General features: G+C 45.6%; 52 protein-coding genes and 1 riboswitch (1 of these 53 cut by a window edge). Of the genes, 36 read left to right on the plus strand and 16 right to left on the minus strand.

Annotated elements, in window-relative coordinates:
* From K9J17_03000 to K9J17_03010, 3 genes are all read left to right on the plus strand, one after another.
* Positions 1-383 carry the 3' portion of a hypothetical protein gene (locus K9J17_03000; GenBank protein MCF8275678.1) on the plus strand. It extends 118 nt beyond the left edge of the window, so 383 of the gene's 501 nt are visible here — the last part of the coding sequence; its start codon lies off the left edge, out of view; its stop codon occupies positions 381-383.
* 43 nt (positions 384-426) lie between these two features.
* On the plus strand, positions 427-930 hold the full coding sequence (locus K9J17_03005) for a hypothetical protein (protein ID MCF8275679.1): 504 nt from the start codon (positions 427-429) through the stop codon (positions 928-930).
* A 93-nt stretch (positions 931-1,023) separates the two neighbouring features.
* On the plus strand, positions 1,024-1,569 hold the full coding sequence (locus K9J17_03010) for a metal-dependent hydrolase (GenBank protein MCF8275680.1): 546 nt from the start codon (positions 1,024-1,026) through the stop codon (positions 1,567-1,569).
* Positions 1,570-1,579: 10 nt separating this feature from the next.
* Here the strand turns inward: K9J17_03010 and K9J17_03015 are convergent, their stop codons facing one another.
* Positions 1,580-2,221: a Crp/Fnr family transcriptional regulator gene (locus K9J17_03015; GenBank protein ID MCF8275681.1), complete on the minus strand. Its 642-nt coding sequence runs from the start codon at positions 2,219-2,221 to the stop codon at positions 1,580-1,582.
* A 57-nt stretch (positions 2,222-2,278) separates the two neighbouring features.
* Between K9J17_03015 and K9J17_03020 the strand changes: the two genes are divergently transcribed.
* Together K9J17_03020 and K9J17_03025 are read left to right on the plus strand one after the other, a co-directional pair.
* Positions 2,279-2,770, plus strand: coding sequence for a peptidylprolyl isomerase (locus K9J17_03020; GenBank protein MCF8275682.1), 492 nt, complete (start codon positions 2,279-2,281; stop codon positions 2,768-2,770).
* 111 nt (positions 2,771-2,881) lie between these two features.
* On the plus strand, positions 2,882-4,585 hold the full coding sequence (locus tag K9J17_03025) for a Na/Pi symporter (GenBank protein ID MCF8275683.1): 1,704 nt from the start codon (positions 2,882-2,884) through the stop codon (positions 4,583-4,585).
* 60 nt (positions 4,586-4,645) lie between these two features.
* Here K9J17_03025 and K9J17_03030 read toward each other — a convergent pair whose 3' ends face one another.
* A complete protein-coding gene (locus tag K9J17_03030) occupies positions 4,646-5,728 on the minus strand; it encodes an alkene reductase (protein ID MCF8275684.1) in 1,083 nt (360 codons plus the stop codon).
* Positions 5,729-5,910: 182 nt separating this feature from the next.
* Between K9J17_03030 and K9J17_03035 the strand changes: the two genes are divergently transcribed.
* From K9J17_03035 to K9J17_03055, 5 genes are all read left to right on the plus strand, one after another.
* A complete protein-coding gene (locus K9J17_03035; protein ID MCF8275685.1) occupies positions 5,911-7,041 on the plus strand; it encodes a Re/Si-specific NAD(P)(+) transhydrogenase subunit alpha in 1,131 nt (376 codons plus the stop codon).
* Positions 7,042-7,230: 189 nt separating this feature from the next.
* Positions 7,231-7,551 carry an NAD(P) transhydrogenase subunit alpha gene (locus K9J17_03040; protein MCF8275686.1) on the plus strand — a complete coding sequence of 107 codons (321 nt, stop codon included), beginning with the start codon at positions 7,231-7,233 and terminating at the stop codon, positions 7,549-7,551.
* A gap of 3 nt (positions 7,552-7,554) precedes the next feature.
* The gene (locus tag K9J17_03045; GenBank protein MCF8275687.1) at positions 7,555-8,970 is read left to right on the plus strand and encodes an NAD(P)(+) transhydrogenase (Re/Si-specific) subunit beta; all 1,416 of its coding nucleotides are present in this window, start codon (positions 7,555-7,557) and stop codon (positions 8,968-8,970) included.
* Positions 8,971-8,982: 12 nt separating this feature from the next.
* On the plus strand, positions 8,983-9,495 hold the full coding sequence (locus K9J17_03050; protein ID MCF8275688.1) for a DUF2845 domain-containing protein: 513 nt from the start codon (positions 8,983-8,985) through the stop codon (positions 9,493-9,495).
* 33 nt (positions 9,496-9,528) lie between these two features.
* Positions 9,529-10,416, plus strand: a complete 888-nt coding sequence (locus K9J17_03055) for a DUF4238 domain-containing protein (GenBank protein MCF8275689.1) — start codon at positions 9,529-9,531, stop codon at positions 10,414-10,416.
* Positions 10,417-11,118: 702 nt separating this feature from the next.
* On the opposite strand, the gene K9J17_03060 is transcribed toward K9J17_03055, so the two are convergent.
* Positions 11,119-11,382 carry a hypothetical protein gene (locus K9J17_03060; GenBank protein ID MCF8275690.1) on the minus strand — a complete coding sequence of 88 codons (264 nt, stop codon included), beginning with the start codon at positions 11,380-11,382 and terminating at the stop codon, positions 11,119-11,121.
* 619 nt (positions 11,383-12,001) lie between these two features.
* Here K9J17_03060 and K9J17_03065 point away from each other — a divergent pair.
* On the plus strand, positions 12,002-12,463 hold the full coding sequence (locus K9J17_03065) for a hypothetical protein (GenBank protein MCF8275691.1): 462 nt from the start codon (positions 12,002-12,004) through the stop codon (positions 12,461-12,463).
* A 78-nt stretch (positions 12,464-12,541) separates the two neighbouring features.
* Here the strand turns inward: K9J17_03065 and K9J17_03070 are convergent, their stop codons facing one another.
* Together K9J17_03070 and K9J17_03075 are read right to left on the minus strand one after the other, a co-directional pair.
* On the minus strand, positions 12,542-13,198 hold the full coding sequence (locus K9J17_03070) for an alpha/beta fold hydrolase (protein MCF8275692.1): 657 nt from the start codon (positions 13,196-13,198) through the stop codon (positions 12,542-12,544).
* A 171-nt stretch (positions 13,199-13,369) separates the two neighbouring features.
* Positions 13,370-13,936 (minus strand): hypothetical protein, encoded by a 567-nt coding sequence (locus K9J17_03075; protein ID MCF8275693.1) that lies wholly within the window; start codon positions 13,934-13,936, stop codon positions 13,370-13,372.
* Between the two features lie 459 nt (positions 13,937-14,395).
* Between K9J17_03075 and K9J17_03080 the strand changes: the two genes are divergently transcribed.
* Positions 14,396-14,542, plus strand: a complete 147-nt coding sequence (locus tag K9J17_03080) for a hypothetical protein (GenBank protein ID MCF8275694.1) — start codon at positions 14,396-14,398, stop codon at positions 14,540-14,542.
* A gap of 1 nt (position 14,543) precedes the next feature.
* Here the strand turns inward: K9J17_03080 and K9J17_03085 are convergent, their stop codons facing one another.
* Positions 14,544-15,782 (minus strand): PKD domain-containing protein, encoded by a 1,239-nt coding sequence (locus tag K9J17_03085; protein MCF8275695.1) that lies wholly within the window; start codon positions 15,780-15,782, stop codon positions 14,544-14,546.
* A 295-nt stretch (positions 15,783-16,077) separates the two neighbouring features.
* On the opposite strand from K9J17_03085, the gene K9J17_03090 reads away from it, so the two are divergent.
* Both K9J17_03090 and K9J17_03095 read left to right on the plus strand, forming a co-directional pair.
* Positions 16,078-16,497, plus strand: coding sequence for a VOC family protein (locus tag K9J17_03090; protein ID MCF8275696.1), 420 nt, complete (start codon positions 16,078-16,080; stop codon positions 16,495-16,497).
* A 314-nt stretch (positions 16,498-16,811) separates the two neighbouring features.
* Positions 16,812-18,500, plus strand: a complete 1,689-nt coding sequence (locus K9J17_03095) for a hypothetical protein (GenBank protein MCF8275697.1) — start codon at positions 16,812-16,814, stop codon at positions 18,498-18,500.
* 302 nt (positions 18,501-18,802) lie between these two features.
* Here the strand turns inward: K9J17_03095 and K9J17_03100 are convergent, their stop codons facing one another.
* From K9J17_03100 to rraA, 7 genes are all read right to left on the minus strand, one after another.
* Positions 18,803-20,116, minus strand: coding sequence for a DEAD/DEAH box helicase (locus tag K9J17_03100; GenBank protein MCF8275698.1), 1,314 nt, complete (start codon positions 20,114-20,116; stop codon positions 18,803-18,805).
* Between the two features lie 181 nt (positions 20,117-20,297).
* The gene (locus tag K9J17_03105) at positions 20,298-21,938 is read right to left on the minus strand and encodes a hypothetical protein (protein MCF8275699.1); all 1,641 of its coding nucleotides are present in this window, start codon (positions 21,936-21,938) and stop codon (positions 20,298-20,300) included.
* Positions 21,939-22,190: 252 nt separating this feature from the next.
* Entirely contained in the window at positions 22,191-23,207 is a 1,017-nt protein-coding gene (locus tag K9J17_03110; GenBank protein ID MCF8275700.1) for a hypothetical protein, read from the minus strand.
* On the minus strand, positions 23,204-25,096 hold the full coding sequence (locus K9J17_03115; protein MCF8275701.1) for a TonB-dependent receptor: 1,893 nt from the start codon (positions 25,094-25,096) through the stop codon (positions 23,204-23,206). Before K9J17_03115 ends, K9J17_03110 begins: the two co-directional genes overlap by 4 nt.
* A gap of 38 nt (positions 25,097-25,134) precedes the next feature.
* A riboswitch (cobalamin riboswitch) is annotated at positions 25,135-25,330 on the minus strand.
* A 38-nt stretch (positions 25,331-25,368) separates the two neighbouring features.
* Positions 25,369-26,739, minus strand: a complete 1,371-nt coding sequence (locus K9J17_03120) for a 4Fe-4S binding protein (protein ID MCF8275702.1) — start codon at positions 26,737-26,739, stop codon at positions 25,369-25,371.
* A 127-nt stretch (positions 26,740-26,866) separates the two neighbouring features.
* Positions 26,867-28,141: an FAD-dependent oxidoreductase gene (locus tag K9J17_03125; GenBank protein ID MCF8275703.1), complete on the minus strand. Its 1,275-nt coding sequence runs from the start codon at positions 28,139-28,141 to the stop codon at positions 26,867-26,869.
* A 201-nt stretch (positions 28,142-28,342) separates the two neighbouring features.
* Positions 28,343-28,831 carry a ribonuclease E activity regulator RraA gene (gene rraA / locus K9J17_03130; protein MCF8275704.1) on the minus strand — a complete coding sequence of 163 codons (489 nt, stop codon included), beginning with the start codon at positions 28,829-28,831 and terminating at the stop codon, positions 28,343-28,345.
* A 46-nt stretch (positions 28,832-28,877) separates the two neighbouring features.
* Here rraA and K9J17_03135 point away from each other — a divergent pair, with 46 nt between their 5' ends.
* The 5 genes from K9J17_03135 to K9J17_03155 all read left to right on the plus strand — a co-directional run bounded on the left by K9J17_03135 (position 28,878) and on the right by K9J17_03155 (position 33,472).
* Positions 28,878-29,552 (plus strand): hypothetical protein, encoded by a 675-nt coding sequence (locus K9J17_03135; GenBank protein MCF8275705.1) that lies wholly within the window; start codon positions 28,878-28,880, stop codon positions 29,550-29,552.
* A 64-nt stretch (positions 29,553-29,616) separates the two neighbouring features.
* A complete protein-coding gene (locus K9J17_03140; protein MCF8275706.1) occupies positions 29,617-30,789 on the plus strand; it encodes a hypothetical protein in 1,173 nt (390 codons plus the stop codon).
* Positions 30,790-30,819: 30 nt separating this feature from the next.
* Complete coding sequence (locus K9J17_03145; protein ID MCF8275707.1) at positions 30,820-31,119, plus strand: hypothetical protein; 300 nt, start codon at positions 30,820-30,822, stop codon at positions 31,117-31,119.
* A gap of 9 nt (positions 31,120-31,128) precedes the next feature.
* The gene (locus K9J17_03150) at positions 31,129-31,941 is read left to right on the plus strand and encodes an SDR family oxidoreductase (GenBank protein ID MCF8275708.1); all 813 of its coding nucleotides are present in this window, start codon (positions 31,129-31,131) and stop codon (positions 31,939-31,941) included.
* Positions 31,942-32,086: 145 nt separating this feature from the next.
* The gene (locus tag K9J17_03155) at positions 32,087-33,472 is read left to right on the plus strand and encodes a T9SS type A sorting domain-containing protein (protein ID MCF8275709.1); all 1,386 of its coding nucleotides are present in this window, start codon (positions 32,087-32,089) and stop codon (positions 33,470-33,472) included.
* A gap of 1 nt (position 33,473) precedes the next feature.
* On the opposite strand, the gene K9J17_03160 is transcribed toward K9J17_03155, so the two are convergent.
* Entirely contained in the window at positions 33,474-34,301 is an 828-nt protein-coding gene (locus tag K9J17_03160; protein ID MCF8275710.1) for a universal stress protein, read from the minus strand.
* Positions 34,302-34,390: 89 nt separating this feature from the next.
* Between K9J17_03160 and K9J17_03165 the strand changes: the two genes are divergently transcribed.
* The 13 genes from K9J17_03165 to K9J17_03225 all read left to right on the plus strand — a co-directional run bounded on the left by K9J17_03165 (position 34,391) and on the right by K9J17_03225 (position 49,060).
* Positions 34,391-35,368, plus strand: a complete 978-nt coding sequence (locus tag K9J17_03165) for a cation diffusion facilitator family transporter (GenBank protein MCF8275711.1) — start codon at positions 34,391-34,393, stop codon at positions 35,366-35,368.
* Positions 35,365-35,889, plus strand: coding sequence for a hypothetical protein (locus K9J17_03170; GenBank protein ID MCF8275712.1), 525 nt, complete (start codon positions 35,365-35,367; stop codon positions 35,887-35,889). The genes K9J17_03165 and K9J17_03170 overlap by 4 nt, the downstream gene beginning before the upstream one ends.
* Positions 35,886-37,931, plus strand: coding sequence for a hypothetical protein (locus tag K9J17_03175; GenBank protein ID MCF8275713.1), 2,046 nt, complete (start codon positions 35,886-35,888; stop codon positions 37,929-37,931). The genes K9J17_03170 and K9J17_03175 overlap by 4 nt, the downstream gene beginning before the upstream one ends.
* 265 nt (positions 37,932-38,196) lie before the next feature.
* On the plus strand, positions 38,197-39,141 hold the full coding sequence (locus K9J17_03180; GenBank protein ID MCF8275714.1) for a sterol desaturase family protein: 945 nt from the start codon (positions 38,197-38,199) through the stop codon (positions 39,139-39,141).
* Between the two features lie 353 nt (positions 39,142-39,494).
* Positions 39,495-40,175, plus strand: coding sequence for a GNAT family N-acetyltransferase (locus K9J17_03185; GenBank protein ID MCF8275715.1), 681 nt, complete (start codon positions 39,495-39,497; stop codon positions 40,173-40,175).
* Entirely contained in the window at positions 40,162-41,367 is a 1,206-nt protein-coding gene (locus K9J17_03190; protein MCF8275716.1) for an argininosuccinate synthase, read from the plus strand. Before K9J17_03185 ends, K9J17_03190 begins: the two co-directional genes overlap by 14 nt.
* A complete protein-coding gene (gene argC, locus K9J17_03195) occupies positions 41,364-42,338 on the plus strand; it encodes an N-acetyl-gamma-glutamyl-phosphate reductase (protein ID MCF8275717.1) in 975 nt (324 codons plus the stop codon). Before K9J17_03190 ends, argC begins: the two co-directional genes overlap by 4 nt.
* A 9-nt stretch (positions 42,339-42,347) precedes the next feature.
* Complete coding sequence (locus tag K9J17_03200; protein ID MCF8275718.1) at positions 42,348-43,478, plus strand: aminotransferase class III-fold pyridoxal phosphate-dependent enzyme; 1,131 nt, start codon at positions 42,348-42,350, stop codon at positions 43,476-43,478.
* Positions 43,475-44,422, plus strand: a complete 948-nt coding sequence (locus tag K9J17_03205; protein ID MCF8275719.1) for an N-acetylornithine carbamoyltransferase — start codon at positions 43,475-43,477, stop codon at positions 44,420-44,422. The genes K9J17_03200 and K9J17_03205 overlap by 4 nt, the downstream gene beginning before the upstream one ends.
* Positions 44,415-45,200, plus strand: coding sequence for an acetylglutamate kinase (argB, locus tag K9J17_03210; protein MCF8275720.1), 786 nt, complete (start codon positions 44,415-44,417; stop codon positions 45,198-45,200). Before K9J17_03205 ends, argB begins: the two co-directional genes overlap by 8 nt.
* Positions 45,197-46,258, plus strand: a complete 1,062-nt coding sequence (locus tag K9J17_03215; protein MCF8275721.1) for a M20 family metallo-hydrolase — start codon at positions 45,197-45,199, stop codon at positions 46,256-46,258. The genes argB and K9J17_03215 overlap by 4 nt, the downstream gene beginning before the upstream one ends.
* Before the next feature lie 284 nt (positions 46,259-46,542).
* Positions 46,543-47,829: an argininosuccinate lyase gene (gene argH, locus K9J17_03220; protein ID MCF8275722.1), complete on the plus strand. Its 1,287-nt coding sequence runs from the start codon at positions 46,543-46,545 to the stop codon at positions 47,827-47,829.
* Between the two features lie 283 nt (positions 47,830-48,112).
* Positions 48,113-49,060 (plus strand): PorP/SprF family type IX secretion system membrane protein, encoded by a 948-nt coding sequence (locus K9J17_03225; protein ID MCF8275723.1) that lies wholly within the window; start codon positions 48,113-48,115, stop codon positions 49,058-49,060.
* A gap of 217 nt (positions 49,061-49,277) precedes the next feature.
* On the opposite strand, the gene K9J17_03230 is transcribed toward K9J17_03225, so the two are convergent.
* Together K9J17_03230 and K9J17_03235 are read right to left on the minus strand one after the other, a co-directional pair.
* A complete protein-coding gene (locus K9J17_03230; protein ID MCF8275724.1) occupies positions 49,278-50,003 on the minus strand; it encodes a hypothetical protein in 726 nt (241 codons plus the stop codon).
* A 341-nt stretch (positions 50,004-50,344) separates the two neighbouring features.
* Positions 50,345-50,584, minus strand: coding sequence for a hypothetical protein (locus K9J17_03235; GenBank protein MCF8275725.1), 240 nt, complete (start codon positions 50,582-50,584; stop codon positions 50,345-50,347).
* A gap of 227 nt (positions 50,585-50,811) precedes the next feature.
* Between K9J17_03235 and K9J17_03240 the strand changes: the two genes are divergently transcribed.
* The 4 genes from K9J17_03240 (at position 50,812) to K9J17_03255 (ending at position 55,123) form a co-directional block, all read left to right on the plus strand.
* Positions 50,812-51,114 carry a hypothetical protein gene (locus tag K9J17_03240; GenBank protein MCF8275726.1) on the plus strand — a complete coding sequence of 101 codons (303 nt, stop codon included), beginning with the start codon at positions 50,812-50,814 and terminating at the stop codon, positions 51,112-51,114.
* A gap of 1,137 nt (positions 51,115-52,251) precedes the next feature.
* Positions 52,252-52,914 (plus strand): hypothetical protein, encoded by a 663-nt coding sequence (locus K9J17_03245; GenBank protein MCF8275727.1) that lies wholly within the window; start codon positions 52,252-52,254, stop codon positions 52,912-52,914.
* A 122-nt stretch (positions 52,915-53,036) separates the two neighbouring features.
* On the plus strand, positions 53,037-53,900 hold the full coding sequence (locus K9J17_03250; GenBank protein ID MCF8275728.1) for a hypothetical protein: 864 nt from the start codon (positions 53,037-53,039) through the stop codon (positions 53,898-53,900).
* Between the two features lie 209 nt (positions 53,901-54,109).
* Positions 54,110-55,123, plus strand: coding sequence for a hypothetical protein (locus tag K9J17_03255; GenBank protein ID MCF8275729.1), 1,014 nt, complete (start codon positions 54,110-54,112; stop codon positions 55,121-55,123).
* Positions 55,124-55,424: the final 301 nt, after the last annotated feature.

Genomic DNA, 55,424 nt, shown 5'->3' on the forward strand with positions numbered 1-55,424 from the left:
CCGAACTTTCTTCAGAGACCAAAATGGCCATTATGCGCTATTTCAGCGAGAACTTGGATTTCGGCTCGCGTCCGCGATGGCGACCAGCAGAAGATGAGGACGGAGAACCGATTCCGTTCAATGTGGCAGAATGGATAGACACGTGTTCTGTGAAAGGCGTACCTCGATCGGAATTGTACGAATACACGCTTTGCGCCAGATGCATTGGCGGCAAGATCATTCCAGAAGTGGTTCCTTACATGATCAGCGGTTTGGCCCAAGATGACCTTATCGAACTTTTCTCGAACAAATCGTTAGGCTTCTTCGATGATTTTACGGACCGACATTTTTCCGGGCCTCCAGAATTGAAAGAACTTTTCAAAGGCAGACCGATATTGGTTTAGATTTCTGACATATTCATACCTTGATGTTACCAATTGTAACCTCATGACCAGTATCCGAATTCGCCCGCGCTTTAAGGCCACTTACAACCTCACACCTACCGAAATTGAAGAGCTTGTTCGGAAACATCTCGCAGAAATGGACTGCGGCTGTTCTGCAGAAATCATTCCTGGGTTTATTGTTCTTCGAATAAGAATGCAAGACCGGCATTTCTGGTCGCCTCAACTTAGTTTATCGTTTGAAAAGGATGAGGAAGGCAATGGAACCATCATTCGAGGACATTATGGTCCAAACCCGATGGTTTGGGCCTTTTTCACGTATGGCTATGCTGCCATTGGTATCCTAAGCGTGTTTTTGGGCATGTATGGTTTTTCTCAGTACTCGCTAAAGCAAGATGCAGGAATCCTTTGGGTTCTACCTGTATTTGCGGCCGCAGCGGCCATCTTGTACATCATTGCCCAATTCGGTCAGAAATTAGGGGTTGAACAAACCTTTTGGCTTCACCACTTCTTCGAAGAATCTATTGGACACCGAATTCACTTAAGTTAAATAATGCGCTGAAATCGGTCATAAGGAGATGATTCCGATTTGATTTCGTTCCTTTGATAACAACCCTATATTAACCCTTGCCATCAACCCCTTATGGCTTCCATTTTCTCTCACGCAATAGCAGCCACTGCGCTGGGAACGGTTCGATTTCCAAAAAAGGAGGTCTACAAGTATTTTGCTTTAGGGATTTTCTGTGCCACATTCCCCGATTTTGATGTGATCATGTTCAAATTGGGGATTCCGTATGATCACCCATTTGGACATCGGGGCTTTTTCCATTCGCTGCTTTTCGCCTACCTGCAAGGCCTGTTCATCGTTCGTGTGTTCTATTCGAATTTGGCTTTTGCAACCAAGGCTAGCATGACCATCGGTTTCTACTTCTTCTGCTGTGGTGTTTCTCATAGCTTATTGGATGCCATGACCAACGGAGGAAAAGGAGTTGCCTTCTTTGCTCCTTTCGACAATACGCGGTATTTCCTACCGTGGCGTCCGATTGAGGTTTCGCCTGTGGATGTGGAATCGTTCTTTGGAGAATGGGGCATGCGCGTGTTGCACAGCGAACTGTATTACGTAATGATTCCTTCGTTTCTGTTGATGGCTGGAATGTTTGCCATTCAGAAGTTCAGCTCCAAGAAATAGTCTTTAATTGCTATTGAGTTAGGAGTTGAATCTTGTTTCTGCCCAATTTCACCAAGCCTTTGTGCTCCATTTGCTTTAGGATGCGGGAAATGACTTCGCGCGATGAGTTCAGATCGACCGCTATTTCCATGTGAGACATTGGAATTTCTTCCGCGTTCAGCGCGTTGGCCTTTTCCTGAAGGTATTTGAGCAAGCGCTCATCCATCCGAAGAAACGCGATGCTGTCCAAGGCTTCAAGCAATTCTTCAAAGCGCATGCGATAGGTGTTCATCACAAAACTTCTCCAATCTCGAAATTTCATCCACTCATCCATATACTCCACCGGAACAACCAACATGGTCACTTTCTCTTGAGCAACGGCCCTGATCTCGCTTCGCTTATACGCCATGCAGCAGGTAAGCGACATGGCGCAGGTTTCTCCCGATTGCAAGTAATACAGCAACAACTCACGACCTTCCTCATCTTCGCGCATCACTTTCACCGACCCTGAAATGATCATGGGAATGGTTTGGATGTTGGCGCCAATATCCATCAGCAGATCACCTTCTTCCACCTCTTTATAAGTGGCGTGTTCCTTTATGGCGTTTACAAGATCCGTATCCAAAATGGATGGGAAGTGATTTTCGAGGATGGTTTCGATACTTTGGTTCATGGGTTCAAATTGGGTGCTCTGAAGTGCTTTTCCTAAGTTTGCGGCAAATTAACGTATATGACGATCACAAAGGACAAAGTGGTGTTAATTCACTACACATTAAAAGACAACACTGGAGAAACAATTGATTCTTCGGAAGGTAAGGAACCATTGGCTTACATTCAAGGAATTGGCAATCTCATTGTTGGTTTAGAGGAAGAATTGGAAGGAAAAGCTGCTGGAGATAAGGTGAAGGCAACCGTTGCACCCGAAAAAGGCTACGGACTTCGTCACGAAGAAAATGTACATATCGTTCCGCTTTCTGGATTTCAGGCCGATGGCGATGAACAACTAGAGGTTGGCATGCAGGTTCGTGTTGAAACCAACGAAGGAATCAGCATGGCCGATGTGGTGAAAATTGAAGGCGATGAGGTAACACTCGACCTCAATCATCCATTGGCTGGAGAAACACTTCATTTTGATGTGGAGATCATTGATGTGCGCGATGCGACCAAACAAGAATTGGAGCACGGGCATGCACACGGCCCAGGTGGACATCACCATCATTGATCAAAAATATCTTTGAATCTGAAAGGCATCCCGATAAATGGGATGCCTTTCTTTTTTCATTCTGTTTCCAGTCAGTTTAGATTTCCTCCAATTTGTTAACATTGGAGAGATATGCCAGAAACATTTGACGTTTGGAAATTACTTGCAGGCCTGGGCATCTTCATGTTTGGCATGTTCCTCATGGAGGAATCGGTCAAGAATTTGGCCGGCCGTTCATTCAAGACATTCATCCGTAATTACACCACCGGAAGGATAAAGTCTGTCCTTTCGGGTGCTTTTGTAACGGCCATTCTGCAAAGCTCTTCGGCTGTTTCCCTCATGGTACTTGCGTTTGTTGGCGCTGGCATCATGGCCATGGAAAACGCCATCGGTGTCATTCTCGGTTCAAACATCGGAACCACAGCAACTGCTTGGCTTGTGGCCTTTTTCGGTTTCAAGGTGAACATTGAAGATTATTCGCTGCCGTTGATTGGCATCGGAGGATTGGGACTCATCTTCCTCGGACGTTCGGTTCGTTATTCCAACATCAGCAAGCTCTTGGTAGGATTCGGCTTCCTTTTCATGGGGCTCGATTACATGAAAACGAGTGTCGAGCAACTCACACAGACTTTCGATATCACTTCCCTACCCGATTACGGCATACTTCCTTATGCACTTGCCGGTCTGGTTCTCACTGCCGTGATGCAAAGTAGTTCCGCCACCATCGCCATCGTTCTGACGGCACTGAATGCCAAAGTGATTGCCTTTAACGCTGCTGCCGCCATGGTTGTTGGGGCCAATGTCGGAACTACGGTAACCGTCATTCTGGGAACCATCGGTGCTTCGCAGATCAAGAAGCGCGTGGCCTTGAGTCATTTCTCCTTCAACTTCATCTCGGCAGTTATTGGCCTTTTGCTGCTTCCTGCCATGGTCTGGCTCATCAGTCTCTTACTCGGACCGAAAAACAACGATGCGGTGATGGGAATTGCGTTGTATCACACGCTTTTCAATGTGCTTGGCGTACTGTTCTTTATGCCTTTCATCGGACTGTTTTCCAAACTGCTTATCAAGGTGTTTCCCGATAAAGTGGCAATTAGCACCAAGTACATTCAGAACGTGACGGCTGAAGTGAGCGATGCAGCCATCGAAGGACTTCACAAAGAAGTGCTGTACTTCATTTCCAACGCGCTGAAATACAATCTACATGCCCTAAGGATTGATTCCAGTCTCGTATTTGAGGATGAAAACGTGCATGTGTCAAAGCGGATCAAACATTCGCAGGAAGATGATTATGATGGATTGAAACTTCTGCAATCGGAGATATTCTCCTTTGCCTCTACCATTCTAATGGCAGAATTGAGCAAGGACGAATCGAAATTGGTAAACAGCCAATTACACGCGGCCCGAATGGCACTTCATTCGACCAAATCGATCAAAGATGTGATTCACAACTTCGATGAATTTGAATCATCCGATAATGCCGTGCTGAATGAGGAAAATGCGCTTTTTAGAAAGCGAATGATCGAACTTTATTTGAAGTTGGTTTCGGTGATGGAAGCAACCGACCACTCGGACATTGGAGGAAAACTCGGCAAGATCCTGAAACACCTGAAAAAGGAGGACGAAAAATTCGTGAGCGTAATAACCACGGCTACCGCACAGGGTAAGATCAAGAACCTCGACATCACGAATATGTTAATGGTGAACAGGGCCTTTGTTCAATCATCTCGACAAGTGGTGCTTGCACTAAAAGAGATCTTGCTATCAGAATCGGAACTGGCTCTCTTTGAGTCCATGACTGAAAATGACGTGGATGAAGCGGGTGATTTAGATTGAAACGAATTAAAAAGGGCAGTGAAAATTCACTGCCCTTTTCGTTTCCAATTTTGTGAGCGTTTACGCTTCAATCAACGCATAATCGGTATAACCTTTCTCTCCCGGTGTATAGAACGTAGAAAAATCAGGTGCGGTCAATTCGATGCCTTCTTTCATTTTGGTGACCAGATCAGGATTGCCAATGAATGGACGACCGAATGCCGCCAATTCGCCATTTCCAGCCTGAAGCGCTGCTTCGGCAGCATCTTTATCCAAACCACCGCTGACAATGATCGTTCCTGCAAAACCACTGGCAATTGCCGCTTTCACATCATCTCCCACTTGCGGAGCACCCATAGAAGAATGATCTACGATATGAACGTAAACGATACCAGTCTTCTTCAATTGAGCAGCCAATTGCGCGTACTGTTCCTTCACTTCCGGAAATGGTGCTAATCCGTTGAATGCTCCGTTTGGGGAAAGACGGATACCAACTCTATCACCACCAATGGCGGTCACAACACGTTTAGCCACTTCCACCGCAAATCGGTTACGGTTTTCAATTGAACCACCCCATTCGTCTGTTCTTAGGTTAGTAGTTGGATGAAGGAATTGCTCAATCAAGTATCCATTGGCTGCATGCAATTCAACTCCATCAAAACCTGCGGCAATCGCATTCTTTGAAGCTGTGACGTATTCTTCAATAGCGGCTTCAATATCTGCCGCAGTCATCGCTTCAGGCTCAGGAAAATCCTGCATTCCGTTGGCATCCGTGTACATCTGCTCTTCCAGTCGTACGGCTGAAGGTGCCACAACCCTTGCTCCTTCCGGCATGTTATCTGGATGCGAAACACGTCCTGTGTGCATCAATTGCATGAAGATCTTTCCGCCTTTGGCGTGAACCGTATCTGCAACAAGTTTCCAACATTCCGTTTGTGCTGCGCTAAATGCACCTGGAATACGAGCATAGCCCAATCCGTTGGCAGATGGTGCTACTCCTTCGGTGATGATCAATCCTGCTTCGGCACGCTGACCGTAATATTCGGCCATCAATTCGTTTGGGATGTTTCCGATGGCGCGGCTACGGGTCATTGGTGCCATTACCACACGGTTATTCAAAGTGATCGGTCCCAACTTAAATTGGGTAAAAAGTTTTTCAGACATAATTTTTAGGGTTAATGAGTATTTCAATGTTCAAACATTGAAATTAATGGAATGTTTCACTCCTTCTCAACATTTCATGAAATGACAGCTTCTTGACAGCAATGAAACTATCTATCACAGTATTCACAACCTTTGGACGAAACGCATACATTTGAAATGCCTTAACACAAACACCACACGTTTTGAAAATAGGAGTACCAAAAGAAACACAAGCGCGCGAAACCAGAGTGGCCATTACCCCTACCATCGCGAAACAACTGAAAGCCAAAGGATTTGAGATCATCGTAGAGAGCGGAGCGGGCGAAAGTTCCTTCTTCTCGGATGGGGATTATACACAGGCCGGGGCAGTTATCGGTGCCAAGGCCAATGCCTTTGAATGCGATATCGTAGCTAAGATCAATCCACCGACAGTGGAGGAAGCGCAAAAACTGAAAGCGGGATCAACCCTGATCTCATTGCTGTTTGCAGCTACCAACCCAGAAGTGGTGAAAGCATTGGCCGAAGCGGGCGTGAATGCTTTCTCAATGGATGCCATTCCGCGCACATCACTGGCACAAAGCATGGACGTTCTGAGTTCACAGGCCAACTTGGCGGGCTACAAAGCGGTGTTGCTTGGCGGTGCTGAAATGGGTAAGATATTCCCGATGTTGATGACCTCCGCTGGAACCATCAAACCTTCTACCGTTGTCATTTTTGGAGCTGGCGTAGCAGGATTGCAAGCTATTGCCACGGCAAAAAGGCTTGGAGCAAACGTCTGGGTTTCGGATATCCGTCCAGAGACGAAAGAACAGGTGCAATCGCTTGGTGGAAAGTTCATTGAAGTGGAAGGAGACGAGAGCGTGGACATGAAAGGCGGTTACGTGACCAACGTTTCGCCAGAGTTCTTGAAGAAGCAACAAGAAGTTGTAACGGCAAAAGTTGCCGAAGCCGATCTGGTCATCACCACCGCTCTTATCCCAGGTAGAAAAGCGCCTCTGTTGATAACCGATGAGATGCTTGCCAAGATGAAACCGGGAGCCGTTATCGTTGATATGGCCGTATCGCAAGGCGGAAACGTCAGCGCCAGTAAACTGAACGAAACGGTTCGGGTTGGTGGCGTCACCATCCTTGGAGAAGGAAACCTCCCTGCTACGCTGCCGATGAATGCCAGCGAGCTCTTCGCCAAGAACGTTTCGAACTTCCTGCTTCATCTTACCACGGAAAATCAGTTCAATTGGAACATGGAAGACGAGATCACCGCTGGTTCGCTCATTATCCGCGATGGCAAACTGGTGCACCTTTCTGTGTTGCCGAAAGAAACAGCTAGCGCTTAATGTTTATTATCCATAAATCCCCCGTCACAAAACGTTCCGCAAGCTCCACTTTTGTGCCACCCCCTTTTGAAGGGGGACTGAGCTCCGTCCTCCTTTGTAAAGGAGGTGCCGAGGAACGAGGCGGAGGATTTTTTTCAATCACTCATCAACAATAACTAACTCCTAATACCTAACAGCTAAAACCCAACCATGGAACCAATCTTAGCATTTGCCTACGAGCACATGGACATGATCTACATCGTCATCCTGTCCATCATTCTCGGAATTGAAGTCATTGAAAGCGTACCCACCGTACTGCACACGCCTCTGATGAGCGGTGCCAACGCCATCCACGGGGTTGTTGTGGTGGGCGCCATCATTGTGATGGGAACCGCATCGCCCGACAACTACGTAGCGCTCATTCTCGGTTTTCTGGCCGTCATTCTCGGCACGGTGAACGTGGTGGGAGGATTTGTGGTCACCGACCGCATGTTAGAGATGTTCAAGAAGAAACCAGCTAAAAAAGACTAAGCAATGGGAGCCTATATTTTAGAGATAGCGTACCTGATCGCATCGGTACTTTACATTTTCGGATTGAAAATGATGAGCGACCCGAAGACCGCCCGTAAGGGAAATCTTTGGGCAGCTGCGGGTATGACCGTAGCGGTTGCTGCCACCATCGTGCTTTATACAGATCATGAAGGAAGGCACCTACACAACCTTCCGTGGATCATTGCTGGAATTGCCATTGGTTCGGTGCTCGGCTACGTGATGGCCAAGCGCGTGCAGATGACCGATATGCCGCAGATGGTTTCGCTCTTCAACGGCATGGGTGGTGCTTGTGCCGCCATTATCGGACTCATTGAGTTTCCGCATTATGCGCACGACCCGAATGCTTCCATGCTTACTCTTCTCACGATTTATGCAGGATTGGTCATCGGTTCCACCTCGTTTGCAGGTAGTATGATTGCCTTCCTGAAGCTGAATGGCAACCTGAACAAGGACATCCGACTGCCTTTCTATAACGTGATGAACACAGGGCTCATCATAGCTGCGGTTGGTCTCACCATCTGCTTGGCAGGAGGACACATTGGCGCTGAAAACGTTGACATGTGGGTCTACATCCTTCTTGGTCTGAGTTTGGCCTATGGCGTGCTCTTCGTACTGCCAATTGGTGGGGCGGATATGCCCGTGGTTATCTCCCTTTTGAACTCCTTTACGGGAATGGCGGCTGCTTTTGGTGGCTTCCTCTATGGCAACATGGCCATGCTGACGGGCGGTATTCTCGTTGGTTCGGCAGGAACGATTTTGACGGTGGTGATGTGCAACGCCATGAACCGTTCGCTTTCGGCTGTCATCTTTGGTGCTTTCGGTACAGGAGGCGGAGCAGCCGCAGCTGCTGGCGATGGCGTTCAGAAATCGTACAAGCAAACGAGCCCAAGCGACTTGGCGGTGTTGCTCAATTACTCTTCTAAGGTGATCATTGTTCCTGGGTATGGTTTGGCCGTGGCGCAAGCGCAGCACGTGGTGCATGAGTTGGAAAGCATCCTTGCCAGCCGTGGTGTGGAAGTGAAATACGCCATTCACCCTGTGGCGGGACGTATGCCCGGACACATGAACGTGCTGCTGGCAGAAAGCAACGTGGAATACGACAAACTGGTGGAGATGGAAGACATCAACCCTGAGTTCTCTACCTGCGATGTGGTGCTGGTGCTGGGTGCCAACGATGTGGTGAACCCTGCCGCCAAGGAAGACCCCTCCTCGCCTATCTACGGCATGCCAATTCTATCTGTGGAAGATGCCAAGCACACGGTCATCAACAAGCGCTCCATGAGCGTGGGCTACGCGGGCATTGACAACGACCTCTTTTACCGTGATAAGAGCAGCATGCTCTTTGGCGATGCCAAGAAGGTGCTCACGGAGTTGGTGAGTGAGTTGAAGGCGCTTTAGAAAAAGAATATTATGGTCTTAAAAATACTTGCCATTACTCTAAGTTCTGCAATACTGATTGTAAGCAACTGCTTAGGTCAAGAGGAGTTTTACGATCAAAAATTCAATAAAGTTGATGCCAAGAATATTTTTTACTTCAAAAAGGCTATCGGATATGAAGATGCCGGAATAGATACCTATTCGATTGGAGACGAAATAGTTATGGAATTTTTAGACCCAGTGACTGGAGCATTCTTAGGAGTTTTTGCCGATACTTCGAAAATCAACTTATCTGAATTACACTATCTCAAAAACGACAGTAAGATGAGAAGATTGTTATCAAAGTATTCAAGCCCTATTGCAATTCGTATTTATGAAGGAAAAGTATTCATTGGCATGTCAAAAGACGAAGCCGAAGAAAGTTGGGGAAAGCCTAATGACATCAATCGTACAATAACGGAGAACCTAGTTTCAGAGCAATGGGTCTATCCCAATGGACAGTACCTATATTTTGAGAATGGAGTACTTACCGCAATTCAAGATTAAAACAGTCCTAAACGATATTCAAAAACTTCTGTCATAGCCTCCAATAAGAAACAACATATTGTACCAAAAACTTACCTCAAGCATTGGAAGGCAGCTGATAGGAATAGTGAAGTGTACGGAATAAATTTCGGAGACAAATACAAGAAGCTTGTAAGGCCTTTTGGCTTGGAAGACCAAGTCTTTAAGAGGACGAATTATTATGACAATAATTATTCCAAGTATCCGAAATTTATTGAGATTGACATACTGAGTCGGGAAGTAGAACCTTATTACGATAAAATCATGTCAGTAGTGGGCTCTCATGAACCACTTACAGAAGACCTCCTTCAGACTATCGCATTATGGATACTTTTCTCCGACTTGAGAAAACCTAGTTATCGAAACGATGCTCAGAGAATCTCAGAATTTACGTTGAAAACTATTTCCTTCCAGAGATACGGATCCAGAACGCAAGAACTTGATAAAACGATAGAATCGGTTTCTGTTCAAATGGGTAAAAAATCTCAACTCTACGGACTATCCAATCCTAAGATGCTTAAGAATTTGATGGATTTGTTCCTTCGAATTCTTTGTACAAAGCGATGGCGTTTTCTAAAAGCAGTAGAAGGTTTCACATTTTGGACAAATGATAGTCCTGGATTTTCAGTTAACACAAATCCCCTAACAAACACAAAAACACCATATTTTGATTGTTTAGAGATGAATAAAAACTCAATTAATTACTATCCATTATCTCCCTATTTATGTTTAGAAATAAGCCCATATCCCGAATCAGGCGAAGAGGGCAACTTGGGTGCTTACGGTTATTCTCAAGCAAACCTCGAATTGATGAACTTCATTAATGACGGAGTGGTCGCGACACACAATCAGATGGTAATTGCCAATAACAAGGAGGAGCTTGAAAAGCACATTAAGTGGTAAATCCTCGCTGGCGCAAGTTTGCAACTTGTACCTCCAACCCCACCCCTTTCTTAGCTACTGAAAAGCGTTCTTAGCCAAGACCTAAGAGGTTTTGAAAATCTTGAAGGTCTATTCTTCACGTATGTCTGCAAATTAGTCTATATTCAGAATCAGGGTAGCAAGGAATTTGATGGTATACATTAAAAAACTAACTTTTAATTTCAATTAATAAATGATCAATAACACTAGGCTTACAAGTTCATTGATTCCAAATGCATTTTTTGCTGCATTAATTATCCTTTTTTGCTCATGCAATAATGAAGAATCAATAAGATGCTGTCGAAACACGTACGTAGAAAATGGTGAAATCGGTGCTCTAAACCTAACGTCACCTATTTGTGATACGAACTACTTGGAAGTAGTTAACGGTGTGAATTTGTTGTATGGCGATTCAGCCCCATGGTTGCATGTAGATACTTGGAACGAGTTCGTGGAATTAGTCAATGATAACCAACTTGGGTTGGAATGGGTTTGTGATGAATAGTTAATTCACGCTAACATATGTTTGCAACCTGCGCTCACAACTCATCCTTCCGCGCCAACACCCTACCTATTTCCTAGCCACTGAAATGCGTTCTTAGCCAAGTCCTACGAGGTTTTTAGAAACCTCGTAGGTCTGAGCATTGCGGCTGTTTCGCTGATGGATTTGAGCACAAACCCATTTTAATATTGGAGCAAAAGGCACTTTTTTGCCGTTTCCATAGCTCTTTCTGTCATCGGAAGAGCTCTTTTCATCATCGGAAGAGCTATGGCAACCATTTCCTTAGCTCTTTTTGTCGTTGGAAGAGCTATGGCAGTCATTTCCTTAGCTCTTTCTGTCAGTGGAAGAGCTATGGAAACCATTTCCTTAGCTCTTTTTGTCAGTGGAAGAGCTATGGCAGCCATTTCCTTAGCTCTTTCCCTCTCTTCCTTAGCTCTTTCGGTCACGTGGAAAAACGGTTTTTCTTAGCTGTTGAAATCAGTTCTTAGCCAAAACCTTCAAGGTTTTGAAATGCTCGTAGGTCTGACTGCCGACACAGTTTATTGAACAGACTCCTGTTTGGCGATTTCCTAAGCTTGTTCTGTGTCTTCCTAAGCTATGGCAGCCTTTGGCATAGCTTGGGCAAAGGTTTTCTAAGCTATGGCGGTCTCTTCCTAAGCTATGGCAGCCTTCGGCATAGCTTGGGCAAAGGTTTACTAAGCTTGTTTTGTGTCTTCCTAAGCTATGGCAGCCTTTGGCATAGCTTGGGCAGAGGTTTCCTAAGCTTGTTTTGTGTCTTCCTAAGCTTATTCGCTCAGAAACGGAAACGCCTTTTTCTTGAATGTGTCAAACTATTTCAAGGAAGGGACAAAGAGATTAAAGGGATATACTAGGTTTAAAAAACAGGGGTGTCCTAAAAGACCTGGCAATTTCCCATTTGACTTCTCTCAGAACAGGCCGTTCAGAATGACAGCTGGGTAGTGCTAAGAGTGAAAGGATCGTTGCTCCAGCAAATACGCTGTTTCACGTAGCCACCACGAATAGGGCGAAGTAATTTGGCGGCCCATAATTCTAACCGTACTCTACATGAAATTCAAGTATCTTTCTTTTGTTTCCCTTGCATTGCTCGCATCCTGCGATGATTTTACCAAGCCCCATGAAGCGGCATTCACTGCCAACGGCACTGGCTATACCTGTGGCGAAGATGATGTATCTGCCAGTTATTACAACACCACCGAAAATCATTTGCAAGTGGTTGCTTATGCGAATGGGTCTGAAAAACATTCGCTGGCCATTGTAGTGGATCTGGATAGGGTTAAGGAAGTGGTGGCCTTAGACTCGGCACAGGAAGGATGCTATTTCCTTTGGGCCAATTCGTCTATTTACTACACGGTGGTGTCTGGTCAATGGGAAATAACCGAATATGAAGAAGGCAATCCTGCTTCGCGCCACACGGAAGGGAATTTTGAATTTATTGCAGTTAACCCATACGATAGTGCAGATACGGTGCGAGTAACCAATGGGTCATTCTACGTCAACAATTACTAGTTGGGCCACTACGATCTTTAACTGCTGAAATACGTTCTTAGGCCAGACCTTCAAGGAAAAACCTTGAACTGTCACAGTTTATTGAATAGACTCCATTACTGCGGTCAGATCAACCTTCTCCAATGGGTGAGGCTGACCTTCCAACTCCACGTAGCGTGCATTGGGAATATGCTTCTGTGCCCAAAGCGTTTCATCTTTCGAAACCATGGCATCTTCGCTGCCGCGCAATAGAAGCACTGGGCATTTTACGGCAGCAAGCAGCTCGGCTGTCAGCGTTGGTGAGTTACCTAAGGCAAGCATCATGTCGGCAGTTCTGAACATAACGTCCTTCCAATGATCTCCATGCCGTTGTTGAAGCAAGGCAGCAAAGGCTGGCACCTTCTCCTCCACCTTATCTGGGTTCAACATCCGAATCTCTTGCTGTGCTCCTTCTGGCGTCCAATCGAATTTGGTGGCGAGTGTGGTTACGCTTTTCACCATTTCAGGGTGTTTGGCAGCCAGATATAAGGCCACGTAACCGCCCATGCTGTAACCGAACAGATGGACAGGCTTAGTCAACGATTCAAGCACATTTTCTGCCATGGCTTCTATCGAATACGGTTCACCGTTGGAGGACTTCGCTCCGTGGCCAGGAAGGTCGAGGCACGCGGCATCGGCTTCAATAAAATCGGCAAGTGGCTGCATCTGCTTAGCTGAACCAAGTGCACCGTGCAGAAAAATTGTTCGAAAAGACATGCGACAAAGAATGGGAAAAAGTTTCTCTCCCAAAAGCTGAGGTTTACTTTGGTGCTATGGCCTTGGCCAAGTTGCAAGGACTGCCATCTTCTCCATTCCCTCTAGCAAGCAACCCTACAAGGTTTCTAAAAACCGAGTAGGGCTATGGAGTCGCTACAGTATGCTCTTCAATCAATGGCAGATCAGGTTCTTACCACAGATGCTTTTCCGATTGGTAAGCAGACCACCGTTCATTACCAGCTGCACATCGCTGAAATTGAGCGTCACATTTCCGTTGGCATCAGCCGTTGCCTCTACGGTTCCGCTGTCGCTATCGCTGAACCAGCTGCTTTGGTCATCCTCTGTTTCTTCGTAAAAGTTCATTCTGAAGGTTGCCAATCCGGCAGGTGCTGCCGTACTTGCTATTTGCCACATGCCATTATCGAGCTGATACGTGGTGGTCTGCCCCGCTGGAGGAACACTGCTAAGCGTAACGTTGATGGCCGGAATGATGAGCGTACTACCTGAACCATAGATCACATCGCGCAGATGGGTGAACCACACCGCTCCGTTTATAGGGGTTTGACCGCAATTGTAAGCGCCTGCCTCATGCCAAGGAAAAGCCTTTCCATCAATGATGATGAGGTCATCCGTCAGATCGGCACAGGTAAGTGAGCCTACATCAGTCTTGTCTTTAACACATCCTTGCAAAATGGCAGCAACGGCCACAAGCAGCACAATTGAGAACTTGGTATTCATTTTTAATAAGATAAGTGAAGTTGTTAGACCAAGCGTCAGTGTGGTGCAGCGTTAAGCGAAATTGTTTCGTTTACCATCCTCCTTGCCCGTTGATCCTTCGGTAAAGGTGATCAATACGTATTCATCTTCTACTACGTAGAAACACTGATTTCTTCAACATTTACGGTCCTTGACCACAGCACGTGTACCTTAACGCTAGCAGCTACGGTCGTTTCTCAGATACCGTTTGACAAAGGGGCACTACGCCAGCAATAGCAAGCAAATTCCAGCATAGCAATTGGTCCATGGATTACGGTTTTCGGTATTGCTAGTGCCACTTTTGGTTTTCCAATTATCATATTCGGTATTTCTACATCCACTATTGGTATTTCTAGAGCCTTCCTTGGTTATTCTACAGAGGCTCTTGGTATTGCTAGAACCACTCTCGGTATTTCTAGAGCCACTATCGGTATTTAAATAATGAGTATAGAAATACCAACCATCATGCTTGGAATACGAATTGCCGTTCCCGAAATACCAATTATCAGTTCTGAAAGAACAACGGTCGCTTCCGAAATAGCTTCTGTGGCTTTCCGATGTACGATTGTCCTTAAAGAGGGTTCTTAGCTTAATCCTTCACACAGCGACAGCTGATGCCCGAGTTCTTGTCTGTATTCCAATTCCAAACATTGTCTTCTCCGAGGTTATACATGAGAAAGATACCGCCATCGGTGGCGCTCATGGGCACGCTCGACCAGAAAGCCGCTTCGTCATGCGCAAAATTGAAGTCGTAGCGAGAGCCTCCATTAGGGGCATTGAAACCACTGCTACCAGTGGCATTGCCTAAAGTCCATCCTGTGGCAGACTTCAGTGCAGGTGCTGCTACATTGATACCTCCCAAAGCATCCATCAGGTCGGTCCATTCGGCATCGTTCGGCAAGTGCCAACCGTCTGGGCAAATTCCATTGCTGCTGGTGGCCGCATACCAATTGTAAAGGCGTCCTAAGGATGTGGCGTAGCTGGCATTATTATCCAAAATGGTGTAGGCTCCGGCTGAGGTATTGACCCAAGTGGCGCTGTCGAGACCCGTAGGAATTGGCACCCCGTTGTTGTAAGTGGTGGTTCGCAGATTCGATGCCATCCAGCAATGGCTGCCAATTTCCACTACTTGATAGGTGTTGCCGTCAATATCCGTTACTGGACTGCAATAAGGCACATTCTGAAGCACCAGTATGTATTCGCTCTTAAGCAAGGTGTTGCTGCCATTGGCGTTGGTGGCCACAAGGGTCACATCGTATGCGCCCGGGTTGGCATAAACGATTCCTGTAGGGTTCTGCACCGTAGATGTGGCGGGTGTTCCTCCTTCAAATGTCCAGGCCCAAGAAGTGGGCGTACTGGTGCTCTGGTCGGTGAAATTGACGTTGCCACCTTCATACAGTTCGGTGACAGAAGCGGTGAACTGCGCTGTGGGTGCCAGGTCGGGCGCGGCCGTCACTGTGATATAATTGGGCTTGAACATGGTGTTGCCAAGTAGGGAGTTCCCTACGCTCAAGGTCACATCATAAACACCAACCACAGCATACACCACTATCGGATTCCTTTCGGTGGAAGTAGCGGGCGTGCCTCCCTCAAAGGTCCATTCCCAGTATTGGATGTCATAACCATTATCCTCCGATTCATCGGAGAACGTAACCGATTGCCCAGCGGTGATGGAAGTGCTCAAAGCGATAAACTCGGCTTTAGGAGGAATATTGTCATTCCCGCAGCCTGAGATGCCTGTATAGATGGCAGCTGTGGCCAGCACAGGAAGCACGGTTTTAAAAACAAACTTCAGTGCACGAGATCGGGTAACGGAGGTGGCGTTCATGGAGAGACTGATTGAAGGATAACGCTAGTTGGATTTGGGAATTGGTTCAAGCAATAGTAGCGAATAAAGAAATCCGTGATTCAGGGCCCAATGGGGTGTTTGAGTACGCTCGATAGATCGATTGCCATGCCTTCTCTGGATGGCTCGAGTTTATCTCCCAGAACGTAGAGATAGCATCCTTCATCCGTAAGCTCCCTTTGCTCGGCTCACGTAGTTGCAACGCACATCTGCCAGCAACATTACCATTTATCTTCACGCGTCAAAACGCATACCATTCCTAAAACAAGAAACCACCATGGCACGCATCAATCCCCACATCAACTTTAATGGAAACGCAGAAGAGGCATTCCATTTTTACAGATCTGTTTTTGGTGGAGAATTTACGCAGGTGATTCGCTTCAAGGACATCTCAAGCCCAGAATATCCGATACCTGAAGCCGAAGCAAATAAGATAATGCACATCGCCTTGCCTATCGGCACCAACTTGCTTATTGCCAATGATGTTCCAGAAAGCTTGGGTCCGGTGAATGAGAATGAGAACCGGTCCAAAATAGCCATCAGTGCCGAAAGTCGTGAAGAGGCCGATATGCTGTTCAACGGACTTTCTGTAGGTGGAAGCATAGAAGTGCCATTTGACGAAAGTCCTTCGGGCTCCTGTTTCGGGATGTTCAGAGACAGATACGGCATTGAATGGACAGTGGATTTTACCCCTTAGAAATAACGAAAGACAAGAACGTGCGTTAAAACGCCCCCATCACGAGTTTCTACTTTCTACCGTAAACTGTCTGTTGTCAACGCTTCATCACCTCCTATCATCCTAGCATCAAGGGCCAAGGAAATCCGTAGTTCAACGTAGAAAGAATATTGGCTGCAGTCATATTCTTGCAGTAAATAACGCATGCCAAGCAAAGCCTGCGTTACCATTCCAATCCATTACCATTTTTTCCAGTGGAGACCAGAAACCACTCATTAAACGGGGCGTTACCGAAAAGCCTTACGAGTAGGGACACATCACAATTAATTTCACAAATGAAAAAGAAATTAGTGGCCTTGAGTGCTTTGCTGCTCGCAACCACCAACCTGTTGCTCGCACAGACCAACGTGGAGGTAAAGACCGTTGACCTGAATGCCAATGGCAAGACCAAATCGTCCAAGCTGGTAACCTCCGATTTCAATGCAAGCACAGGCGAATCACGACTCACCTTCGTGAAGACAATTTGCGAAGGCGATGAGACCAGGGGCTATGACTCCAGGACCTTCACCGCAAGAGACATCATCTACAACTTCGAGCATCTGCATTTCGACAGCGACTTCAACTTCAAGAAGCTGGATACAGAGCAGATCAAAGGGTTGAATAACGCCATTGCCAAGTATCCGGTCAATGGAAAGGGGTTTGAACTGACATCCAATTATGGCTACGTGACAGGTGCCAATCAGAAAGGCGGCTGGCTGAGCCAGTACGAGTATGTGGTGAACATGTATGCCAACGTAAGGGACGGTTTCTTCTTCTGCGACCAAAGGATAGAGGCGAAAAGTACCGGTCTGGAAATCCCTTTTCCGGCAGAGGGTGCCATCTTCAACCACCCTACCATTGACGGGGTCATCGTACTGACCCAGAACAGTCAGACAGAGACCACGCTGAACATCCGCTACTATGACCACAGTGGGGACAAGAAGGCCGAATCGAGCATGAAATTTGATTACGCCATCGCCCTCAAGGGTATGGTGCTTAAGAACGAGGCCGGTGGCGAAGATATCATCGTCATTGCGCAGCCTACGGGCAAATACAACAAGTATGGCATCAAGGTCGAAAAGGTAAAGGCCGACCCCTTGGAGTTCGAGTACATCCGTATAGATGGCACAACGACCAAAGTAAAGGAGCGGTTCACCTTCAAAGCGGTTAGCACGCAATGGTATCCAGAAGAGGCTGTGGAGCACAACGGGGCTGTGCACGTTTTCGGACCTGCGGCTGCCAAGGTGAAACTGAGCGACTATCACTTCGGGGGTATCATGACCACCGAGGGGTTGAGCTTTCAGAACTACCTGCGCATTGACGAACTGGAGAACTACCAATTCATGAAAGCCAAAGGCGGCAAGGCCGAGTACGTGAAAAGCCTGACACCCGACCAGATGTCCGCTGCCAGCACGCTGGTTACGGGAGCAAAAGGTGGCAACAACCCCAGCGGTTTCTTCCGACTACAGGAAATGAAGTTTGTGGACGATATGCTTTACATCACGGGCCAGAACCTGACCATGGGCAAGGAGGGCGATAACCGCAAACAGGAGTTCATCATGATGATCAACGGCAGCGGTGACCTCACCAACCTGTTCTATGTGCCTAAATCGAACTACGCTAACTCAAACATGTTCGTTGCCCCAGACAAGAAGTCCATGTACTGGGCCATCTACGATTACAGCGAGCATGACGTGCATGCCTACAGGAAGATACCTGTGCAGATCATCACAGGTTATGTAAAAGGGGGTGACGACAAGGCCATGGTGGGCAAAAGGAAGATCGATGAAGGTCCGCTGTTGCAAATTGTTCGTTTCGACCTGACCACCAAAACCGCTGGCCCATTGGAGACCTTCGGCAAGGACGAATACACTCTTTTTGACGAAAGCCCTGTGCTTTATGCCAATGATAAGGAGGTGGTGTTCCTTGGTATAGCTGGCAAGGTAAAAGAACGTGTGACCAAAGTGATAAAATTGACTTTCTGATCTTAGGACTCAGCAAAGGTCAACGTGTCAGATAAGAGATGTCAGAAGTCACATAAGGTTTTCCTGTGATTTCTGACATCTTGATTCTGTCGTTTTACCAACTCGCTTAGTTGCCTAGAAAAGAGTCATTTCCAGACAGACACTGTCACCCTCAACTTGCTTCAGTGTGAATGCTGACATGCATTCGTTAAATGCCCCTCAAGGAAATTGGAACTCAGATGTCGTGCATTTGTAACGCGTACTTACTAGCACTGGAATTTCAGTTTCTGCCTGAGTCATTCCTCATTTTAAATAAGGGTTGCCTAATCTAAGAGGCTTATCCTCACCTTTTTCGTTTTCAAACGGCTGTTGTTAAGCAACTTGATGAGTTCCGTTGCTCTGGCGCTCGGAACAGACACGAAAGCACAATCTTGCTTCAACTCGATCATGCCTAATTCGTCTTTGTTCAGATTTCCCTGCTTAAAGAAAAGCCCTGCAATGTCTCCCTTCGATATCTTATCCTTCCGCCCACCAGAAATGTAGAGCGTTTCCCAGTCTTTGCTCAATGCTTGTTTGTTAGCCGAAAGCTTGATCTCCTCTGCCCCTTTGATGAATACTGGAAGCGTTTCGTTCTCCCATTTAAGCACATAGGCCGTGCCTTCAGCATTCATCCGTGCTGTCCGTCCGTTGCGATGGATAAACTCATCTGGCCGTGGCGGCAATTGGTAATGAACGATAAAATCGAGTGCTGGAATGTCAATTCCTCTCGCAGCCAGATCGGTAGCTATCAGCAGATTGTGCGTACCATTCCTGAACTTGATAAGCGCCCGTTCGCGGTCAATTTGCTCCAGGCCACCATAAAAACAGACATGGTCGATATGGTTCTTATACAAGTGGTCGCTTATCAACTCAATGCTGTCTTTGAGGTTGCAGAAGACAATCCCGTTTTTCGGTCCTATGTGCATGAGCAAACGCACCAAGGTTTCCAGCTTATCCTCCGTAGGCGAAACAACCAGCTTCAATGCTAATTGTAGCTCGGTTTCCTTCAAGAAATTGAGATGCTTGGCATTCTGAATGCCAACAAAGGCAGGAATCTTCACTTTCTGAGTGGCAGAGGTCAGCACCTTTGTTTCAAGATCAGGTAAGGCCTCAATAATCTCCTTCATTTCGTTATCGAAACCGATCTCCAACGACTTATCATACTCATCCAATACCAAGGTGCTGATGTGCTTGACGGCAATGTTCTTTCTACGGAAATGATCGGCCACCCTGCCCGGTGTGCCAATAAGAATAGTTGGTGGATGCTTCAGTTCCAGCTTGTCTTTAGAACCTGACCGACCACCATATACGGCCGTGGTCTTAAAGCCACTACCCATTTCGCGCACCACTTGTTCTATTTGTATGGCAAGCTCTCTTGACGGAACGAGAATGAGCACCTGCACCTGTTCCAATTCCGAATCCAAAGCAGCGATAATAGGCAGCAGGAAGGCAACGGTTTTGCCTGTTCCGGTAGGAGCCAGCAAGACCACTTCAGCATGGCTGCTGATGGCCTTATGCGCCTCAAGTTGCATGGCATTCAATGCCGTTATACCAAGTTTACTGAGAATTGCCTCTTGGTTTTTGTTCTGTTCTGCCATGAGGTCAAAGATTGCGTTTTAGAATTCAGGAACTAGAGCCTGCACTTATAAATGCCACAACCACGCTTCATAATATCTTTCGTCTGTGAACAGTCTTCAATCAACTCTTGGAAGGCCTGTTTCAGGACCAACGCAATGGACGTTGAACCAAGCACCCATTCCATTCTCGGGCGTGCAACCATTATTTCACATTGAACACGATCATTTTGTAAACGTCCTTCAAATAGCTACGCACAGCAAACGCATTATCGTTCAACAGTATGAAGTCATCTGCTTGTATGTCAACGTTTTTGACGCGCAGGTCAAACAATTGCTTTTTGGTGAGCCTACCCTCCTGATCAATTTTAGCATACGATAGAATTCCACCCATACCATCCATGTGCATAGCAGGCACCTGATCTGCTGGCAGGTCTTTGTTCTTATCATTGTCCAGATAGAACAGGTAAACCGAATTATCTCTCACAAAGAGACTGAAAGACATTCCGCCTAAACCTCTGGTGCCGTATTGGGTTTTGGGTATTCTATGCCACCACACGATTTTTCCTTCGGCATCCTTTTTCATCACCACCATATCGTTATACACGTAGTGCGTAATCGTGTAGGTTTCGTAATGTTTAAATCTATATCTGGTATGTTGGGTATCGTAGGTATAGTATTCCTCTCCCGATATAATTAGGCTCCCATCTTCGTTACTGATCACATTACGGATTCGGAGCTTAGACCATTCTGGACGATCTCCTATGCCACTGCCACTGCTGCGTTTATCCCGCATACGCGCTAGCTGTTCCAGCATTTCGCTCGGAAAGTCAGTGTATTCGATATTCTCATTTATAGAGTTTCTACTCGAATCGATATGGGTCAAAAAGAAACCGTCTGACGTTCGCATATCAGGGTCATTAGAAAAGAACCCCTTGCACGAAATAGTTCCTTCCTTGTCTTCTTCAATGTAGATATCGCGGACATACGGCTTGGTCAAGGCAAGCGCGGGCAACACTTCTACCGTACTGCTGCCAGCAGCTATCCTTAGTAGCTCATAATGATAGTTGGGTGAACCATCCTCCTTCTTTTCCTTGCGCGGACCGTCATACACCTTTATCAAATAGAAGGCATTTCCTTTACCATCATGGTCAAAATCGATATTGTCCATTACTTCTTCAGTGTAAGGCATTATCACTTCAGCACCCGCCACTTTATTCATCACGCTATCTAAGATCAGAAACCCGATCCTATCAATATTCTTTTCATCGTTCCTAAATTCAGGATGACCACGATAGGAAATCATCATGTGATTTCCGTCATTCGAAAGGTTCATGTTGTAATCATCTTCCGAGAAAAAATTATAATACCGTCTACTGAAATAGGACTCAGGCGAAATCTTACCGCATTCGTTTACCAAAACGGCCTGCCCTTCAAACGAGTCTGCAGATAGGCTCATCGCCTGAGCATACAGCAATTCTTTTTTGTTTTTCTTATCCCAAGATGAATAGAACCAGAAATAGCGAGATCCTAAGCTATAGAAACCCTCACTGCTCATTTTTTTAGGCAAGCCAGAAATAGCTACTTTTTTCTCTTCCTTCACGCTCAGGTCTTCACCAAGCACCTGAAAAGCCAAGTATTCTTCAGTACGAATACTCATCTGAACAATAGCTCTATCAAACGATCTGATGTAACCGAAATTTCGATATCCCTGTGGAATCCTATAGTCAGGACCCCATGTTATCTCAAAATCACCATCATCTTCGGCAATCGAATCATTCTGAGAGAATGCCGGTATGGCATATGTACTCACCAGCAGCATTGAAGCAAGGAATCTTAACATCATTTTTACAGATTACGCTTTCAAAACTAACACTAATTGATTGTTATGAAGGCTTTTTGTTCCGATTAACCGTGTCCGTCAATTCTAAAGACCTAAAATCACCTTCTAAAAGCCCCGAACGCTTATCTGTACTCCTTGAATTTACTTCTACTACCTAAAACTCACTTCTAACAGACTTAAGCAAATGAAAATCCTAACTGATCGAACCAAGAAGCAAAACCTGTACAAAATAGATACCGTGTGCGAATTCAATGCTCACTCCGTAAAACAGAACTCTCCAGGAATAACACCAACTTCGAATGTATCAACAGCCGCGCCATTTGCTTGGTAGCTATAAACATGACCGTTGGAATTGAAATCGCCCGCGTCAGACACATAGATCATATCCGTTTCTGGGTCGGCACTTACTTTGTAAGCCGCTGCATTGATGAAGGAAACAGTTGGTAACGTGGTATGCGTGATCTCCATTTTATACACGCCTCCATTCGTCCAATACAGAGCTGTACCAGCAGCATTTGTTCTAAGGCTTGAAGGAAATTCACCAGTTGCAAAGCTTAAAGTAAGTTCAATGTGCATGTTCACTGGGTCGATACAAACTAATCGCGCGTCTTCCGTTCCCCAACCACCGTTTGTCAGAATCCAAACCTTTCCGTTGGCGTCCATGGCCAAATTGGTTGGTCCAACGCCCACATTCACGCTATCCATTACCGCATTGTTCAAGGTATTGATCTTGTAAACCTGATTCGCCCCCGTACCAGCAGCAATCACACCATTAGGCGTTTTTACCATCTCCTCTACTTCACCGTTCAATGCAATGCTACCCGTTGTAGCCAAGGTCTGCGGATTGAATACCGTGATGACTCCCGAAAACAGATCAGAAACATACGCGGTAGAATTACTGACCATGCAGATGTAGCGCGGAGATCCAAGCCCTGAGATGGTTCCTTTCGAACTCAGATCTTGCAAATTCACAGCTTCAATTTTACCAGAATTATTCACCACCACATAACCCACATCTCCAAGCGTTACCATACTCTGTCCCACATCTCCCAAGGGAATGGAATTGACCGCAGTAAACACATCATTGCTCATTTCATCATTGTACTTATTCAAGAATGAAAGCGAAGCGTTTCCGCTCTGAAAATTCCCTTCATGAACCACAAACACACCATTGGTGAATGATTCGTAATCAGGATTATCATCTGGTTTATCGGTGTTGCAGGAAGCAAGGACAAACAAGGATGCAATGGACAATAGAAACAGCTTTTTCATAAGAATTGATAGTTAAGGTTAATTAAGAATGAACGGCCTGGCATTGGTCGCCACGCAATGGTTTGATAGTCTTTATCGAACAGATTATCGACCGTGAGATTGATACCGATCGTGTGTTTTTTGAACGTGTATTCGTATCCAACAGAAGCGTAGCTGAGCTGGTAGGCAGGCAACGAACTCTTGTTGTCAGAAGTTGTATACCGTAAGCCTGTGTATTGATGCCCGATCAGCAGAAACAACTTGGCGAAATGAACGGAAACATAAGCCTTTGCCTGATGTGCGGGAACGTAAATAAGCTGATGCCCAACAGACACATCTGTTTCTGAACTGCCTTTCTTCACTGTTGATGATACGTAGGTATACGCGCCATTCAACTTCAGCAATACTTTCCCGATGGTGGCTGTAGCTTCCAGTTTGGCTTCAACTCCTTTGGACGAAACCGCCCGTTTGTTCTGAGGCGTCCATACGTTACCAAGCGGCAACCAAATGATCCAATGGTCAATTTCCGATTGGAAATACGTGGCATCAAATCGGAACTGAAACGCTTTAGTCTTTGCTTTAAATCCAATTCCTGCTTCCCAACTGAAACCGGTTTCGCTCTTCACATCCGGATTCCCACCCGGAACCCAATACAGATCATTAAGCGTTGCAGGTCTAAAGTTTCGAGAAACGTTTCCTTTGACAATGAACCAGTTAGCAGGCTTTACCTCTACTCCTACTAAACCTTGAATCGGACTGAATTTTGCATCAATCACATCTTCCCGTATCAGCACTTGGGCTGCTACCCATTTCTTTGGAACATATTTTAACGAAGCAAAGGCAGCCTGCCAATAACGCAAATGTGGTTTACTTCGATAGGCGCTATCAGACCGCGCACTTTCCGTAAAAACATCAGCTCCAACATCCAAATGAAGGTGATGTCCCAAGTTCAATTTGTAGCGGATAAGGTTCTTATTTGCCTGATAAAGGTGATGGAAGGTGTATTCGTTATTGTCGAAATACTGTTGATTACCATAGATGTAAGAAGCAGTGGCAGAAAGTTCAGACCGTTTACCTTCACGCTTCCATTTCAACGCTGCCCACACATCCCTATCAAAAAGTTTTTCCTTCGAAGCCACCATCAGCATGCTGGGAGGTAATTCTTTAGCAACCTGCGCGTAATAAACAGAAGCAGAAATCGTATTTCTCTGATTGAGTTGAATCCCTAAACTCTTTGAGAATCCGATACGCTGAACACTGGCGTGTTCCAATTTCCTATCCTCTCGCGCAATGGTCGACAGGTCTGTAAAAGTGAAATTGTTCTTCACTGTATGGTATTCGACCGAAGTGCTACCGAACAGCTTTTTGTACTTATCGCGAAGCCGAACAGAAACACCGTAATTCCCGAACGAACCTGCATATACGTTGAGGTTTGCATCCAATCCATCTTTCGTTCTTGGCTCTGCAGATAAAAGTTCGATGGTGCCGCCAATCCCTCCAGAATTGTTGGTCAAACCTGCAGAACCGTACAACACACGCACATTTGAAATGCCGCCCAAGGAAATGGTTGAGAGGTCAGTTTGACCAAGCATTGGGTCGTTGATCGGAATGCCTTCCCAAACCACTTGGGTGTGCTGAGAACCACTGCCTCGAACGGAAAAATTAGCGGTTCCACCAGGATTGTATGCACGGGTAGAGATGAAACTCTCGGTTTCCAATACTTGAGTTAATCCTTTCGACCGAAGCAGTTTGTAGAGCAGTGTATCGGTTTCGAAAACAGAAGAACCGATGGCTTCTGAAATACGCTGTGCTTCCACAGTCACCACAGGGTATACAACGGAATCGCTAACCTGAGCAAAACAGGCAGCATGCACCAACATCAGCAACAGGCCAAGGCCTTTGTTTTTCATTGTAACAGTCCTACTTCCGACCTTTCTCCCGAAGGCGATGGAAATGTGATGCTTTGGGCAGGTCTTCTGACTTACTCGAACCTGTTGGCCTTCCCTTCTTACAGAAAGTGACCGAGATTAACAGGTCTTCATCGAGCTTACAGCTGCGGGAACAGTTCCGGTCTTTCACCGGATTCCCATTTTAATCTCGCACATCTGTTGGGATGCTTGAGAACCTAAAGCGCGGCTAAAGTAGATGAAAAAGGGAATAGACCGACAAAAATTGCTTTTGCTTAATCAAGGTTCAACCCAACCCCATCATTACCAAAGGTGATAGGATTGTTGTTTTCGCGGTCGGTGTGTGTTGAACCGTTCTCTAAGTTGAGTACACCTCTTGGGCAAACCGTTGAACAGATACCGCAACCAACACAGGAAGCACGAACGATATTCTCGCCTCGTTGGGCATAACTCTGAACATCAATTCCCATTTCGCAGTAGGTACTGCAGTTACCGCAACTGATGCATTGTCCGCCATTGGTCGTAATTCGGAAACGGGAGAAATACTTCTGGAGCAAACCCAGATACGCAGCCATTGGGCAACCGAAACGGCACCAAACGCGCGTGCCAAGCAAAGGATAGAACCCCACTCCTACCACACCCGCAAAAGCTTGCCCGATGAGGAAGGCGTAAACCTTGGTAAGCGAGTGAGAAATTCCTCCGAACATTCCGCCTTTCAAATACGAATTCACCCAAAGTAAAATGGTCAAAACAGTGATAAAAAGAAGGATGGAATAGATCATCCAACGTTCAATTTTCCACGCTTTCATGCTTTTATCAGAAAGTTGCCGGAACGGATCACCAGCAGTGTTTGCCAAACCGCCACAACCGCACACCCAACTGCAATACCAGCGTTTCCCGAAGAAATAGGTAAGAATGGGCGTGGCGATGAAGGTAAGTATGGCCGAATTGATCAGCATCCACATGCCAATGGTGCCGTTCGAAAGCATTCCGTCAACATTGGAAGGAAACAGCAGGTCGTAATCGAGTGGCCAGAAATAGCTGAAGTAATATTCAGGCTGACTCATGGCTTTGAGGAACTGCGGAATGAGAAACGCAAACCCCAATTGGAAGAACATGATGGAACATGTCCGTACAATCTGATAATTGGAATGGCGGTATTTAAGAATGGCGCGCACGCCCATTATCAGAATAGAAACGGTGTAGATGAACGAATACAGAAACCACCTGTCGGGAGGATGATTGAACAGCCCTTGACTGATCGGATTGAAGAGTAGCACCAATGGAGAACTGTTCCACATTTCGTCCGAACCCCAATACAAAACAACATAAAACCCAGTGAGAAAAATGCCTAGTGCCCAGCCCCACAATCCACGGTTGGTGATGCTTGATGTGAAAATGTGATTGTTCTGAACGCCTGCTGGTCGTTTGAGGTACGTACGAACGGTGTAAATACTCAGACCGACAATGGAACCGATGAATCCGATGTAGAAGAACAATGCTGGATCTTGAGCGGCTGGACCGAACAATCCGATCAATGTGAACAGGAAAGCAAGTGCAAACAGCGCAATTCCACCCTTTTGAAATCCGTCCATTCCAGGAGCATGCGGACTGGCCAATGATATGCTGAATCCTTCTTTGCTCATAGACTGGACATTTTAAAGCCACAGATTCTCAGATCAGCACAGATTTTTTTCACAGATACAAGGAGAAACATCCGTGTTTCATCTGTGAAAATCCGTGCATCCGTGGCTAAATTCATGTATTTATTTTTCATGAAGAGAAATTCACTTCACGTTCAAACTTCTTAAAGAACTCGGGGTCGAAATTGGCACGTTTAAGGTTTGAAATCACTTCCTGTACTGACGTTCTATTTTTCAGCCATTCATCACACACTTTATGGCGCAAGCGGATGCCGAAAGCATTGAAACCAAGCACTGCTTTAGAGTTTGAATCGAACACAATTCTGAGCGACCGCAATCCATCTTCTGCTTCCCAAAAAAGACTTTCTTCTCCTTCTTTCAATTGGGCGGAAACATAGCCGTAAGTCTGATATTCAATATCAAAGAACTTGGCGGAGTTGAACCAGATGCCTGGATTGTAATCTGTCGGATTGCCACAAATGGTAGCAGCAACCGTTTCGCCCATCATCTTGCCTGTGTACCAAACCGCTTCAATCGGTTTTCGGTTTTCCATCGGGTTTTGAACCTGCGCGCAATCTCCCAAAGCATAAATATTCGTGAAATTCGTCTGAAGCTTTTTGTTCACCAAAATGCCTTTATCGGTTTCAATTCCTGAATCTTTCAAGAACGAAATGTTCGGATGCACACCAACGGTCAATCCCACGAACTGACACGGAATCTCTTCTCCATCGCCTGTTACCACTGCGCGAGCTTTTCCATTTTCGTCCGAGAGAATTTCTTTCAGGTCTGTTTTCAAACGAAGGTCGACATGATGCGAACGGATGTGCCGATTGATCATTTCTGATTCTTCTTTCGGCAACATGGTATTCCAAAAGCTGTCTTCGCGAACAAGAAAAGTAACGGGAATCTGTCGCGACAGCAGCATCTCCACCATTTCAATTCCGATCAATCCACCACCGACAACCACAGCACGTTGGATGCCTTTTGTGCTGGCTTCCATCGATTCGAGATCTTGAAAACTGTACAGACCTTGCACTCCTTTCAGATCTTGACCCGGCCAATTGAATTTATTGGAAGCGGAACCTGTGGCGAGAATAAGTTCATCATACTGCATGGTTTCGCCAGAATGGAAGATGATTGAATTGGAACTTGGCTCGACCTTAGAAACTACGGCCCGCTTGAGTTCAATTCGGTTCTTTTCCCAAAACCAATCTTCGTAGGGTTTGGTATGCTCAAATTTCATGTGTCCCATGTAAATGTACATGAGCGCGGTGCGCGAAAAGAAATGCTCAGTCTCAGCAGAAATAACGGTTATGCGATGATTGCTTCGCTTGCGAATATGGCGCGCGGCTGTGATGCCGGCAATGCCGTTTCCGATGATGACGATATGTTTCTGTTCAGTCAATTTGGTTAAGTCAAAGCAATCATTCTATTGGCTGCGAAGTTGTCTGCCAACCGACCCAAGCCATTGTATAGCGCCCGCGTGAAGGATGGAAGCGGCATCCTTTTTTCTGATCTCTGCCTTCGATCGTGCTCAGGCACCGGCCAGAAAAAAGATATAGCGTACAGCCTGACCCCTATTTTTTTATCGGGGGCACGCCCAATATCATTGTCCCACTATGAGTTGAAACTCGCTGACAACGATTCCGTCTTCATCGGCATAGAGGTACATGCCGGGTTTAAAATCGACTCCAGCGAATCGTACATCAATGTTCTCTTGTCCTTCGTTGCGCTTTACGCTTTTGGCCGGATGGGTGTTGAGCGCCTTAACGCCAATTTCCATCTCGGATATGAGCTTCGAATCTCGGATGCAGCCATAGACCACAATTCCGCGCCATTTGTTCTTAATGGCAAGGGTTACGAGATTATCGCCAACGAGCGCGCAGCGGAATGAGCCGCCTCCATCGATGACCAACACTTTTCCGGTTCCGTCCTTTTCTAAAGCCGCACGGACAAGCGTGTTATCTTCGAAAACTTTTAGTGTGTGAATTTCGCCTTCGAAACTGAGCGTGGCGCCAAAATCGATGAAAATAGGCTCGGCCACTTGAAGTTTATCGATGTGATCATCGCAAAGATCTGCAGTTGCGTGTTGCATTTTACGTTATTTGGTGAACGGTTGAAAATAGGTAATTTGCTCCCCGATGAAGAATGCGACCAGAATATTTGTCACGCTTGCACTGTTGATAGTATTTGTTGGGAACGGTTTTGCCCAGAAGGACAGCACCGCATTCGACAACAAATTAGGAATCGACCTTTCGTACACTGGACTTTCGTATTTAGAGAGCGCGGTATTCGGATTTCACATTACTTACACGATGAAAAAACATGCGGTGGCGTTGGGGCCGCACATTGCTTACCAAGGACTTTTTCCGGGACAAAGCGATTGGGAACGCTACGGTGCTTCGTTCGTTTATCAGTATTTCCCCATTCGTAGTAACCGTTTGTTCTCTCCTTACGTTTTTTACGACCTGAATTACGGATACATCAAGTCGAGTCGTGAAGTGTTGAGCACGGCCGAAGATGGTTCGACCTATGGCGCCATGCGCGAAGTGACGAGTAATTCCATTGTGCACCATTTCGGTATTGGCACTCGCTGCAACGTATACAAAGGTTTGCTTTTGCACTTGAGCCTAGGCGCTGGTCCTGGAAGTTTTGGACAATCTATCAAACTGCGATCCTTGCAATCAGCCTTTGCTGACACGAAGGAAACCGAACATCCATTTAGCCATTACGAAACTGCCATGATGTTCCGCATCGGCATTGCATATCAGATCGGACTGAAGGAATTGAAGAAGTCTAAGGGTTGCTGCGACTAACTCAAACGACCAGTTTTCCGTTTGTTTGGTCTTTCTTGTTATGTTAGCTGAAATTACTTGAAGCATGCAACTGATTGAGGTCAAAACAAAAGAGCAGGAGAACGAATGGGTGCTATTCCCAACGGAGTTGTACAAATCCGACCCGCTTTACATCCGCCCCATCGATCAGGAAGTAAAAGACGTTTTCAGCCCGAAAACCAATCGATTTTATGCTCTAGATAAGAGTGAAACTATTCGCTGGGTGCTTCAATCCAACGGAAAGACCATCGGTCGCATTGCAGCTTTTGTCAACGGCAAAACCTACAGTACTGAAGATCAACCGACAGGTGGTTGTGGCTTTTTCGATTGTATTGATGATCAAAAGGCGGCAAATATGCTGTTTGATGCAGCACTTAATTGGTTGAAGGAACGTGGAATGGAGGCCATGGACGGCCCTGTGAACTTTGGCGAACGCGACAAGAACTGGGGCGTACTGATAGACGGATTTGCCGAACAGAACTACGGCATGAATTACAACGCTCCGTATTACCAGAAACTCTACGAAACCTACGGTTTTCAACTTTTCTTCAATCAATACACCTACGGAAGAGACGTTCAAAAGACCAAGGATTTCGACCCTCGGTTTTACGAACGTGCGCAACAGGCGCTTAACAATCCCGATATCAGCTTCCGATACATTAAAAAGAAGAATTTCGATAAAGCGGCCATCTATTTCCACGAAGTGTATACCAAAGCTTGGGGTGGGCATTCTGGCGTAAAACCAATGACCTTGGAACAGGCACGGAAGATGTTCGATAAGCTGAAACCGATTGCAGATGAGCGCCTTATCTACTTCGGATTCTATAAAGACGAACCCATTTCGTTCTTCCTTTCCATCCCTGAATTGAATCAATTGTTCAAGTATGTGGATGGTAACATGAATTGGCTTGGTAAATTGAAATTCGCCTACCACATGAAAATGGGACATTGCAAGAAGATGTTGGGACTGGTTTTCGGTGTTGTTCCTGAATGGCACGGAAAGGGAGTTGAAAGCGCCATGGTGGTTTCTTACTCAGACATTGCTTGGAACAAGGGTTTGCCTTACAAGACCATCGAAATGAATTGGATAGGCGATTTCAACCCAAAAATGATGCGGGTTTGCGAACAACTAGGTGCTGAAATATGGCGAACGCATGCCACGTATCGCTACCTCTTCGATCGCGAAAAGCCATTCGAACGTTGCAAGATCATTGATTGATCACTAATTTTTCATTCTTAATCCGTTAACGTGAGAGACTACATCTACATCCTGAACCTGCTGCCCAAGTACCACGACCAATCGAGCTGGGGAGAAAAAGAGAACAAGATCATTGAGGATCACTTTGGTAGGTTGGAGCGCCAGAAAAAGCGCGGAACCGTGAAGTACGTGGGCAAGACCGATCTGCCTGTTACCAACAAAAGCAACTTCGGATTGGTTGTATTTGAAGCAGAGAACGATACCATGGCAGAACTCTTCATGCAATCAGACCCTGCGGTGATGAAAAAGATCATGACGGCAACTTGCTTTCCGTTCAAACACGCATTATAGATAGACATCATGCAGAGCCTTAAGGATAAAGTGATTGTGATAACCGGGGCTGGCAACGGCATTGGTAGAGCGTTGGCGCAACTTCTTGCCAGACAAGGCGCCAAACTCGCACTCAACAGTAGAACAGCTTCCAACCTCAAGGAGACAGCGAATCTGCTGAACCTGAAAGAAGACCGTCTGTATACACGCGCTTTCGATATTTCAGATAAAGAGGCCGTGTTCCAGTTTGCCCAAGATGTGCAAAGCCATTTCGGCCGGGTGGATGTGGTGATCAACAATGCCGGTGTAGCCATTACGGGCCTCACATTTGAAGAACTGGACATAGCTGATTTTGAATGGATCTTTTCCATCAACTACATGGGTGTTGTCTACACCACAAAAGCATTCCTCCCATTACTCAGAAAACAGCAGGAAGAAACGGCCTTGGTCAATGTATCAAGCCTCTTCGGTATGGTGCCAATGGCGCTTAAAACGCCCTACTGTTCTACCAAATATGCCGTACGAGGCCTCACGGATTCGCTTCGCATGGAGCTGCAAGACACGAACGTCAAAGTTATCGGGGTCTATCCCGGAGGAGTAAAAACGGGCATTACGGCCAAGGCTTTGAAAGCCGAAACTGAGCCACGCTACACCAAAGCTTTTGAGCAACTATTGGTGATGCCGCCAGAAGAGGCCGCACAGATCATCGTTGATGGCATTCTCAGATCAAAAGAAGATGTGATTGTTGGTGCCGATGCCAAGAAGGCAATTTTCGCTTATCGCTATTTTCCTGCCTTGCTAAAAAAGATGGCACGCAAAACCATGCTGGAGTTCAAGCGGTAATTCAATCACAACAAATGATTGACACTTCTTGGAATATCATTCCACGAATTCCCATCAGTCAATCTAACGTTTACGAAAATCTACGTATTTCAGGAGGAGTCCACTGCAATAGTTTTACGCAACTGATCAATTCAAATCTGTTGACATGAAAACAAAGCTGCTTTTCACTCTTCTTTTATCCGTAATCATCATTCCAAGTTTCGCTCAAGATTGGATGAACGTTGGAACGGACGGTATAACCTCCGGTCAAAACGGCAGAGCGCTAATTGAGTTTGATGGAAATCTGGTAATGGGTGGATATTTCAGCGAACTGGAAAACGTTGCCATCGGTAACGTTGGTATCTGGAACGGTTCCAATTGGGCGCAGCTTGGAGATGGAATAAACGGTGATGTGCGCTGTATGGCAATTTTGAATAATGAGCTTTACATAGGTGGAAACATCAACTCAAACCTAGCAGGAAATGTTACCCTTCCAAGTGTTTGCAAACTGGTGAATGGTAATTGGGTTGCTGTGAGTAATGTAAGTGAAGTTGGAATTGCTGACGATATGCTTGTTTGGAACAACGAACTATACGTGGTAAGCAATGACTGGAGCTTACCTCACAAGGTGATGAAATTCAACGGAATCGTTTGGTCGCAGGTAGGTTCTTCTATTGGCGCTTTCAATGACAACCAGCGCCTTGAAGCAATTGAAGTTTATGACGATGAATTGTACTTGGGTGGTCGTTTTGCAGATGTAGGCACTGGAGGTGCCAATCGATTGGCAAAATTCAATGGAACAGATTGGGAATCTGTATCATTTCCTATGTCAGGAGAAATCAGTGGCACAATTGCGGGTTGGGTCAACGACCTTGAAGTGCATGACAACAAGCTTTTCGTTGGTGGACTTCTACTCGACCTGAACTTACCATCTATGTCAAGCGCGCCTCAATTAGCTTCATTTGATGGTACAGACTGGGCAGCCTATTCCTTTGATGCAAACATTGGTGGTTCCATCATTTCGCTTCTCTCTTATGATGGACACCTGTATTGCGGTGGAGATTTTGGAGCGTATGAAGAAGATGTTATTTCTACTGGCGTTGCTATTTGGAATGATGAAGATGCCAATGATTTCATGTCAACTGGCATGTACGCAGATGGTTGGGGTAGCTCGAAAGTTGATTTTTTAGGCGTTTGTGATGGTTCCGTTTATTCTTGCGGAAACTTTGCCGATTTTGGTAGCGCTGGAACGTCTAAAGGAATTGCTCGCTTCAATGGAGTAATTCCTAATCCAGCAACGTCCATCAACGAAGTTGAACAAAAGCTTCAAAAGCTAGAACTTTATCCTAATCCTAGCAGTGATCTCGTCCAATTGAAACTAAACGAAAAATCATACATCAAAGCATTCGATATGCTTGGAAATTTGGTTTTCTCTGCTCAGGCAAACGAGCGGAACGTGATAGATGTAAGCAAATGGAATGCTGGAATTTACTCTATCGTTGCCGAATCTGAGAACAAAGTAATTACTGAGCGACTTGTAATTCAGCGCTAAATCACCCTAACTTATTTTTCCCTTCTGGAAGGACTAGCAAAGGAACGTTGGTGTGATAAGCCATTTCGTGCGTGTGGTTCATTCCGAAAATTGTCTGAATGAAGGTGTGTTCACGGTAAACCATGGCCACCATGTCATTGTCCGACTTCTTATCCATGTAAAACTTCATACCGGTAAGGATGTCCTTTGCCACGATGCGCTTGTAGGTGCAGTCTACTTCTGGCTCAAAAATGTGCATTTCACGCCTTTTCTCCAGCACTTTCTCGTAGGTAGGAAGTCCTGTTCCTAATTCCACGTGAGCCAAACGGACATCGGCTTCAAATTTCATAGCTATCTCCTTCACAATATCAAGTGCATCATCATCTGCAATTTCATGCAGATCAGAACAAAGAAGTATGCTTCGAAGCGGGATGTAATCTGCCTTTTCTGGCACCACCAGCATCGGAATTCCCCGCACTTCCTTCATCAGATTCACTGTATTACTTCCAACAAGCAATTCTCGAAGACCCGAAGAACCCCTGGTTCCGATCACGACCATGTCAATGGTCAATTTTTCCAAACAACCTAATATCTCTTCAATGAATTCACCTTGCAGAACTTGCGTTATAACATCATCAGAAGAAAGGCCGAACTGCTTCGTCATCTTCTTTTTGGTGTCTTTCATGGCCGAAATGGCCGTGGCCACTTTCACGCCTTCCAAAACCTCGCTGCGGTCGTAAGCATGGAAGATATGCAGTTTCGCATTCATCTTCTTCGCAAAGTGTGCGGCATATTCAAGTGCGTTTCTTGAGTTGTGAGAGAAATCGAACGGGACAAGGATATTCTTCATGGTGCAAAAGTGTTCTGAAAGTTAGGCAACTGAACTAACAATCGTCAGGTTGGCACAAATCTCTAATACCATATCTTCGAATCCAAGAAATGCAGAATAAAAAATACATCCGTTTTCAGTGGTTTGCGGTATCGATGGGTGTTGTAATTCTGCTCATCAAGTTCTATGCGTTCCACGCAACAGGTTCAAATGCCATCCTTTCCGATGCCTTGGAAAGCATTATCAACGTGGTGGCGGGCAGCTTTGCTCTTTATAGCCTGATTCTCGCTGCTAAACCGAAAGACCGAGACCATCCATACGGACATGGCAAAATCGAGTTCATCTCTTCAGGAATAGAAGGCACACTTATTCTCTTGGCTGGATTCAGCATTGTAGCCAAATCTGCGCATGATCTATTTCAAGAGCATAATCTGGTGGAATTGGACCTTGGACTTTATTTAGTTTCCGGTGCCGGGCTCATCAATTACGTTTTGGGATGGTACACTGAGTCGTACGGCAAAACGAACCATTCGCCCACAATGGTGGCAAGTGGTAGGCATCTGAAGAGTGATGGTTATACCTCTATCGGATTAATTGTTGGTCTAGGAATAGTGATGCTAACTGGACTGAACTGGGTTGATAGTGTCATTGCTCTCATTTTCGGCTTTTACATTTCTTTCATCGGCTTGAAAGAGATCCGAAAATCGGTTGCTGGAATCATGGATGAAGCCGATTTTGAGCTTTTGGAAGGATTGATCAGTGAAATCGACACTAAAAGAAACGAAAACTGGATAGACATGCACAACTTCCGTGCTCAGAAATTCGGAAAAGGCATTCACATCGATTGCCACTTAACGTTACCCTATTTTTTCACGGTTGAAGAAGCTCATTTGGAGATAGATCGTATCGAACAACTAGTGCGCGAGAATTATCCAGAATCAGTAGAGATGTTCATTCATGCCGACCCATGCATTCCTACTTCGTGCCGCATTTGTACAAAAAATGACTGCATCGTCAGGCAATCCCAATTTGAAGAGCGCATCACTTGGGAGCTGGATACTGTACTTAGAAACAGTAAGCACAAATGAAAAATTGGCGAGAATTGCTTTATGAACGCTGGGATTCAGACAAGTCGCAGCGCATTTCAAGTTTCATTGCCACTAATGAGGCTGTATTTCAAGAAGTTTTCAATTCATTTTACGCTGAAGAAGGCCACATCGCTCACCGTAGTGGATTCATTCTCGGACAAACATTCAAGAAAAAACCATCATTGCTTATTCCGAAGATTGAGATGTTGATAGGGAAAATGCAAGAACCGCCTCACGAATGGTATCGCTGGATGACCATCTGGTATTTGAGTCATTGTAATTTCCCATCGGAACATGACGGATTGGCCGCTACGTATGCTTTCGAAGAATTAGGCAAATCATACGCAAAACCAGCTGTAAAGAATGCAAGCATGCGCCTGTTGGAATTCATTTGCAAGCGAAATCCAGAACTCATTCCTGAATTCAAATTGTATCTAGAGGAAATTATTGAGAACGAACGTCCTACTTTAGTTGCCAAAGCGAAAAAGCAATTGAGCATCTTGAAAAAACACGAGCAATGAGATTGATTTTGAGTGTGGTATTATTGCTGATTTTCGAAGTTGCAAGCGCACAGATAAACTTCTCATTCAATGGTCTGACTGGCGAAGAACCCATGGTTAAAGCGGCCATACTAGACCTCGATTCATTGACAAAAGCAAAGGACATTTCCATTCAATTGGTAATTAAAAATGAAGACGTAACAGCAGTTGGAGAAACTGTAACGAGAGAAGGAATCCATTATGTCCATTACCCCGATCACAGTTATGAATGGTCAGGCACCTATCCCAATTACGAACTGAAAGCAAGGTCTGTTCAAGGATTGACATTCGGCATTTATGGGTTGCTTGATGAAGTGCTTGGCTTTCGTTTCATTCATCCTAAGAATACAATCTTACCAGATGAAGTAAAATGGCCTAAAGAGTTGAAATATAGCTCTTCACCCCGATTTACAAAAAAAGGTTTTCATCTGCACACACAACATCCGTTGGAGCTGACCGAGCAGTTACATAATCCTGATTTTCCGAATGCTTGGCCAGAGGTGAAAGAGTACATCGATTGGCTGGTACGCAACCGACAGAACTATTGGGAATGGTGCCTGCTCCGAACTGTTGATATGGAAAAGTGGCAGCCACATGCCAAGCGAATGGTAGATTATTCGCACGAACGCGGCTTGATGATCGGTGTGGATGTTTCGCTGCACATGATACAGCAACGAACCTTTCAACTTTACAAAAACTGGCCGAAAAGTTGGCGAAGCAAAGAGGAACAATTGCTTCGCAGTTTAGACGATCTCTACTACGCCAAATGGGATTTTCTGAATGTAGAGTTTGCCACCGCAGAGTTCGTAGGCGGCAAGGAAAAACTCAAAAGTCGACTGAAGAAAACGCTGATTGAAACCGCCCGTAACAAGTACCATAGTAACATTATGGGCCGCAAACATGTGGTTAGCGAAGAAAACATGGTTGGCGAGCAGGCTGATGTGTTCAACGCTAACGATAGCATTGACCTTTTCCGTGGAGTTGGGATCCACACCGTGATGATGTACAGCTTGGAAGATAGCGTGGCACCGGTCTATGAGAACAAGAATTTCCACCACATCCACAAGGATATGCTGCTCGAAAGCAAGGTGCGCGAAGTCTGGTTTTACCCTGAAAGTGCCTATTGGGTAACCTACGATAATTCGGTTCCGATGCTGCTTCTGCCCTATCTCAGTGGACGATTGAGCGATATTCTGCTGTGCGAAAAGGAAGGGATTCCTAATCACCTCACCTTCAGCAGCGGTTGGGAACTGGGGTATTGGGCGGTTGATTGGAGCATTGCCCGTTGGAGCTGGAAGAGTTCCTTCAATGGCGAAGAACACATTCCAGAGCCAATGGAATGGGTTTCCGCCTTGGGTTATTCACCTGAAGTAAACGCCAACCTGAACCAGCATCTTGAATTGCAACAAGAGTATCTTTTAAACAAGAATCTGTTGCGTTTTATGTGCGCACAAACAGTAACGGATGAGTTCTCACTCTTCAGAAAGCAGTTTCAACCACGTCCGGATTACACATTTAAATGGCTGGCGAGGAAAAGTGATGAAGAGACAAGAGATAAGGTAAAAAGCGTAGGGTTAACTCAACTTCAAGAGTACTATTCCAGGTCGGAAGCATTGAACACGCAACTGGCTGCGCTGATTGATACGCTCCGCCCCTCGCCTATTTCAGAGTATTTCTCGGCTCTGGTAATCACTTCCTTGCGCGCCAAACACCGAGCTACAACGGTAAACGCCATCCTGGCTCATCGCGAAAAGCGAAAAGAAGACAAGGAACATTGGTTGGAAAAAGGCAGAGAGATTCGATTACAAGGAGTTGGTCTGGTACACAAACTGGAGTTGAACTATAAATACAACGCTGAATACCTGTACAGTGAACGTTTCAGTCATACTTCGTACCCACATGGCTATCTGTATGCTCCGCACACGCTTCACTTCTGGAAACGAGAAGAAGAGCAGGCACGCAGAAATCGATGGGGCTACAATTTCATGAGCATTTGGAAAGTGGGAAGGATAATTGGGTTATGATTTTTCGGTTTAGTCCTTGAAGTAGGACAGAGAAGACTCACTTTGAATTCGAAATAATGGAACTCCAAATCAATCTATTTATATTAACCTAGTTACACAAATTGACAATAACCGAATAAGCATTAACGCTTTCTTAAAACCCTGCAAAGGCCGCCTAAGACTATTTTATATCTTGGCGGCCTTTCTGTTTGAATGGGACCAAACTCATACTTAATTACTGTGTATGTCATTTTTTGATAATCTCTCTCTTGAAGCTCAGCGTGTAATGACCGAATACGAGGTCACCGAACTGATGATCTACGGAGGGCCTGTATTTATTGCACTTATTGTGGTGGAGATCATCTTCAGTCTCAAATACAACCCCGAACTGTACCAGTGGAAGGATCTGGCCACCAGTGGCACCATGGGTGTTGGCGCTGCTTTCTTGGCTGGCGCGGCCAAAGCATTCTCTTTGATCGTGTTTGCCGTTGTTTACATTCTATTCAATCCAGAAGGAGAAGATGGCGTGCGACACAACATCATGGGCGGTTGGGCTGCATTTGGTTTGGGCACATGGTATATCTGGCTCATTTGCCAAGTGCTGGATGATTTCAGCTACTATATGGTTCATCGTGCCAATCATGAAGTGCGCTTTTTGTGGGCTGCCCATATTGTGCATCATTCATCCGACCATTTCAACTTGGGAACTGCGGTGAGAAACGGTTGGGTCACGCTCTTCTACAAACCTTTCTTCTATATGTGGATATGTGCCCTTGGCTTCCACCCTATCATGTTGATGACCTGCCTCAGCATTGAAGCATTTTGGCAATACCAATTACATGTGCAATGGATGCCGCGTTTGGGTTTCTTGGAAAAGATATTCAACCTTCACAAGCACCACGAAGTACATCATTCATCCGATATTGAATACTTGGACAAGAACCATGGCGGTTACCTGATCATCTTCGATAAAATGTTCGGCACTTTCAAGGATAAGGACGATAGCAAGACCATCAAATACGGTGTGTTGCATCCACCAAAATCACACAATCCAGTAGAAGTGCTTTCGCACGAATACGTCCATATTTGGCAAGATGTAATGAAAGCCAAGACTTGGAAAGGTCGTTTCATGTACATTTTCGGCCCTCCCGGATGGACCGAAGATGGTACCGGAAAAACCACCAAGATGATGCAACGCGAATTGGCTGAACTTCAAAAAAAGGCTGCCTGAAAAATTGAATTCAAGCTTCATCACTATTTGAGTTCAATAATTCAATTATTCGCTAATTTTATGGCCGAATTCAACATACATTCCCGTTTAGCGGAGAAGAATTAGTAAAGGTGATGACAGCAAGCAACAAGACATATTCCGTAAAACCAATTTGGTTTACCGATGGTCAGGCTTTGTGTGTCAACGAGTCAAATTCTCTAGTTGTTAAATACGCAGCATCTTACTTTCCTGAAGCCCGTCCCTGCATTCTGAGGCGACTGAGGGTCTGAGTCGACTTGCTTTGATGGCCTCTTTTATGGCCGCAGGTCTAATCTCATATTCAATCAGTAGAAAGTAATTAGCTTTTAGTATTCATGCAGTTTACCGTATTGGTGGCCACCAGTGGTCACAGATCATATTCAACCATCATCTGTCAGATGATGGAAGACGCAGCCAAACTCCGAGGCACAGGCATTGCCAAACGCGAACCATCGTATATCGAAACGAAGATGGACGAAGGCAAAGCAGTGATTGCCTTTGATGGTGACCTTGTGGTCGGTTTCTGCTACATCGAAACCTGGGAAGGCAAGAAATACGTGGCCAACTCAGGTCTTATCGTGCATCCTGAATACCGAAAGACAGGATTGGCACGTGCCATCAAAAAAGCAGTGTTCGATCTATCGAAAGAGAAGTATCCGAACTCACTGCTTTTCGGCATCACCACCAGTCTTCCTGTAATGAAGATCAACTCCGATCTTGGTTACAAACCTGTCACTTTCTCTGAACTCACACAGGATGATGCCTTTTGGAAAGGCTGCCAAAGCTGCGTGAACCACGATGTGCTTCAACGTACCAATCGGACCATGTGTCTTTGTACAGGCATGATGTGCGACCTAAGCAAGGTTCCTGCAAAATCTGACCTTAAAGCCGACCAAAAAGCATGGGATAGCTTCAAAGGATTTATGAAACAACGCGGCCAACGCATTCAACGAAAACTCGATATTTTCCCTTTTCTAAAACCAGCCCTGAAATCTATTCCAGATGAAAAACAATAAAGTGCTTTTGGCCTTCAGTGGAGGGCTCGACACTTCATACTGCGCCAAATACTTGGCCATCGACCTAGGTCTTGAAGTGCATTCTGCCATTGTGAACACAGGCGGTTTCTCTTCAGAGGAATTGGAAGCGATTGCCCAAAAGGCAAGCAATCTGGGAGTTGTTTCCCATACCACATTAGAAGAAACGGATGCTTACTACCAGAACATTATCCGCTTTTTGATCTACGGAAATGTGCTGAAAAACAACACCTATCCCCTTTCGGTAAGTGCCGAGCGCATCTATCAGGCCATTGCCTTGGCAGAATATGCCAAGAAGATCGGAGCTACCCGAATTGCACACGGAAGTACAGGTGCCGGCAACGACCAGGTTCGTTTCGACCTTGTATTCCAATTGCTCGTCCCTGAAATTGAGATCATCACGCCTGTTCGCGACCAACGACTGTCGCGCATGCAAGAGATTGAATACTTGGCCAAGCATGGCCTCGACCTCGAATGGAAGAAAGCGCAGTATTCCATCAACAAAGGCCTTTGGGGAACAAGCGTTGGAGGTGCGGAAACGCTTACCTCACACCAATCGCTGCCCGATTCGGCTTTTCCAAGCCCGCTGAAGGAATCGACTCCATCCACCGTCACGCTGCATTTTGAGAAAGGCGAACTGGTAGGATTGAACGATGAGATGATGACTCCAGTAAAAGCCATTCAGTCCTTGGAGAAACTGGCTTCTGCCTATGCCATTGGCCGCGACATTCACGTGGGCGATACCATCATCGGCATCAAAGGCCGCGTGGGTTTTGAAGCTGCAGCCGCATCCATCATCATCAAGGCACATCATACCTTGGAAAAACACACGCTTTCCAAGTGGCAAGCCCACTGGAAACAACAATTGGGTGATTGGTACGGCATGTTCATTCACGAAGCGCAGTATTTCGAACCTGTGATGCGCAACATCGAAACCTTCTTGGAAGACACGCAATCGACCGTTAGCGGTAAAGTGTTTGTGGAATTGCTTCCCTACCGTTTCGTAGTGCAGGGCATCGAATCACCATTCGACCTGATGAAATCAGGTTTTGGCGAATATGGAGAAATGAACAACCGTTGGTCAGGCGATGATGTGAAGGGATTTACCAGAATGTTGGCCAATCCGATGCTAATTCATCGTCATGTGGCGCTCAAAAACAAGCAAGAATCATGATAAACGTGGGCATAGTGGGCGGTGCCGGCTATGTGGCAGGCGAACTGCTGCGTTGTCTGGCCCAGCATCCTTCCGTGAACGTTGATTTCGTTTACAGTCAATCGCAGCCCAACGAGGCCATCGGTAGTGTGCATCAAGACCTCTTTGCCTCAGATCTTCGATTTACAGATAAACTCAATCCTAAGGTTGATTTGGTATTCCTCTGTTTGGGACACGGAAAATCGAAGGCCTTTTTGGAGCAGCATCAATTCAGTGCGGAGACGAAGATCATCGATATGAGCAACGATTTCCGATTGAAAGCCGATGCGCATTTCAGGGGAATGAACTTCGTTTACGGCTTGGTGGAATTGAACCGAGAACAAATTACACAAGCGAACTACGTGGCCAATCCGGGTTGTTTTGCCACGGCCATTCAGTTGGCGTTGCTACCGTTGGCTGCCAATGGTTTGCTGCGCGATGACGTGCATGTGCATGCCATTACTGGAAGCACAGGCGCTGGGCAATCGCTATCAGACACCACGCATTTCAGCTGGCGCAACAACAACATTTCCATCTACAAGGCTTTTGATCATCAGCATTTGGGCGAGATCGGAGAAACGGTGAACGGCCTACAGGCTGATTTCAACGAATCCATCAACTTTCTTCCCGTACGTGGCGATTTTACCCGTGGCATTTTTGCCAGCATGTACACCGCTTGCGAGCTTTCGAAGCAGGAACTGCTAGCGCTGTATCGAGATCATTATCGCGATGCCCGTTTCACGAAAGTAAGCTCCACTCCTATTCACCTCAAGCAAGTGGTGAACACGAACTTCGGCCTTTTGCAGGTGCAACACTTGAATGGTAAAGTGCTCGTCACTTCCATCATCGATAATCTATTGAAAGGTGCTGCCGGACAGGCCATTCAGAACATGAACCTCATGTTCGGACTGGACGAAAGCACCGGACTGAACTTCAAAGCCAGCTATTTTTAGACAGTCGCCATGAACCTGTTTGACGTTTATCCTTTATTCGATATCACACCCGTTCGGGCGGAAGGCGTGTACGTGTTTACGGAAGACAATACGCGTTACCTCGATCTTTATGGAGGTCACGCGGTCATTTCTATCGGGCACAGCCATCCGCAGTATGTGAGGGCTTTGACCGAACAATTGCAGCGCATTGGCTTCTATTCCAATTCGGTGCATGTGCCTATTCAGCAACAGTTGGCAACGCAGCTTGGCGAAATGAGCGGCTACGCGGATTACGACCTATTCCTGATCAATAGCGGTGCCGAGGCCAACGAGAACGCCATCAAACTCGCTTCTTTCCGAACAGGAAGACGCAAGGTGATTGCCTTCAAAGACAGCTTTCACGGAAGAACAGCTGCGGCAGTGAACGTGACCGACAACAGCAAACTTTCCGCCCCTGTCAACGATGCCAATTTCCCTGTGCAATTCATAGCACTGAACGATATCCAAAGCGTTGAAGATGCTTTGAAAACAAAGGATGTCTGTGCCGTCATTATTGAAGGCATTCAAGGCGTTGGAGGTTTGAACAGTCCAACGGTGGAGTTTTTGAAACAATTAGCTTCGCTTTGCAAGCAATACGGCACCATGCTGATCCTGGATGAGATCCAAAGCGGTTATGGTCGAACAGGAACTTTCTTTGCACATCAAGCCGCTGGAATCCGTCCTGATCTGATCACCATCGCCAAAGGAATGGGCAACGGTTTTCCCGTGGGAGGTGTGCTCATTAGTCCTGAATTTGAAGCCAAACATGGCATGTTGGGAACCACTTTCGGTGGCAACCACTTGGCCTGTGCTGCAGCGCTTGCCGTGTTGGAGGTAATGAAAGCGGAAGAACTGATGGCCAATGCTCAAACTGTGGGACAACAGCTGAAAGATGCACTGATGGAAATCCCGCAGATCACGACCATTAAAGGCCGCGGATTGATGCTTGGCATCAGTTTCGAAGGATCTGCAAAACCCATTCGCGACAAGCTGCTTTACGAACACCATATTTTCACAGGCGCTTCATCAGACCCAAGTCAGATACGCATCCTCCCTCCGCTTTCCATCACGTGGAACGAGGTCGCTCCTTTCATCAGCGCGCTTAAAACCATTCTGCAATGAAACAATTCATCGGTGTAAATGACGTGGACGACCTGAATGGCCTGGTGGCGCTGGCGCGTAAACTCAAGCACCAACCATACGAACACAAACACTTCGGACAGAACCGCACCTTGGGTTTGGTCTTCTTCAATCCAAGTCTTCGTACGCGTTTGAGCACACAGAAAGCGGCCATGAATTTGGGCATGCACGTCATGGTGATGAACCTGAACAACGATGGTTGGTCCATTGAATTGGAAGATGGCACGCGCATGGATGCTGGCACTCAGGAACACATCAAGGAAGCAGCAGGCGTCATTTCGCAGTACTGCGACATCATCGGGCTGCGCACTTTTCCTTCGCTCAAAGACAAGGAACAAGATTACAGCGACCGCGTGATCCAAAAGTTCATTCAGCACGCCACTGTTCCCATCGTTTCATTGGAAAGCGCCATTCGCCATCCTTTGCAGTCCTTGGCCGACCTCATTACCATCGAGGAACAAAAGACCAAAGCACGGCCCAAAGTGGTGTTGAGTTGGGCGCCACACCCGCGCTCCTTGCCGCAAGCCGTTCCCAATTCCTTTGCCGAATGGATGCGTGAAGCAGATGTGGATTTCTGCATCGCCAACCCAGAAGGATTTGATCTTGCTCCCGAATTCACGAAAGGAATCACGGTGTACCACGATCAGGATGAGGCCTTGAAAAATGCCGATTTCGTGTATGCCAAAAACTGGTCGTCTTACACAGATTATGGCCGAATTGGCGAAGGTTGGGACGATTGGATGATCACACCCCAAAAGATGGCGCTTACCGAGAAAGGCAAATTCATGCACTGTTTGCCCGTTCGTAGAAACGTGGTGGTGAGCGATGACGTGATCGATTCATCAGCTTCGTTGGTGTTGGAACAGGCCAACAATCGAACCTATGCCGCACAGGCGGTGCTTCTTCGCATGCTGCAAAATGGATAAGCTGCAGGTTATAAAGATCGGTGGCAATGTCATCGACAATGCTTCAGAACTGGAAACGGTGCTGTACAGCGTGGCTTCCATAAAAGGCCCGAAAATCCTGGTGCATGGTGGCGGAAAACTGGCTTCAGAACTAAGCCGAAGCATGGGCATTGAGCCACAAATGGTGGATGGCCGCAGGATCACTTCCAAGCAAGATCTGGAGATTGTGACCATGGTCTATGCCGGATTGATCAACAAGAACATTACCGCTCAATTGCAAGCCTTTGCCTGCAATGCAGTCGGGCTTTCTGGTGCTGATGGGAACGCCATCGCCTCCGTAAAACGTCCTGTGAATCCGATAAACTTCGGATTGGTGGGAGATGTGAAAGCCGTCAATACTTCCTTTATCAAGGTTTTACTTGATGCCGGGATCACCCCTGTTTTCTGTGCCATCACGCACGATGAAACAGGTCAATTGCTGAATACCAATGCCGATACCATTGCTTCAGAGCTGGCTGCATCTATGAGTAGCTATTATACAAGTGAATTGATCTATTGCTTTGAAAAACAAGGCGTTCTATTAAATCCAGAAGACGAAGATTCGGTCATTCCTATTTTGGATGAAGCGCAGTATCTCCAATTGAAAAGTGACAAGGCCATCCATTCGGGCATGCTTCCCAAATTGGATAATTGTTTTGCGGCTTTGGCCAAAGGCGTTTCGCGGGTCATTATTGGAAACAGCAGTTTCATTGAAGACAGAAGCTTGCCGCACACCACCATCATCCCGAAGCAAGCATGAGCGAACTGACACTTCATGGCGAAGCCATTCAGCTTCTGAAGCAGCTTATTGCCACGCCTTCCTTTTCGGGAGAGGAAAACGGAACCGCTGATCTTATTCAAGACTGGTTGAAAGACCATGGCGTTGAAACCGAGCGTTTGGGAAACAATGTTTGGGCGCTGAATGCGCATTTCGATGTGGCAAAACCGACCATCCTGCTCAATTCGCACCACGATACCGTGAAACCGAATAAGGCCTACACCCGCGACCCGTTTCTTGCACAGGAAGAAGCGGGCACACTCTACGGTTTGGGAAGTAATGATGCAGGCGGATGTTTGGTTTCGTTGCTTGCCACCTTCCTTCATTTTTACGAACGAAAGGAACTGAAATACAACCTGCTCATTGCCGCATCAGCCGAAGAAGAAAACTCAGGTGCCAATGGCATCAGTTCTTTGCTTCCACTGTTACCACCCATTGCATGTGGCGTGGTGGGCGAACCTACTTCCATGAACATGGCCGTAGCTGAAAAGGGCCTGATGGTGATCGATGGCACTGCTTCTGGCACAGCAGGCCACGCAGCGCACGAAAATGCCGACAATGCCCTCTATAATGCCTTGGATGACATCAACCTGATACGCCACTTCGCGTTCCCTAAGGTTTCCGAAAGCTCAGGAAAAGTAAAGGCAACGGTGACGCAAATAGAGGCTGGACAACAGCATAATGTGGTGCCTGCCGCCTGCAAGTTTGTGGTGGATGTGCGCGTCAATGAGCATTACACCAATCAAGAGGTGTTTGAGATATTGAACAGCTTGACCAAAAGCGAATTGAAAGCGCGCTCCTTCCGACTCAACTCCTCCTCCATTGCCAACGATCATCCGCTGGTGAAAGCCGGCTTGGCGCTCGGTAGAAAAACCTACGGTTCTCCTACCCTTTCCGACCAGGCATTGATGGCTTTTCCTACGGTGAAAATGGGTCCGGGAGAATCCACGCGTTCGCATCAGGCAGATGAGTTTGTGCTGCTGAGCGAGATTGAAGAAGGAATCAGCCTCCACATCCAGTTACTGGAGAAGCTTTTATGAATTGATAAAAATGACAGTCCGTTATCTTATCACCAAAATCTCAAATAGCTTCACCCTGTGCGCTTCAGGCCTATCGAGGTATTGAATTCACATGAAATAGCCACAGATGCACAGATTTTCACGGATTTTTCACAGAGTAATATGAATCAGTGTTTCATCTGTGCCAATCAGTGCATCTATGGCAGAAAATATGTTTAAGTTGTGTAAAAATTAAACACGATTGCTCTGCATCTACAGCCAGTGTGACAGGATTGCAGACTATCAATTGATAAAAAAGAGAAACGATGAAATTGTGGGATAAAGGATATACGGTAGATAATGTGGTGGACCGGTTTACGGTGGGCAACGACCGCGTGCTCGACCTGAAACTGGCCAAGCATGATGTGGCTGGAAATAAGGCCCATGCCCAAATGCTCGCTTCCATCGGTATCCTGACAAGCGAAGAGTTGAAATCCATTTTGGACGGATTGAACACCATCGAGCAGAGCATTACTGATGGCTCCTTTACCATTGAAGATACGTTTGAGGACGTACACAGCAAGATTGAATTCGAATTGGTGCGCTTGATAGGCGAAGCTGGAAAGAAGATCCATACGGCCCGTTCGCGCAACGACCAAGTGTTGGTCGATCTGCATCTCTATGCCAAGGAAGAGATTGAAGTGATGCTCGCATTGACGCAACAGTTGTTCGATACCTTGATGAAACTGGCAGAACAGCATCAATCTATTCTGATGCCGGGCTACACGCACATGCAAGTTGCCATGCCATCTTCCTTCGGACTGTGGTTCAGTGCCTATGCCGAAGCCTTGATCGATGATGTGCACATGCTACAGGCAGCAGCACGCATTGCCGATCAGAATCCATTGGGTTCGGCTGCTGGTTATGGTTCTTCGTTTCCAATTAACCGAACCATGACCACCGAACTCTTGGGATTCGGCACCATGAAATACAACGTGGTTGCCGCACAAATGAGTCGCGGTAAACTGGAACGCACCGTTGCCATGGCCATGGCTTCTGTATCTGGTACGCTTGCCAAGCTTTCTGCGGATATCTGCCTCTACATGAGTCAGAACTTCGGATTTGTGAGTTTCCCGAAGGAATTGACCACAGGTTCGAGCATCATGCCGCACAAGCAGAACCCCGATGTGTTTGAGCTGCTACGTGCCAAAAGCAACCGTTTGCAGGCCTTGCCTACCGAGATCATCCTCATTACCAATAACCTGACAAGCGGCTATCACCGTGATTTCCAATTACTGAAAGAAGGGTTGATGTCTGGCATCGATACCCTCAAGGACAATCTGGAAGTATGCGATTTCATGCTGCAGCACATTCAGGTCAATCCTGATCTGCTGGACAACGCCATTTACGACCACATGTACAGCGTGGAGGAAGTAAACGCGCTTGTATTGGGTGGCATGAGCTTCCGCGATGCGTATCGTCAGCTTGGTATCGACATCATGGAAGGACGTTACACACCCAAGAAGCAGGTGCATCATACGCACGAAGGCAGCATCGGGAATCTGTGTTTGGGAGAGATCCGTAGCAAGATGGAAAAGGCGATGACGCGTTGAGCTTTCTAAAAGCCTAACTACTTTTTCTGATTCCCCCAAAGTTTGCCACTTGAGATTTGCACAGAGCTTAGTAGAGTCTCAGAGATACACAGAGATGTTCCGACTTGCCGTGTGCTTACAGAAGCAAACCTTGGTCTGGGTGAACTTACGGAGCAGCTTGAATTCCCTTCGAAGAAAAAGCTCTCTGTGCATCTCCCATTCTCATTCTTTCTCTGTGAAACGTATAACTGGTAAACTTTAGGGGAATCAATATACTTTTTCCTACCTTGTTGCTTGTTAGGTCATGGGGAAAATCAGCTGGCTTCTATTCTTGGTATGTTTCGGACTGTCTTCAAAGGCGCAAGACCCGGCATTCACGCAGTATTTCAGTAGTCCCGTCTACCTCAATCCTGCCTTTGCTGGTTTTGATGGTTGTTCGAGAATAAGCACGGCTTACCGTAATCAGTGGCCAGCCATCAGTGGCAATTACCAAACCGCAAATGCATGGTACGACCGCATGATCGGAAAAACGCATGGCGTGGCTGTCAACTATCAATTTGACCTTGCTGGAGAGACCATCCAGACCCATTCCCTTTCCTTCGTCTACGCACCGGCCATTCGTCTTTTCAAGAATAGATTGGTCATTAGTCCTGCGCTGCAATTGGGCTGGCAGCACAAATATGTCGACTTCAGCCAACTGACCTTCGGTGATATGATCGATCCGCGTTATGGTCATATTAACTATTTAACTCAACCAATAGATGGCGAAAGCAGTTCGGATGTATTCGATATGAGTGCAGGATTACTCATCTTCCATTCCAATTTCACCTATGGGGCAGCGTTCCATCACCTTACACAACCCAACGAAGGCCTTAATGGCATCTCTAAACTCCCCATCAAATACACGGCTCACATATCGTATGTTGGCGTCATCAACGATCATTACAAGATCTCGCCAGCATTCATCTTCATGGACCAACAGGATTTCAGTCAGTTGCAATCTACCCTGACCGTTTACCTCTATGGCGCGCGCATTGGTGCTGGGTTCAGAAGCAGTTTCAATAACCCGGATGCCGTGCTTTTCATGCTCGGATACCAAGGACACGGTTTCCGCGTGGGCTACAGCTACGATTATACCGTCTCAGGACTCGCAAACAGCACGGGCGGAAGCCACGAAGCCACCTTGGCCTACGTTTTCAACTGCATCAACAAGGCAGCGCACAGGAAAGGAACTGAATTGATCGGTTTTTAGAGCTGTTAGATATTAGCTGTTAGATATTAGCTGTTAGCTTTTAGTATTCAGGAAGCTTGAGATTACTCCGTTCAATGTCAACCATCCAAAGAACACAAGAATAGAAGAACGGAAGAACTGAAGAACAGAATAACAGAAGAACGGAAGAACAGAGGAATTGAAAAAGTGCTAATCGCTAACTCCTAATACCTAACTCCTCATACGTCCAACCTCAAGATCAACTCAAGATCATCGAAATGGTGGCCGAGAACGGGCCGCTTTTATCCGCATCCGTAGTATTGATCCAACGGGCATAGATCTCGAGCGTATGTCCCAGTTTATTAGTTGGAAACTGCTTACGCAGCTGTGCCCGTGTGCTTATCATGTTCTCAAACCCGGCATCTACCAGGTCCTTGGCGCTCAATTCCTCTCCTGCCACCTTCAGCTCCTTCATCGGAACTATAGGATTCACCAGTCGAAAGAACACTTCCACCCCATTGCTGTCTGGATGACAGGCCGAACGTTTATCAGAAGCACTCAATTTGAACACCATACGCACCAGTCCTCTACCCAAGGGCAGCAATTCTGGAATTGGCGAAGTTTCAATTTCCGGACGTGTGCCCCGTGTGCTTGCCGCCCGAGGATTAAGTCCCATTCCTACACGCGTTCCTAGTGGAATGGCCGGATTGTTTACCACATAGCTCTGCACAAAACCACGCAAAAACCTAACGTAATCCTTGCGATAGGCCTTGTAATTGACAACCTGCACGGTGGTCCGGTTTCCTTTGGTCTTTACGCTATCGTAAATGGCCACAAAATTGTCGCTCCACGTAAGCAGGGTGGCCGCCTCTGTTGCCGGAATATTCCACGGGGCAATATTTGCCTGTATGGCTGCATTCAGGTTGAACTGAAAGGTGTTGAAATTTTCGAGTGGTCCGGGTATGTAATCTTTTGATTTTGACATGATCGTTGTTTTTAATGATTGTTTTTCCTGATTCCCCCAAAGTTTGCCACTTGAGATTTGCACAGAGCTTATTAGAGCCTCAGAGAAACACAGAGATGTTCCGCTTGCCGTGTGCTTACAGAAGCAAACCTTGGTCTGGTTGAACTTGCAGAACAGCTTGAATTCCCTTCTAAGAAAAAGCGCTCTGTGCATCTCCCATTCTCAGTCTTTCTCTGTGAAACATTTAACTGGTAAACTTTAGGGGATTCAATTTTCTTTTATTGTGAATGGATATATGTGGTAGCTCCCTCTTTATGCCCGTTGCCAGAAGTAATAGCATGGTCTAAGTTGACCCCATGGCTTCAGAATAAGGAGGCAAGGCTTGCAGTAGAACCTTCTGCAGCAGCGTTCGAATGTCCGTTTAGCACCGTAGTACATGCTGCTTTGGCAGTCGTACCTTCTGCAAAAACGGTAGTACCTTCTACTGTAACGGTAGTACCTTCTGCTGTGGCTGTCGTACCTTCTGCCATAACGCTCGAACCATTGGTGCCAACCGTAGAACGTACAACTGTAGCTGTCGGATGATCTTTATTCTTCGCCATCACTTCCATCAGGTGGAAAGAGAGCTGTTAGTGTCAAAGAACTGAAACAAAGCTCTGCAAAGAATTTCAGCTGTAAAATACCACAACTTCATTACTATCAATCTATTAGCACTTCTTAACTACTAAACATTTAGTACTTAACAGATAGTAGTATCTATTTTAAGCAGAATGCATAACTTCGAACTGCTGAAGCATCACATTGTATTGTTCAACCAAGGACATGGAACATGAAAACTCAGAATTTCCTCATCGGTGATATCGAATTCACCCCCACCGAAACCCGCATCCTCATCCTCAATTGCTATTGCACCAAGTGCGAACAGATAGCCGATTACCTAGGTTGCAGCGTAAATACCGTTTACGCACACCTCAGAGCCATCCGTACAAAGACCAAGCTCTTCGACTGCCGCGAAATAGAGCGCTTTTCGTTGGCCTATGAGCTGCGCAACAAAGGCATGGTGGGCGATGTGGACCTCTTTGAGACCTATGGCGATCTGCTGCCCTGGAACCAGAATGGCCCTGGAAGTTGAACGCTGAACTGTGAGGAGAGAGGTTTGAGGTTTGAGGAGAGAGCGGTTAATCCAACAAGGATAAAGTAGTTGTTAGTGTGTTGGAAATGATGGGAGGAGTTTGTAGTATTGGGGATATAAAAAGAACGGAGCCTACAGTAAGAATTACCTATAGCACCCCTAGTTGGAGGGCTATGAAAAGAAATCGTGCTTGGGCAAAGGCGGATATGATAAATTGCAGTAGTGGAATTTATCATAGCCAATAGTTGTAGCACATTTTGAAAAGCACCTTGAGACACCTCATTTTAACCTTTACGTTTTGTGCTTTTACATTCTTTTCATTTGGACAAGTGACAGTCAAGTTCGAAATTGATTGCGACTCAGTACTGCCAGTTGACAGAGAAGTTCATGTTCCGAATAAAAACGAACAGTTTATGGCCTCTATCGACTTGGACTTTCCGCGAAATTGGAAAAATCAAGACACCATAAGATTTACACCATTTACCATCGACAATCTTCAACATGGAATGACCTGCGTTGATGTTGCTCCACCTACTGACAAGTACAAAATCGGATGGGTAAATTTCACATCCTTGAATTACTGGGAACACGGAGAATACGGGGTAAATTTTGACAGCTCGTATTATGCAGAGGTTCGATTAGTCAATGGTATATTGACACTAAGGGACAAATTTTGGTATGCAGATGGAAAAGGTAAGAAATACAAGTACAAAGTAGTCTGGACTGGTAGAAATTGCTGTAGTTGGATTAGACTAAATCCTACGAAGAAGAAGCGTTATCCAAGACAAATACCGAAACGTCAAGCGAAGAAAATTACGACCGTGAAGAATTATTAAAAAACGTGCTACAACAACCACTAAACCTAATGCGTGCGACCGTACGTCAGTCAGTCTCAGCTTCGTTCTGCGCTGTCTGTGCATGGCGACAGGACGGCAGTTTCTAACGCATTATCTTTAGCGGAAACCGTTGTGGTTAATTTTTGTGCCGTCTGAAAACGCGACTGTAAATTGAAAGTTTGGTAGTCCCTAAGCTGAAACAAACGGACATTGAGCACTTCGATTTCAGCCGAAAATCGAAGGAACTAAGGCTCTATTTTCATGGGCTTAGAAACGTTGACATAAATCAGAATCAAAAAGAATGTTTAATCCATTCAAAAAGAAAAATTCAGAACAGATTGAAAAAAAACCATTTGATATTCCATCAAATTGGGAACATCATTACATCTATGGTTTTATAAGTGGAAATCCTTATCAAACTATAAGCGATTTAAATGCAGTTGTGACTATTTTTAAAAATACGGTCGGAAAGAAAGGGTTTATAGGAATTGATTCAATTTTTCATCCATATAATTTGGTTAATCCTAAAGGAGTAACAGCTTGGGATTTAGCTTGGTTTAGTGTTTATACTCCAGATAATGGAAAGTTCATCGGAGAAATAGCGGAAAACAAAACTGCAACCGTTGTCAACGCAGAGGCTCTGAATTTAAAAGACAATTATAGGGTTTGGCCAAATAATGACCTTGACCCTGAAATAAATGAACAATATTCTAAATATGTTCCCTTTGTGCTTCCTTATTTGATTTATAAAAACAATGACGAACCACATTGGTCGGAAATGATAAAGTCAGAATTAGAACTTCAAGGACAAGCTCATACCTATATTGAAAATTTCAATTCAGTTTTCTCGAAATGTATTAACGGACACGTAATGACATTAGGATTTGGAGAATTTGATAGAGAAAACCTAGACGAATTAATAGAGAACTTTACAAGTTTTTACGAAAAGAAAATAAAAAACTAACCACAACACCAGCTATGTCAAATAGGGTCTCATCAGTTACGCAGGGTTCGGGTTAATTGTTGAAGCCGTCTGAAAGTGCGGCTCTAAATTGAAAGTGAAGTGATGTCTAAACTTAACCGAATATGGGACTAAACATTCAAGGAGTAGCAACCAGCCACAAAGGAGCTGGTCTTTCGGAAATTGCCGAAATCATCAGTATCGAGGTTTCGAAAAAATTGTCTGACTGCACATTTGAAGAGGCACTTTCAAACGGTGTAGCAGCTAATGACATTTACTTCATACAGACTAACAAAGGGGCAATGATAATAGCCGGAGAAGACTTTCCAGTTATGGAAATTCCAATGAAGGCGTTATCAGAAAATGACGGGAAAACTGTAAAGTTCATGTATGGCGAAACTTCAATGGTATTTTACTTTGAATACCATGAGAATGGAGCCATTTTACGAAGGAAAATTGTTGTTGAAGGCGAAACAAGCCACGAAGCAGGTAAGGCCTTAGATATAGAGCATTCAGGAATTGAAGTGGATGAGGTAATTACCCAACTCATGCTTCGAGTATCAGGTGATGATATTAACACGATAGAATTGGATCATCCAATTGATAGACACAGGTACATTGGAAGAAAAGAGACAAGCAAACCTTCTAATCAAAGCAATCAAACGGCACCAAACTCTGGTGGAAGTATTGATGAAAAAGAACAGGCGACACAAACACCAAACATCAAGACAGGATTTTTGGTTAGAGCATTGAAAATAGGATTGGGCTTGCTGCTTTTATTCGTTGGTCTAATACTCTGTATTAGCGTACTATTCACATCAAAAACGACCTTATTTGGAAGCATTTTCAACCTTATGAATGGGCCTGAAAACGACTTTGGTGGATACGAATATGGGTATAATGCTGCAATATTTGTAGTTGGATGCTTGTTTTTGTCGCTAGCTTATTTTCTTTTCAAAAAAGGAGTTAAACTGATTAAGGGAAAATGAGTGAAGCCCTATTTTTCACTGTCGTAAAGCATTGGCAAGTATTTTACATGATGCATGAATGGTTCTGCTGCATTGACTTTTTTTTGAATAAATATTTGAAATCTCTCTGATGGCCTCATGTTTAGAATTCAGTTTTTAGTGTCTCATTTCGCTTTAGAACCTAATCCAACATCCATTACCTTGACCAAGAAATCTTCTACATTTCATCTATGGAATTAGGTCATCTGATTGAACAGACTGTTCGGCAAAAGTACTTGGAGCCCAAGAAGTTGGCGTTGATAGAAAAACTGGTTGACTTTATCCTACACAAAGCACCAACTATGCTATCCGATCATCAAAACCTTGTTGTAATCAATTTTGAATACGACTCGCAGCATTATTTTTCATTTACGGGTTATCCAGACCCTTCCATTGTCGATCAGTATCACTGGCTTGACCAATTTACAATTGACGTTAGTGAGGAAAACGACAATGAAACCTTAGACAGAATTCTTGACGAAATCAACGTATTCGAAAACGATGACTGGATACTTGAGCATCGTGAAACAGGAATCACATTCGAGCATTACAACCTCTTTTCTCGTTTAGTGGAGGAATTCTTTGCAGACTGCTGGAAACGAGCCAAAATCAATTCAATCAGCTCTTACAGGTGTTTTCTCTTTATACATGATTTGTACGATGGTATTGACTGTGATACAGGACTGCCAGCAAGTGACGGGGATGTTCAAGATATTCTAAGAAAAGAAGGGACAACCTTTACAGAGTATCCTCGACCTGATCCATGGAGCTTTTCAAGCCTAGACCACAAACTCAAGGACTTTTGGTCAAATAGGAAAGCTGTTTATTCAAACCTTCATAAGATGTCGAATGGAGTGCTTCAAGGAACTTGCACCATTGAAATAGAAAATGGGAAACATTTCGTGTTAGGAGATAATTGCGGTGGACCTGGAACTTGGTCTGGAGACACTTTTCAGAAGCCCGACAACTTATTTTTTCTGCCTGTCTGGAGAAAGAGTATCTGGGGTAAGTCGTATCAAGAAATCGCTTCCTTTAATGTTGGTGAACAGAAAATCACCTTTTTCAAAAGGCGATTTGAACTTGTTGAAATTCATCATCTTTATCAAGGAAGTCTCGAGGGGTTTCAATGGAAAAATGGAGAAAAGGAGAGGTTTTGGATGAAACTGGAATCTGAACCAATAAGACGGACATTGGAACTTTCTTAAAGCAAGTTATACACGCTCACTATGTCCAAGTAATCACTTACGACAACACCTATTCAAAAACTTAGTCTTCAAACATTCGTCACCTACAAAGAAAGTTACTGTCAGACATAAGAGCAGAAGACAATGTGGAGTTTAAAGCTTGAATAGTCGACAAAGAAAAATTAACCCCAACAAAGAACTGAGGTAAAAACCAAGACTTACTAAAAGTTTATTTTCTATCATTTTTCTTCTTTTCAGGGTGTAGGATTCTATGACCATTAGCGGTCAATTTCAATTCTGAATACGGAATGCAGCGTTTTAA

Source organism: Flavobacteriales bacterium (genome assembly GCA_021739695.1).
Classification (GTDB): Bacteria; Bacteroidota; Bacteroidia; order UBA10329; family UBA10329; genus UBA10329.

Coding starts and splice junctions, on each gene's coding strand:
- K9J17_03005 (MCF8275679.1), top strand. CDS start 427: ATGACCAGTATCCGAATTCGCCCGCGCTTTAAGGCCACTTACAACCTC.
- K9J17_03010 (MCF8275680.1), top strand. CDS start 1,024: ATGGCTTCCATTTTCTCTCACGCAATAGCAGCCACTGCGCTGGGAACG.
- K9J17_03015 (MCF8275681.1), bottom strand. CDS start 2,221: ATGAACCAAAGTATCGAAACCATCCTCGAAAATCACTTCCCATCCATT.
- K9J17_03020 (MCF8275682.1), top strand. CDS start 2,279: ATGACGATCACAAAGGACAAAGTGGTGTTAATTCACTACACATTAAAA.
- K9J17_03025 (MCF8275683.1), top strand. CDS start 2,882: ATGCCAGAAACATTTGACGTTTGGAAATTACTTGCAGGCCTGGGCATC.
- K9J17_03030 (MCF8275684.1), bottom strand. CDS start 5,728: ATGTCTGAAAAACTTTTTACCCAATTTAAGTTGGGACCGATCACTTTG.
- K9J17_03040 (MCF8275686.1), top strand. CDS start 7,231: ATGGAACCAATCTTAGCATTTGCCTACGAGCACATGGACATGATCTAC.
- K9J17_03045 (MCF8275687.1), top strand. CDS start 7,555: ATGGGAGCCTATATTTTAGAGATAGCGTACCTGATCGCATCGGTACTT.
- K9J17_03050 (MCF8275688.1), top strand. CDS start 8,983: ATGGTCTTAAAAATACTTGCCATTACTCTAAGTTCTGCAATACTGATT.
- K9J17_03065 (MCF8275691.1), top strand. CDS start 12,002: ATGAAATTCAAGTATCTTTCTTTTGTTTCCCTTGCATTGCTCGCATCC.
- K9J17_03070 (MCF8275692.1), bottom strand. CDS start 13,198: ATGTCTTTTCGAACAATTTTTCTGCACGGTGCACTTGGTTCAGCTAAG.
- K9J17_03075 (MCF8275693.1), bottom strand. CDS start 13,936: ATGAATACCAAGTTCTCAATTGTGCTGCTTGTGGCCGTTGCTGCCATT.
- K9J17_03080 (MCF8275694.1), top strand. CDS start 14,396: ATGAGTATAGAAATACCAACCATCATGCTTGGAATACGAATTGCCGTT.
- K9J17_03085 (MCF8275695.1), bottom strand. CDS start 15,782: ATGAACGCCACCTCCGTTACCCGATCTCGTGCACTGAAGTTTGTTTTT.
- K9J17_03090 (MCF8275696.1), top strand. CDS start 16,078: ATGGCACGCATCAATCCCCACATCAACTTTAATGGAAACGCAGAAGAG.
- K9J17_03095 (MCF8275697.1), top strand. CDS start 16,812: ATGAAAAAGAAATTAGTGGCCTTGAGTGCTTTGCTGCTCGCAACCACC.
- K9J17_03100 (MCF8275698.1), bottom strand. CDS start 20,116: ATGGCAGAACAGAACAAAAACCAAGAGGCAATTCTCAGTAAACTTGGT.
- K9J17_03105 (MCF8275699.1), bottom strand. CDS start 21,938: ATGATGTTAAGATTCCTTGCTTCAATGCTGCTGGTGAGTACATATGCC.
- K9J17_03110 (MCF8275700.1), bottom strand. CDS start 23,207: ATGAAAAAGCTGTTTCTATTGTCCATTGCATCCTTGTTTGTCCTTGCT.
- K9J17_03115 (MCF8275701.1), bottom strand. CDS start 25,096: ATGAAAAACAAAGGCCTTGGCCTGTTGCTGATGTTGGTGCATGCTGCC.
- K9J17_03120 (MCF8275702.1), bottom strand. CDS start 26,739: ATGAGCAAAGAAGGATTCAGCATATCATTGGCCAGTCCGCATGCTCCT.
- rraA (MCF8275704.1), bottom strand. CDS start 28,831: ATGCAACACGCAACTGCAGATCTTTGCGATGATCACATCGATAAACTT.
- K9J17_03135 (MCF8275705.1), top strand. CDS start 28,878: ATGAAGAATGCGACCAGAATATTTGTCACGCTTGCACTGTTGATAGTA.
- K9J17_03140 (MCF8275706.1), top strand. CDS start 29,617: ATGCAACTGATTGAGGTCAAAACAAAAGAGCAGGAGAACGAATGGGTG.
- K9J17_03150 (MCF8275708.1), top strand. CDS start 31,129: ATGCAGAGCCTTAAGGATAAAGTGATTGTGATAACCGGGGCTGGCAAC.
- K9J17_03155 (MCF8275709.1), top strand. CDS start 32,087: ATGAAAACAAAGCTGCTTTTCACTCTTCTTTTATCCGTAATCATCATT.
- K9J17_03160 (MCF8275710.1), bottom strand. CDS start 34,301: ATGAAGAATATCCTTGTCCCGTTCGATTTCTCTCACAACTCAAGAAAC.
- K9J17_03165 (MCF8275711.1), top strand. CDS start 34,391: ATGCAGAATAAAAAATACATCCGTTTTCAGTGGTTTGCGGTATCGATG.
- K9J17_03170 (MCF8275712.1), top strand. CDS start 35,365: ATGAAAAATTGGCGAGAATTGCTTTATGAACGCTGGGATTCAGACAAG.
- K9J17_03175 (MCF8275713.1), top strand. CDS start 35,886: ATGAGATTGATTTTGAGTGTGGTATTATTGCTGATTTTCGAAGTTGCA.
- K9J17_03180 (MCF8275714.1), top strand. CDS start 38,197: ATGACCGAATACGAGGTCACCGAACTGATGATCTACGGAGGGCCTGTA.
- K9J17_03185 (MCF8275715.1), top strand. CDS start 39,495: ATGCAGTTTACCGTATTGGTGGCCACCAGTGGTCACAGATCATATTCA.
- K9J17_03190 (MCF8275716.1), top strand. CDS start 40,162: ATGAAAAACAATAAAGTGCTTTTGGCCTTCAGTGGAGGGCTCGACACT.
- argC (MCF8275717.1), top strand. CDS start 41,364: ATGATAAACGTGGGCATAGTGGGCGGTGCCGGCTATGTGGCAGGCGAA.
- K9J17_03200 (MCF8275718.1), top strand. CDS start 42,348: ATGAACCTGTTTGACGTTTATCCTTTATTCGATATCACACCCGTTCGG.
- K9J17_03205 (MCF8275719.1), top strand. CDS start 43,475: ATGAAACAATTCATCGGTGTAAATGACGTGGACGACCTGAATGGCCTG.
- argB (MCF8275720.1), top strand. CDS start 44,415: ATGGATAAGCTGCAGGTTATAAAGATCGGTGGCAATGTCATCGACAAT.
- K9J17_03215 (MCF8275721.1), top strand. CDS start 45,197: ATGAGCGAACTGACACTTCATGGCGAAGCCATTCAGCTTCTGAAGCAG.
- argH (MCF8275722.1), top strand. CDS start 46,543: ATGAAATTGTGGGATAAAGGATATACGGTAGATAATGTGGTGGACCGG.
- K9J17_03225 (MCF8275723.1), top strand. CDS start 48,113: ATGGGGAAAATCAGCTGGCTTCTATTCTTGGTATGTTTCGGACTGTCT.
- K9J17_03230 (MCF8275724.1), bottom strand. CDS start 50,003: ATGTCAAAATCAAAAGATTACATACCCGGACCACTCGAAAATTTCAAC.
- K9J17_03235 (MCF8275725.1), bottom strand. CDS start 50,584: ATGGCGAAGAATAAAGATCATCCGACAGCTACAGTTGTACGTTCTACG.
- K9J17_03240 (MCF8275726.1), top strand. CDS start 50,812: ATGAAAACTCAGAATTTCCTCATCGGTGATATCGAATTCACCCCCACC.
- K9J17_03245 (MCF8275727.1), top strand. CDS start 52,252: ATGTTTAATCCATTCAAAAAGAAAAATTCAGAACAGATTGAAAAAAAA.
- K9J17_03250 (MCF8275728.1), top strand. CDS start 53,037: ATGGGACTAAACATTCAAGGAGTAGCAACCAGCCACAAAGGAGCTGGT.
- K9J17_03255 (MCF8275729.1), top strand. CDS start 54,110: ATGGAATTAGGTCATCTGATTGAACAGACTGTTCGGCAAAAGTACTTG.